Here is a 57,671-nt window from a genome sequence, read left to right on the forward strand (position 1 = left end):
ATTTAACCTGCAAAAAACAGACTGGCTGTTTGGTGAATCTTAGTCATTTCTTACTTAGATTAAAACATTTTTTGTGATTATGGTTTCCCGTAATGGAATATGAGCTAATAATGGTAGGTTTATTCTTTAATGGTATATTAGTGTGCATAAAAAAAACATTACACATATTTCTAATTATTTCGGAATATGTATAATTGTGTACATATACAATTGTTGTGTGTCATTTAAGACACGTTAATAATAAAATTTTAATATATAATTGAAATTACAAGACTTTAAATATTCATACAACAGATTTCATAAAATCTACCGTGTAAAACTGTTTGAACACGGACAATGGCAAAAAATAACGTATGACAAAAAGAACTTTGAATTTCTCATATCTAATAATCTAAAAACATCCGACCAAATAAGGAATTATCCTTATAAACCTTACTTTTTTCGCAGAATCAAATGGTCGTCTATGAAACTGTGGAAATGGGTTAAAAAAACCGACCCTAAATTAAAGAAAATACAAAACAGTGCATTTTTCGCTATTTTACTTTTTATTTCCATGTTTTTTATTAAACACTGTGTAGAAAACGAACAACAAGATAAAATAGAAAAATATGAACAGGAACTGCAACTAAAAGACCAAACCATCCAGAATTATGAAGCTTTTTCAGATTCTCTTTTGATAGAAATAAAGAAAAGGGAATTAATAATAAAGGAAGAAATAACAAAGGAAGTTGGCAAGGTTCATCCCAAAGACAGTATTTTAAAGAACGATAACGATTGACAAAAAATGAGCTAATAACTGACATAATTCTCTTTACGCAGAAAAGAATGTTGTACAAAAATTAAAAACGAACCCTATGACAGAACCTGAAAAAATACCAATTGACAATGTAATCTTGAACGACGGAACAAACGAATATGATACCGACCAAATATACTCTGACAAAAGACTCTATGGTTTAGTGCATAAAACAATAAACTATAAGTTATTACAATCTTGGAATTACCATCTTATTGAAAAAATAAATACAGAAGGAGCAACCTTGATTATAAATACAGATACCCAACATAAAAAGAACGAAATATCAATTCAGAACGCAAGTACCGAGCTGACTAATGAATTTGACAAGACTGTTTAAAGTGCTTATCCCAATCTTTATCTTTAAAACCTATCAAAGATGAAATGCGAAAAACAATATCATTTGATTTTAAAGGACTTAAATCAGGTAAATTTTCATTAATCAATAACCGAATTGAATCAATAGAAATATCACCTATTAATTCAGGGCTTTTTGGTAAATCTAAATTTCTGACAGACATAAAAACGCCACACAACAAAGTATAAAATTAATTGCTAGTTGTTTCCACTTTGGAAACTAATTGCGTGATTCTTTTGTATTGCTTATTTTTAAAGTTAATATTTAGTCCACGCAACTAATCTTATACAATCACGTTAAAAATAATTTAGACCCTCTAATTGAAATTTAAAATCATCACTTAAAACACCCCCATGATTACATTTATTACCTCCATAATCTTATTGGTATTGGGTTATCTTATCTACGGCAGGTTTGTAGATAAAACGTTTAAACCCAATAAAACAAAGGGTACTCCCGCACATACAAAAGAAGATGGGGTAGACTTCGTACCTATGAACAGTAATAGGAATGCATTTATTCAAATATTGAATATTGCAGGTGTAGGTCCCATTTTTGGTCCTATATTGGGCGCTTTATACGGTCCCGTCGCATTTATTTGGATTGTGCTTGGGTCTATCTTCGCAGGTGCCGTACATGATTACCTCACCGGTATGATTTCCTTACGGTATGGCGGAGCGCATTTACCAGCGTTGGCATCTCGGTTTTTAGGAAAATCATTTAGTCACGTGGTAAATTTCTTTGCACTATTACTTTTAATCTTGGTAGGGACTGTTTTTGTGACAGCTCCGGCAAATATGATAAATGATGTCATAGGTTCAGAAACCAATTATTTAACGTTAGTACTTTTTGCCATATTCCTCTATTACATTGTGGCAACCCTATTACCAATAGATAAGATCATTGGTAAAATTTATCCCGTGCTGGGTTTGTTGTTGATATTAAGTGCCATTGGTATTTGCATAGGTATCTTCGTTATTGGAAACCCTATTCCTGAGTTGACATTTCAGAACATGCATCCACAGGGTATACCGTATTATCCTGTAATTTTCTTAACCATTTCTTGTGGCGCATTATCAGGATTTCATGCTACACAGTCGCCCATTATTTCCCGTACGATCAACAATGAAAAAGACGGCAGAAAAGTATTTTACGGAATGATGATACTTGAAGCTGCCATTGCCATGGTTTGGGCAGCGGCATCCATGAGTATTTTGGACGGAGACTCTTTAAGTGAATTGTTACAGAATGGCGGACCCACCGCGGTTGTGAACAAAATAGCTATCGTGTCTTTAGGAACTATTGGCGGAACTATTGCCGTTTTAGGAGTCATTTTACTACCCATTACGTCAGGAGATACTTCTTTTAGGGCTGCACGTATGATTATTGCCGATTACTTGAACATTGACCAAAAAGTATTGAAGAATCGCTTTATGGTGGCTATTCCGCTCTTTATAGTTTCCTTTATTTTGACCAATATGGATTTTCAGCTGTTATGGAGGTATTTTTCATGGGCTAATCAAGTAACTGCCGCCATAGCATTATGGATTGGAGCGGTTTATTTATATCAAAAGAAAACTCATTATATCATAGCCTTGGTGCCTGCATTTTTTATTACATCTGTTGTAGGTTCCTATATTTTTTATGATCCTAATGTTGGTTTGGGTTTAGATATTACCGTTTCCAATTGGATCGGAATAGGGATTTCTACGCTGATTACGTACTTATTTTTTACAAAAAAGAAAGAAGAAATTCTTTTGTAATTAAAAATCAAACTCCTCTATCTTAAATGGCAACAAAACGTATTTTTGTCCTTATAAGAATTCATTACGGCTAATGGAAAACGAAAAAATTTTTAGGACTAAAACAGGATATTGCCATATTTTACCAGATAAGATACTGTTATCAAGAGATGGAATAAAAGGAAGTGTAGCAAATGTTACCGTTGGTAAAAGCATAACTGGAATTTTGATTATTTACGGCGGACTTTCGGCATTTTTATTGTTCTCGGCATATAATAGTTTTCTAAAAGGACAGGTGCCTATAGCTATGGTTTATGCTATAGTTGGGCTGTTTTTAGTATACGGAATTTTTAAAAGTCTACGTAATTCTACTGCACCTATAATCTATAGAGATAAAATTAAAAGTGTAACGTTTAAGAAAGCGATTTTCGCGATTACCCGTTCTAGATTTGAAGTTGTTTTTGAAGAGGAGGGGGCTATTAAAAAACGAATTATTATGTTGCCAGGCGCAATGTCCAATGGACAAAATGAAACCGAAAAGGCAAGAGCAATAATGATTGAAGAGCAGTTATTGAACGAATAGCATTTTATTTAGGGTATTGTTGAACTATTCTAGTGCTATTAAAAGAGGTAATCAAAAAGTTCAAGAAGACAATATCTAAGGCGATAGCGCTCCTCAACCTTTCTTTAATATGAGTTGTTTTTAGATGAAATCAATAATAAGGGAAATACTGAAAAAACTTTCATGGTTGGTACTTTATGTACTATTCAATTCAGTATTCTTTTTTATTGAAATAAATACATTATTTGGTCATAAAGAAAGCAATCATAGCGGTAGTAGTGGCGTGGCATCTATAGATGATGTGTTAAAGGTTTTTAGTCTACTATTAAATGTTCTTGAAAGTATAGCAATAGTAGGGTATCTGTATGTAGCCATTGGTGTGGCTATAATTGCTTTGATACTGTTTGTTCCTGTACAGGTGTATTATATAAATAGGAAATTCAAAAATTATAGAAAGAAGTTTTGGTACAGTTTAATGGCTTCCTTTGCGGTGGTAATACTAGTGAAGTTGGTGATGTATTCTTGGATGTATATTGATATGAATTACCTATAAAATTATTGTAGAACCCTTTAGTTCATTCTTGCCGAAATTAAAACCATGGGAAAGAAATTAGATGCTATTACTGCAGATTTACAAGAATTTATAAAAGAACAAAAGATATTTTTTGTGGGTACGGCAGCTTCAGAAGGTAGTGTAAATGTGTCCCCAAAAGGAACGGACTCATTCCGGATAATCAATAAGAACAAAATTGTTTGGCTGAACTTAACGGGTAGCGGAAATGAAACTGCTGCTCATTTACTCAAGAACAATAGAATGACCATCATGTTCTGCGCTTTTAAGGGGAAACCTATCATTTTAAGATTATACGGCGCTGCTAAAATATTTCATAAAAGAGACCAAGAATTTGCTGAGTATGTACAGCAGTTTCCAGAAAATACCGGAGCTAGACAAATTATTGAAATGCAGGTAGATTTGGTTCAGACTTCTTGTGGTTTCGCAGTTCCGTTCATGGATTATAAAGAAGAACGAACTACTTTAAATGATTGGTCTAAAAAACAAGGTGAGGGTAAAATTAAAGAATACTGGAAAACTAAAAACACCAAAAGTATTGACGGATTTGAAACTAATATACTTGGAGATTAAAATTATTTTTTTGCCAAAGGTTAAATTATTCCAAGCCTATAAAACGCTTCTAATTGAGAATTACAGTTAAAATTAACCTCTAGATCCTTTACAATCCCAGTACTTACACCATATACCCAACCGTGTAAATATAGATCTTGACCTCTTTCCCAGGCATTTTGAACAATAGAAGTTTTTGCAAGGTTATAAACTTGCTCCATAGCATTAAATTCTACAAAACGATTAAAGAGGTGTTCTTCATTTGTGATATCTTGGAGTTCTTTTTGGTGTTGCCTGTAAACATCTCTAATATGGCGAATCCAGTTATCGGCCAGTCCGTAAGATTTGCTCCCCATGGCAGCCTTTACACCTCCACAGCCATAATGGCCACATACGATAATATGTTTAATTTTCAACACATTTACCGCATAGTCTAAAACACTAAGCATGTTCATGTCTGAGTGTACCACCATATTTGCTATGTTTCTATGCACAAATACCTCACCGGGTTTACCGCCTATGATTTCGTTTGCAGGTACACGACTGTCAGAACAACCGATCCATAATAATGGTGGTTGTTGGCCTTTCTCTAACTTTTTAAAATATTCAGGATCGTCATCTAGCTTAGATTCAACCCATTTTTTATTGTTCTCAATTAAGTTTTTATAAAAATCTGACTTCATATACCTTTGTTATTACTATTGCAACATCAATGAACTAATGGGGGTCCGTAATGTTCTCTGAAAGCTGATTTAAGCTATGAACTACATGACAAGATGCTTATATTCTACATTGTAGTATCATTAGCGATAAAGGTAATCTCTTCTACAGAATTAATAGGAACATATGCTCATTTATAACTAATAAATAAACGGTATTTTAAATACAACTTAAACATAAACATTATGAAACAGACCATAGCACGTATAGCATTACTAGTAGATGATTATGATAAAGCCATTGAGTTTTATACGAAAAATCTAGATTTTATACTACTAGAAGATACTGATTTGGGAGATGGAAAACGTTGGGTGATCGTAGCACCACCAGGGTCTAAAGAATGTTCTTTGGTATTGGCAAAAGCAGATGATGAAAAGCAGCAGGCAAGTGTAGGCAACCAAACCGGTGGTCGGGTATTCCTATTTTTATATACTGATGACTTTTGGAGAGATTACTACAAAATGATGGAGCGTAAAATTAAGTTTGTCCGTTCACCAGAAAAAATGCCTTATGGTATGGTAGCTGTTTTTGAAGATCTATACGGGAACATGTGGGATTTGCTAGAACCAGTAGAAGTACAGCAACAATAATATGGGTATTTTATAGCTATGTGGAAATTTTTCAAAAACATACTCAATTCTAAGGGAAAAGAACCGTCATTGAGTTCCCATAGATCTTTGGAGTTTCTTAACACGGAAGATATATTGTGTGGTATTGGGGAATCTGATATACGGGAAAGCGAAATTGTAATTACAGAATACCCTTTTGAACCATCCATTGCTTACCCTACGGTAGTAGTTGCTGCAAGTGATATTGTTTGTTTGTCGGTGGAAATAGGAATGTGTAAAGTGCATGTTAAAAACGATATCATACTTGTTTCCGCAGAACACAAAGAAACATTGAAACAGTTTGCTCTAAGGAACCATATTAGACTAATTCCACAAAGCTGGAATTGGGATTGGCTTCTAGAGCCTTATTTAGATACAGAATTTACAAAAGCAAATGAGAGACAGGTTTTAGAGCAACTCTTAGAAAACGGATTCACAGCAAATGAAGTTGATACCATAAGAGAAGAGGTGAAAGATCAAATGTATGTTTATAATTTTGATACTATGTTGTGGGATTGGTGCAGCTTAAGCCTTGCTGATGTACTAGCAGCCATGCGTGTAAAATATAGTAAGGAGCAGTTTCATGATTTTTACAAACGTGCTTTGGAGATTGAAAAACGAACGGGCAACAGTACTACTTCTAATGGAGTCTAATACAATAAAAAAAGGGCAAAAATCTACTGAGATTTTTGCCCTTTTTTATAACTGAAAATGTAATTTATTTCAATGTAGATTTAAGCATCCAGATTAATTTTTCTTGTCCGGATATTAAATCGCTAACCAACGTAGCAGTACCTTCATCATTGCTATCTGAAGAAAATTCTAATATTTCTCTTTCTTGAATCAATAACTCGTTCAAATTATCTATCAGTAATGAAATACCGGTAGCACCGTCAGTTACTTCTTTGATAATTCTAATGGTTTTGTTATCCAAATAATCTTCAAATGTATGCAAAGGTTGCTGGTCTAATGTTAAAATACGTTCAGCTATGTCATCTACAGTTACCGTTGCTTCAGTATATAATTCTTCAAATTTTTCATGTAATAGAAAGAAATTGCTCCCTTTTACATTCCAATGCATGCCTCTCAAGTTCATGTAATGAATTTGATAATTTGCTAAAAGGATGTTTAATTTGTCGCTTATAGCTATTTTATAATCTTGATCTATTCCCACGTTTTGGTTTAAAGTTTCCATAAGTTAATTGTTTTAATTTCTTACTGTAAAATTACGGATGATCGCTCTGTTTAATGGTAACAAAAGTTACATAACCAATACCTTTTGCTTATACTGTTATTAAAATAAATTGATGATAAGCGTTGTCTTTTGTTGCAATTGTAGTTCACAAAATAGATTCGTAAATTAGGGAGGTAAAATGATACCGAACGCGTATGCAAATTCCTGAAATCCCCAATTTAATACACTACGCCATTCCGTTTTTTGTGGTAACCGTAATTCTTGAAGTTATTTTATCTGTAAAAGTCAAGCTTCATGATTATGAGTTTAAAGATGCCGGTACTTCTATTATTATGGGATTAGGTAATGTGGCTATAGGTTTAGTTACTAAGGGCATTACATTAGGTTTTTTTTACCTATTGTATAATTTATATCACCTTTTTGAAATTCCTTTTGCATGGTGGTCGTGGCTCATATTACTTTTTGCAGAAGATCTTTGTTATTATTGGTTTCATAGAACAAGTCATGTAAGTCGTTTTTTCTGGGCGAGTCACGTTGTGCATCATTCCTCTAAAAATTACAATCTAAGCACCGCCTTACGGCAAACGTGGTCAGGAGGATTTTATACCTTCATTTTTTGGACTCCGTTAGTACTCATTGGTTTTCATCCGGTAATGATTTTGGTACAGATGTCGGTCAGTCTTATCTATCAATATTGGATACATACCGAAATGATCAAGAAAATGCCCAAGTGGTTCGAAGCTATTTTTAATACACCCAGTCATCATAGGGTGCACCATGCTACCAATCCGCAATACCTAGATAGAAACCACGCAGGAATTTTTATCATTTGGGATAGAATATTTGGCACCTTTGAGCCCGAAGTTGAAAAACCTGTGTATGGGTTGGTAACGAATATTAGTACGTATAACCCCATAAAAATTGCCTTTGCAGAATGGTATAGAATGATGGTCGATTTCTTTACTTCTAAAACTTCTTTAGTAAATAGATTCAAGTACTTGACAAAACCACCTGGCTGGAAACATGATGGTACCAGTATACTTTCCACAGATTTACGGAGGGAGTGGGAAAATCGTGAGAATGCTGAATTGTGATTAAGATGTAACAGATTTAAAATAGAAACGTTATATAGAAAGAACCAATCAATTTTACGGAAATAGATGAGCAATAAACTAATAGCATGTATAGGAATTTTAGGAGTTGGTTTATTTGCAATTTCCGCCATTATTGGTCCGTTATTAATTGATGACTATAGTGTAGTAAGTCAGTACATAAGTGAATCTTTTGCATCTAATACTGAATATGGTGCATATTTGCAGTACTTCGGATATGTGCCTAGCGGAATTCTCATTACTATATTCTGTATTAATGCACCAACGTATTTTCCAAGTTCAAAATTGGTTTTAGCGGGATTTTTTGGATTGGCACTTTTCTACGGAATGGGAACCATATTGGTAGGATTATTTCCGTGCGATGCAGGTTGCCCCACAAATGTCATAGATTCTAGTCTATCACAATTGATACACAATGCCATGGCGTCTTTAACGTATATATTTTTCCCTATTTGTTTAATGGGAATAGGGTTGGGGTTAAAAAAGTCTGAGAATTACGGTCGCTTATCGCAAATAGCAATAATTACGGGGATGATTAGCGGAATATTCATATGCTCATTGTTCTCAGATCCAGATTCTGGCTACAGAGGAATTTTACAACGAATAATAGAAACTTCCTTTATTGTTTTTATGGTTTCTAGTGCGTTGAAAATAGGAGAAGAATTAAGTACAAGGAATTAGGTACAAAGTACATAGTACTAAGGCAAAAGTACAAAGTATAAAGTAGTTAGTATTAAGTGCAACGTTTTACGTTTAAAGGATAGCAGCGCTGCGCTCGATACAGCCAACAGCCAACAACCAACAGCCAACAACCAACAACGAAAAACCAACAACCAACAACTAACAACGGACAACGAACAACGAACAACCAACAAGCAACAAGCAAAATTACTCATCCTTATAAACGATCCCATCTTTCATCACAAAAGACACCTGCTTCATCACAGAAATATCTAGAACCGGATTCCCTTTGACCGCAATAATATCGGCTAGGAAACCTTTTTTAAGGTTGCCCAATCGATTTAAGTGAAACATGCTGGCATTATTGGATGTAGCGGAAATTAAAACATCAATAGGTTTCATTCCGTAATCGACCATCAGTTCCATTTCTCGATAATTTTCTCCGTGTGTAAAAACACCTACATCTCCCCCAAAAACAATTTGTACACCAGAATCAAGGGCCATTTTAAAAGACTTTCGCTTTTGTTGAATTTTTTTGGGTTCTGGATCAATTCCTTTTTTCCAACCTTTATATTGTGTTGTAGCATCGCCAGCAGCAAGGGTAGGGCATAAGCCTATACCTTTGTCTTTCATCATATTAAAGACCTCTAGTGTTCCCAGGTCACCATGTTCAATAGTTTCCACACCACCAAGAATAGCTCTTTTCATGCCCTCTGGTGTGCTTGCATGTGCCACCACATATTTTCCTGCAGAAGTTGCGGTGGCCACCATGGCATCAATTTCTTCTTGCAAGAAAGTGGGTTTGGAAGCTGAGCCGGGAGTCCAGGGATAATCGGCATATATCTTTATAAGATCTGCTCCGTTACCTATTTGCCTACGTACAGTTTCCATACATTGATCTACGCCACTTGCAGGCTCTGCTCCTAATGGAACGGTTACACCGTTATAAAACCCTTTTGGACCGTATGCGCCCGTTGCCACAATAGCGGGCCCTGCAACCAACAACCGCGGTCCGTCTATTATTTCGTCTTCAATCGTTTTCTTTAAATATACATCAGTATAACCTGCCCCTTCTGTGCCTAGATCTCGCATAGTGGTAACTCCCGCTAAAAGCGAGTTCTTTACATGAACGGTAGCTCTAACAGCACGTTCAACAGGAGATTCTTTTAGAACTTGATCATTCCAATCCGTTTCATTGTACGGGTGTAATAATACATGCGAATGTCCTTCAATAATACCGGGCATTAGGGTAGTGCCGGCTAAATTGACCTCAGTGGTATTGTTAGGTAGTGTTATTGCATTTTCATTGCCTGCATAAGTTATTTGATTTCCTTCTACTAAAACCACCCAGTTATCATGTATTTTGGTACCATCAAATACGTGGTCTGGTTTTAAGAGTGTTTGTGTAAAACCATAGAATGAAGAGCATAAGCAGATTAGAATAATTGATTTCATAGCAGTTGTTGGTTTAGTTGACAATGGCGGATTTTAAAAGCGAATCCAAGTCTTGTTTTGTATGCTGATTTCCGTTGGATAGCACCATGTAAATGTCTTGTGTATTTTTTATCTTTTCTAGCGGATTACTGTTCAGTAAAACAAGATCTGCAATTTTACCTTCTGTAATAGTACCATAGTCCGCATCTTGTTTTAAAAACTTGGCGCCGTTGTAAGCGGATGATTTTAAGGCATCAAGCGGAGAAATTCCAGTAGCTACCATAGTTTCCATCTCTTTATGCAATGAAATACCGGGATAGGTGTAACTGTTATAAGCACCACTATCGGAACCTGCTAAAAGTGATACTCCATTTTCATTCAATTTAAAGGCAAGTTCACCAAAGAATTGATCCAAAGCCTTGCGGTCCGCAACTTGCTTTTCGCTAGCAAATTTTACGCGATCAATTCTTCCCTTATAGGTCTGTTGAATAGCTTTACTCATATATTTTAAATAGTCGTCTTGGCTATGGTCAACTTCATCTAAATTGCTAAGTACCCCACCTATATGTAACGTAGGTACTACATACACGTTGTTCGCTTTTAACTTGCTAAATGTAGCAGTTGCCGTGGTATTAGAATATGTAGATTGGAGTAGTGGCATGGCATCCCAAAAACCAATTTCATTGTTCACCAGCTTTTGGGTAATTTCTTGTTCATGGCTAGAGCATCCCTTCATAATATAATACAGATGTTCTACAGCATCAATGCCGGCATCAATAGTGGCATCAAGTTCCACGGTAAAAGGCATATGGGCAGATGTTATTAAATTTCGCTTTTCGGTTTCTTGAATAACCTTTAGATAATGCTCACCTGAAATACGGCTATCATAAATTTTTACAAAGTCCGACGGAATAGCCTGCAACGAATCTAACGCTGTAAGAATATCCGCATCATGCTCCACCTCCAAAGAACCGGCCCAAGTACCGCCTGGTCCGTCAATTTTTGGTCCTGATGTAAAAATAGTAGGTCCGATTATTTCATTTTTCTCAATAGCTTTTCTCCATTCTAAAACGGAAGAAGTAAGATCACCACCGGCATCACGTACCGTGGTAATTCCGTTTGCCATGAAGAGCTTTAGAAAGTTTTTATTCGCGGCAATTAAAGAATCGCCACCTCTAAAATGGGTGTGGTTGTCCCAAAATCCAGGTACTATAAATTTACCCGATGCATCTATAACTGTTTCGGCTTCTATGTTCGTTAAATCAGCGTTAGTTATAATTTTAGTAATTCTATTATCGGTTATTAAAATATTAGCGATAGCTACAGAACCGTCTTCCAAGTTAATAACATTTCCGTTTTTAATAAGAACATCAGGAGCTATGGGTTTCTGCTCTTTACAGCTTATGATAATAATAAGCACAGAGAAGACAATAGCGTTCACCAGTTTTATAAATCTCATAGTAGCAAGCCAAATTTGTAACGGTAAGTTAAAAATAAAATGTGATAATATTTTATGTCAATACGATATATTATAGGTATAAAATATTGATAATGAATGAATTTAATATTTGTTTGAGTTTTTAAGGTAAGCTTTAAACTCCAATGATAATAGCGATTTACATCTCCTACACTTGCGTTGAAATTTAATAAAATGTCCTCTTTAATACTTTGTAGGCTTGCTGCCAAGTTGTTTACTTTTTCATAGACTGCCATCCACCACCATTTCTGTATTTAATATTATCAGTGGCGTGCTGTATAATTTCCTTAATTCTTTTAGATCTGGTTTCTGGGCGTTTTGCTTGGTTTAAAAAGTACAAAAAGCTTTTACGTTGGCTATGCGTGAAGTTGTTGAAATTAGAAAATGCATCAGGGTTTTTATCAAATTCTAGTTGTAACTCCTCAGGTATAACACCTCTTTCCACATCATCTAAAGAAGACCAAGAACCGTTAGCTTTGGCAATGTTAATAGATTCTAGTCCTTTGGCATGCATTAATCCGTTAGCTTTTAATTCCTTGATATGATCTTTATTTACCTTGCTCCATACACTTTTAGCTTTTCTAGGACAAAAATATTGGCGTCTTTTTCCATCGCCTAAACTTTTTACGGTGCTATCTATCCATCCATAACATAAAGCAACACGTACTGCTTCTTCCCAACGCATACTTTCATTTTCATGTGCAACCGAGTAAAAGATGAGATGAACACCTGTATGCACAGAATGATTATTGTGTAACCAATTTTTGAACTCGCTATCGTTTTTAAAGTATAACTCTGGTATTTTTGACATAATTCTATAAATAGGTATAAGTATATGATAAATGTACAATGTTTACTAGATAAAATATTGGTTAATACAGCTACTCGCCCTATTTTTAAACTTTCTAAAGTCAATTAAACAACAACAAAATTACGTATGAAAAAAATCTTAATTGCGCTGCTTTTGGGCTTTGCGCTTATTATTGTCTCTTGTAGTGGCAATAAACGAGAAGGAGAACCTAAGGTATTGGTATTCTCTAAAACTATGGGCTTTAAACATGGATCAATACCAGCAGGAGTTGCCGCTCTGCAAAAGCTAGGAGTTGAAAACGGGTTTGCGGTAGACACTACCAAAAATGCAGAGTTATTTACAGATGAAAATCTAAAACAGTATTCTTCGGTAATCTTTTTAAGTACGACCGGTAATGTTTTGGATCAATACCAAGAGGCTGCTTTTGAACGCTACATTCAAGCAGGTGGTGGGTATGTGGGTATACATGCTGCTGCAGATACCGAATATGATTGGGGTTGGTACAATGACTTAGTGGGAGCACAATTTTTGAGTCACCCTAGTGGTACGCCTACTGCTGACTTTATAATTAAGGACAAGAATTTTAAGGCAACTGAGTTTTTTACCGATACTGTGTGGAACAGAACAGATGAGTTGTACAATTACAAAAACATTAATCTAGATGTAAATGTAGTAATGACCTTAGACGAAACTTCATACAAAGGTGGCGAGAACGGTGATTTTCACCCAATAGCTTGGTATCATAATTTTGATGGAGGACGTGCATTTTATACGGGTGGCGGCCATACTGATGAAAGCTATTCTGAAGAATTATTTTTAAAGCATCTTTTAGGTGGTATACAATATGCCATAGGTGAAAACTTGATTTTAGACTATTCTAAAGTAAGGTCTCAAATACCACCAGACGCCGATCGGTTTGCAAAAGTAACCTTAAGTGAGGGGCAGTTTTTTGAACCTACCGAAATGACCGTACTGCCTAACGGAAATGTATTGGTGGCACAGCGTAGAGGAGAGGTAATGTTATATAATGAAGAAAAGAATGAGCTTAATGAAGTATTGAAGCTAGACGTATATAGCAAAACCTTAAACACGCCGGGAGTAAATGCGGAAGAAGGTTTAATGGGATTGCAAAAAGACCCGGATTTTGTAAACAATCATTGGATCTACCTATACTATGCACCAACAGGAGATAAGTGGGTAAATCGTTTGTCAAGATTCAAATTTGAAAATGGTAAGTTCAATGAAAGTTCTGAGCAAGTAATAATGGAAGTGGACAGTCAAAGAGAAATTTGTTGTCATACCGGTGGTTCAATTGCATTTGGTCCAGAGGGGCTATTATATCTTTCAACAGGAGATAATACCACACCGTTTAATGAAAAGGGAGTAAAATATGTGCATAATGGTTTTGGACCTATGAACGATATTCCAGGTCATGAGCAGTATGATGCTCGTCGTTCTTCAGGAAACACGAATGATTTACGTGGTAAAATCTTAAGAATAAAGGTTAAGGAAGATGGTACATACGATATTCCTGATGGAAATTTATTTCCGGTAGGTACGGCTAAGACCAGACCTGAAATCTACACAATGGGGCATAGAAACCCGTACAGAATTTCTGTAGATATGAAAAGAGGATATGTATACTGGGGTGATGTTGGACCAGATGCCAGAGCCGATAGTTTAGGTACTAGAGGTCCAAGAGGATACGACGAAATGAACCAAGCTAAAAAAGCAGGTAATTTTGGTTGGCCTATGTTTATTGGTGATAACTATCCATATAACGAGTATAATTATGAAACAGGTGAAACTGGTCCTGAATATGATCCGGAAAATCCTATAAATAATTCTCGAAACAATACGGGATTAACAAAACTACCACCGGCAATGCCAGCCTATGTGTACTATCCTTATGATGATTCTCAAGCTTTTCCCCAGACAACAACAGGTGGAAGAAATGCTATGGCTGGTCCTACGTATTATTCAGATATGTTTCAGGGAGATGAGAAATTGCCAAGTTATTATGATGGTAAGGTAATTATCTATGATTGGATGCGTGGTTGGATGTTCGCCGTACATTTAGATAAAAACGGAGATTTCAGTAAAATGGAACCCTTTGCTCCAGAAGTTAAGGTCAACAACTTAATAGATATGGAAGTAGGTCCTAAGGGTAAAATCTATCTGTTGGAATACGGAAGTGGATGGTTCTCTAAAAATGCGAATTCTGCTTTAGGTTATATTGAATTTAATGGTGGTAATAGACCACCATTGATCCATAAAGTGACTGTTAATGAAACAGCAGGTAAAACTCCGTTAACGGTAAACGCAACAGTAGAGGCAAGTGATCGCGAAGATGATACTATAACGTATATATGGGATTTTGGAAACGGTGATACTAAAGAAACTACAGCACCAAATGTTAGCTACAGTTATGCAGATGCCGGTGTTTATAAGTTGAAAGTAACCGTTGCAGATGATAAAGGCGAAGAGGCAATTAGTGAAAGCACCAGTATAGTAACAGGTAACTCCAGACCAGAAGTTGCTATTTCTTTGGGCGGCGGTACACCTGCTTTCTATTTACCGGGTCAGAAAATAACATATGATGTAACTGTTACGGATCCAGACGGCACTGAAATTAATCCGAGCAATATCTTTGTTAGCGTTGATTATTTAGAAGGAATGGATAAGGTAGCTATGAATTTGGGCCATCTACAAGTTTCTGCAGCCGTAACAGGTAAAGCTTTAACGCAGGCTATGGATTGTAAAACATGTCATAAAGAGGCAGAAGCTTCTATTGGACCAAATTACAAGGAAGTGGCGGCAAAGTATAAAGAACGTGGCGATGCTTTAACCTACTTACAGGGTAAGATGGTAACCGGTGGTTCAGGAGTTTGGGGAGAGGTAACTATGCCTGCTCACCCAAATATTACATCAGATGAAACTAGACAGATTGGTTTGTATATTCTTTCCTTGAACGGAGATGATAAAAAAGAAAAATCCTTACCGGCTAAAGGTACTATTACAGCAGCGTCTTCTGCACCAGGTAATATGTTGGTGATTACGGCTAGTTATACAGATGCAGGAGCAGAAGGGACCATTCCGCTTACAGGTTCAAAATCTGTTGTTATTCCAAGTAGTACGATTAAGTTTAATGATAAAATAAAATTGGACGGAATGCAGGCAATGGAATATGGAGGAATGGATATACTACTGATTAATAAATCTAATGGATGGTTTATGTTAGAAAACATGTCATTAAAAGGAGTGAAGTCGGTTTCTTTAACAGCAGGATGGCAAGAAGCGCCGGACATGTTTTTTGATTTTGAAGTTCGTGAGAATACGATTGACGGACCAGTGGTGGGCAAAGGAAAACTAACGGCGCAACCAAAAGGTTCTCAAGGGACCCAAATTACGATTCCATTTACCGGGACAATTTCTGGTGACGGACCATACTATGTAACGTTTAATGGGGAAGAGGGCAAAGAGCTTTCTCAGGTAGCATTAACAGGTGCTATTTTTAAATAGCGGTTGATTACCTATAACTTAAAAGCCCGCTATTTAGCGGGCTTTTCTATTTTTAACAAGAGAATAATATTATTTTAATTTCTCACTGATCAGTGCTCCAATTTGCATTAGTAGATCCATTTCGGCTTCGGTAAAATCATAGGGCACGGGTTTAGCAATACCGATTGTTCCATATAAAGTTTCATTATGTATTAACGGGGCAGCTAATGAACCTTCTACTTTAGTATCTTTTGCCGAGGGTCTTGCCACGCCAGAGTCATCAGTCTGTAAATTACACATTTCAACAGGTTTTCTACGTTCTGCCGCAATACCTGCCATACCTTTTCCAATAGGAATAGTGGTTAATTTTGGAATTAAAAAATCTGGAATACCAACTTGCGTTTGAAGTTGTAGTAAAGAAGCACCATCTAAAAAGTGTAAAGTACCCGTAGAGCAATCAAAATGCGCTAGCGTTGCTTTTAAAAGATGATCCCAGTTGGGAGTATCTTTTATTAATTCAGTCTGTATAGTTGCTAAAATTTCTTTTGGGTTGTTCATTAAATTATCTTAATAGGTGCCAAAATAGCTTTGTATTGGCACTAAGTTATTTAATGTTAAAGGTACGTTTAATCTTTTTTTTTTAACAATCTACATTATACTATATTGTCTTTATTGGGCATTTCTCTATAGGCATAATATGCCAGAACAGCATAGATAGCTTTCTCTATTGCAATTCTTATTGGATATAATTCTTCGCCTAAAGACGCATCAATGGAACGCAGCTGCATATAGTAATTACTGATAAGCGGATAATTCTTATGAGTTGAAATAAATGCCTTGGCGTTATTAAACGCTTCGGTTTTTTGTTCCTTAATAGGTTTACAAGTAACTAGGGTAGGAGTATTGTTTTTATGAAGCATGGCAGAAAACCCAAATAATCTACAAATAAGTCCGCGGTGTGCATATTCTGAGCAAAAGCCTTTAGACCCAGGAGCTATTACCTTATTTAAAACAGGGCAGCTTTTGTTCTCAGTATTATTTTGTAATTTCTCTAACCACTCATCTGTTTCGCCATTAATGAAAAGGTGGTAGGCTAGTGGTAAAAATTCTAACGCAGTAGCGTTGATGTCCGGTTTTAAACAACATAGACCGCAATTGGCTACACAGCTAAGTCCTGTAGATTGTTGAAAGGAGCCCAACTCCTTATTCAATTGGTTGAAAATACGATCTACCGCTTGAACTTTTTGATATATGGTCACTTATATGTTTAAGGTTACACGAAGGTAGTCTATGTTTTCATAGGTCAAACAGATAAAAAATATTTTAATAGCGTCTGGTGAAAACAAATGGTGTTGTTAAGGGTAATATACTGAAATTTAAAATTATAAAGTAAAGTATAGCTTAATGCTTGGAGGTTTTAAGATGTAAAGGTTGTTGGAGGCTTCTAGGTTTGATTTCAAAGCCAATAACACCTAAAACTTGTTCTTCTTCGGTGAGTACTTGTACCTCCCATTCACCAAGAGTAACATTGGTTTTATACGTATAACCTCTATAGCCCCCATCTCTACCACCAGTAATATCGTATCCAATATCATCAACGGTTTCCCACTCTTTGGTCTGGCTATTATACCTACGCCATCTATGAAAAATGGATTTCTTTAGATCTGTAGGGGCGAAAATTGAAGAAAAAATATACACACGTTGGTTGGGGGAATAATTAAAATCAAGTTTGTGTTTACGCCAAAAAATAAAAGATTCCTCAGACTCATAGGTGACCTCGTAATTACCGTTTCTTTGAATGACTTCATGAGCCACTATTCCTTTGTCCAATGCCAAAGGTACGGGCGGAATTAATTTTAGGAAATAGAATAGATTAATAATACCGTAAATGGCAATGATGATAAAAACCATTTTAGCTAATTTGATTTCCTTTCTGGTACTGGGGCTTTTAGTATAAATAATGCTAAGGAGCACTAAGGTGCTGACTAAACTAGCAGCTCCTGATATAAGGAATATGGTGGTGTTTAATTCCTTTAGGAAAACAGGAATCATAAACGTAAAAAAAGTAAAACTAATAAAGTAATAAACTCCAAATTGAAGGTACTTATTAGAAATTCGTTTTTTTAAAAATTCATTAGCAATCAGCAGTAATACAAGAATAATAAAGAACGATGCTGTTTTGGACAAAGAAACACTTCTAGAAAAATAGATAACATAAGCACTAGATAATCCGCCAAAAAAGAATTGAATAGCCAGAGGTAGGTATTCTTCATATCTTTCTAGAAAAGTATTCTTCCATGTGCCATCATCCGCTAAATTATAGAGATATAATGAAATGGATAGCGAGGTCATATGCAGACATAGAACAGTTAAGTCGTACGTACGGTCAATACGGCCTAGGGTTAAGGTATCAAAAATGAAACCTCCAATAAAGAATACTATTGGCGCATATTTAGAGTGCCTTCTAATAAAACTTCTGAAGGCACTTTTCTGATATCTAGCAAGCGTTCTTTTCATCAATAACTATTCATAACAGTACAAAAGTAGCAGATTGAATAGCATAGCGTTAATCCTAAATGATAAATGTTGAACACTATAAATCAATTGTTTATGAGTTATATTTTGTTTTTAGATTCAATGTAGTAATTTGGGTCTACTTGTAAGGAACCTAAGCTTCCGGTTATTTTCTTAGTTTGCCATTTGCTAGTAGGTTCTATCCAAATTGGGGTATCATTGACATATACTTTAACAGGCATAGTAAAATCATCTACCGTATTGGAAAAACGATACATTAGTTTATTTCCTTTCAGCTTATAATCAAAAACGGGAATCTTTGTAGTTCGTAGATATTGATTAAAGAAAGGTTTTAAATCTCGCTTCATTTCTAATGCTATAAAGCGTTCAATTTGTTCAGTTGTTACAGTTTTGTGGTAGAATTCTGAATTAAGCCTACGTAAAATTGTTCTCCATTTACGATCATCATTTACCACTTGGCGTAATGTATGAAGTATATTGGCACCTTTGTAATACATGTCTCTACTACCTTCATGGTTTACATTGTAAGTACCAATTATAGGCTTATCATTTTTAATATTTTTCCTAACTCCCTGTACATATTCATTTGCAGCTTCTGTGCCGTAATGATAATCTAAAAATAAATTTTCAGAGTAGCTGGTGAATCCTTCGTGAACCCACATATCTGCGGCATCTTTGTAAGTGATGTTATTGGCAAACCATTCATGACCGGCTTCATGAATGATAATAAAATCGAACTTTAAGCCCCAACCGGTACCGGATACATCTCTACCTAAATACCCTTTTTGATATTGATTACCATACGTAACGGAACTTTGATGTTCCATTCCTAAATAAGGAACTTCTACCAATTTAAAAGAATCTTCATAAAATGGGTAGGGACCAAACCAATGTTCAAACGCTTCCATCATTTTTGGAGCATCTATAAAGTGTTCTTTTGCTTTGTCTAGATTATCTTTTAATACATAATAATCCATATCCAGTCCTCCTTTTTCTCCTTGGTATATCTCGTTGAAATGCACGTAATCTCCTATATTTACGTTAACACCGTAATTGTTAATGGGGTTAGAAACAAACCAATTGTAGGTATTGCTTTCTTTTTCCACACTTCTAAGACGCCCATTAGAGATATTCATTAATCCTTTAGGTGCTTTTACACTTATTAACATACTATCTACCTCATCATACATATGATCTTTATTAGGCCACCAAACACTAGCGCCCAGACCTTGGCAAGAAGTAGCAACAAAGTCTTTACCATTTTCATCTTTTTTCCATGAAAACCCTCCGTCCCAAGGAGCTTTTACTCCTTCTTTTGGGTGTCCGGAATAGGTTACAACAACCTCATTGAAATCACCTACGTTTTGAGGTTTTGTCAACTGTATAAAATGTGCATTTATATTATTTACAACTTTTAATTCTTGACCATCTTGCGTTACTTTTTCTATAGTTAAAGGGGGCTGCAGATCCACCTGTAAAACTTGATGTGGTTCCAATACCTTATAACGTATGGTATTGCTACCACTAATAAACTTATCATTGGGATCTACCTCAATATCTAGATGATAATAGTTTAAATCCCACCATTCGCGTTCAGGTGTAATACTACCTCTAAGGGTATCTTGTTCAGTAAAGGTTTGGGCATGGGAAACTGAACATACTATTAGAACCAATGCTACTGCTAATTTTTTCATTTGTATTTTATTTAAAGTTTACCTGAAAATTCCGTTTGGAAAAACAACCGGACTCTCAAATCCGTTTTCGCCAACTGTAGAAATTCCAAAGAAGAAGTTGTCTATAACTATGCCTTTTAAAAGGAATTCAGAAACATTGCCAACATACCTACTATAATCCCAAGTAGGGGAAGTTGTATCTCTCCAGTATATTTTATATCCTTTTGCACCTTTCACCTTGTTCCACTGAAATCTGGCTGCTGGTTCAACAATACCACCAATTTTAACGGTAGTTGGAGCAGGTGGAGCCCATGCAATAGAAGCTAAGTTAATGGCATTCACAGCCGTTAATTTTGCAGCATATTCAAAATTTACATGTTCTAGCACATCGCCATAGGCAATACCATTTTCAACACGAATATCTTGATGTTGTTGTGTGTAGTTTTCATGTGCTTCCATAATACGAATACCAGGAAAACCTGCATCGTTAAAAGGTCGGTGATGCCCACCACGACCAAAACGATCCAAACGATAGATCATCATTGGGTTCATTTCTGGCATATACTGTTTTACATTTTTATGAACGTAGCGTGCCAATTGCCTGGATACACCATCAACTTCACCGCCATAAAAACGTCTTGCTTTGCGTTGTTCCTCTGTTTCTGTTGGTGGTACAGGTTCAGAGAATATTCTAAAATCAACATTACTAATGGTTCCGTCAACTCCAGTAATATTACCGATCATGTCATTATTGAAAATACCAATGACCTCCCAGCCTTTATCTTTAGCATATTGTGCAATACCGCCACCACCAAAAAGACCCTGTTCTTCACCGGAGAGCCCCATATAAATGATACTGTTCTCGAATTTATATTTAGAAAGTACCCGCGCAGCTTCCAGCGTACCTGCCATACCGCTGGCATTATCATTTGCACCGGGAGAATCAGCAGTAAAATTATTAGGATCACTGACACGAGAATCAATATCTCCACTCATAATAATATAGCGATTAGGGTATGTTGTTCCTTTTTGAACAGCTAGCACATTAACCACTTCAACATCTTTTACAATACGGTCGTTTGCACCTTTTTTAACTACGTCTTTTTGAAAGAAAACATCTAGACAACCTTTGCAATCAATAGATGTTTTTTCGAATTCATTTTTGATCCATCGTCTTGCCGCACCAATACCCCTTGTAGTAGAAACCGTATCACTAAGGGTATGCCTAGTTCCAAAATTGGCAAGCTTGGTAATATCGTTTTCAATGCGTTCGGCAGAAACGGCATCTATAATATCATAAATGCGTTGATCGGTTTGTGCTGTTAAAGTTATCGCTGAGGTTAGTAAAGTGAACAGTAAAACATATTTCATATTATTTTTTTTGATGAGTAGTGTACGTATGGGAATTTGGTCTAAAATTAAGTAAAATATAGGGCTGACCATAATTTCGCCTATTAAAGTGTATGCGTGTAGGTCAATATTTTTAATAGAGCCTAACTACTTTATTACTTTTTTAAATAAAAACCTAATTTTAAATGCTAGGTATCCTTTTCTTTTTAATCAGTAAATAATACAAAGCCAATAGTGGTCCTATAGCTAGAGGAATAAACAAAAAGGGTGTAGGTATAATTGTTTGAAGTATGCCTAGCAATTGAATACTGATAATGGTTAAAGCAAAACCAATACAATTTACTAGTGTAAGAGCTGTTCCTTTCAATTCAGAAGAAACCGATGAAGCAATTAAATTTGAGAACTGAGGAGAATCTGCGGTAACCGCAATTCCCCATATACACCAAGTGGCTAAGAAAAGATATTTAGGAAGTAAAAATAGTAGCGGTGATATTAAGCATAGGAATCCGGATGCCAGTAGGGCTATAAGTGCTACTCTCTTACTACTTAAACGTTCAGAGAGTATACCGCCATAGGCACATGATACTCCTCCAAGCGCAATTACGATTCCCGACCAAAGCGAGACCGAGATATGGTTCCCTGTTTGTATGGCAAACCATTGTATAGCAACTGGTGTGAACGCCCAAAAGGCATAAAGTTCCCACATATGGCCAAAATACCCGAATGCCGCCTTTTTAAATTCAAAATTTTTAAAAAGTACCGGTCCGGCATTTAAATTTAATGTAGTACTTGCTACTCTGAACGGACCATTTGGTACGAGTAAGAAGAGTGATAGTCCGCCCAACGCGGTAATACCGGATGTTAGCTTTATAACACTATCTGGGTGATTGGCTAATGGGCTTCCTTTAATTAAAAAAGGAAAAGCGGTGCCAAGAACTAATGCTCCTACTAGATAGCCTAATGCTTTTCCTAACCCTTTTTCATAATAATCTGCTGCTATTTTCATACCCACAGGATAAATACCCGCTAAAAAGAAGCCGGTGCTAAATCTGGTAATTAATAAACTATTTATGCTCAACTGCGGATATATTAATGCTAAGTTAGATATGGAAGCTAGAAAGGCACAAATCATAAATACCTTGGCTGGTGAAAAGCGATCGGCAATCATAAGTACACCAAAAATTAATGTCCCGATGATAAATCCGAATTGAACGGATGAAATTACATAACTTATAATATCAGGACCAAGGTCTAATTTTTTGGTTAATGATTCTATAATGGCATTTCCTGCAAACCAGGTAGAGGTGCAGGCAAATTGAGATAGAATGATAATTGGGAGAATATGTAGCTTTTGTTTCAATAGATAATAAAAATAACCAGATTCTAATAATTGTACATTAGAATCTGGTTGGTTGATCTATTTTTTGTCGGCAAATCTTTTTAAAATTTCACGAACATTTTTTGTGTTATCAACAAAATATCGCGCCTGCGTTTTTTGACGCCCAACTTTTACGGTAATTGCATCTTCAGGAAGTTCTTGAAACATAAATTCATCTGTCCAGTCATCACCAATAGCGAAAACAAAATCGTACTCCTGTTCCGTATACACGCGCATAGAAGCTCTTCCCTTATTTACGTTGCTACTTTTTATTTCCATTACTTTATTGCCATTTAAAACACTTAGGTCATCATTAGCAATGAGGCTGGTCAATACAGTATTTAATTCAACAGAACGTTTTTGGCCAAAATCAGGATCTGTTTTTCTGTAATGCCAAGCCAAAGAGTAATTTTTTTCTTCTATAAAGCTACCAGGAGTACGGTCTACAAAAGATTCCAATACGGGTAGAATTTTCTCCATCCAGTCTTTCTTTACGGTTTCTAACATTCTAAATTCTTCGCCACCTTGAGAGATCCACACGCCATGTTCAACGATCATGTTATATTTTTTTGGTAAAAACCACTTGGTAAAGGTTTCTTTATCACGTCCGCTAATTAAATACATATCTGTATTTGGCTGTGCAGAAATGGCATCTAAAAGTTGATACAATTCTTCATCTGGAGCAGCCTTTTGTGGGTCATTGTGAAAGCCGGCCAATGTGCCATCATAATCTAAAAATACTAATTTACGCTTGGCATTTTTATAACTACCTACAACCGTATTCATGAGGTTGGCCGATAGTTTTTTAGACCGGTATGTTTGATCTTTTTCTTTTTGCCCCACCAAGGAGTTCATGAAATCATTTGCCCATTTTTCTACGTTATAGCGTTCCAGTCGCTTTTGCAATAAGGTGTTTCTAGAAATTTGCTCTTCTTTAGGCATGTTGATAGCCTCGTAAAGGGAATCTGCTATTTGTTCAAAATTATTAGGGTTAATCAACAGCGACTCGTTCATTTCATTGGCAGATCCAGCCATTTCACTAAGGATCAGTACTCCCGTTTTATCTGTTCTTGTAGCAATATATTCTTTGGCCACCAAATTCATACCATCTCTAATAGGTGTTAACCAAGCAATATCAGAAGAAGTATAGAGGTCAATAAGATTATCAAAAGGCATTGATCTGTAGAAATACCAAATAGGTGTCCAACTAACGGTAGATAATTCTCCATTAATACGACCAACCAACTCATCTACCTCACGTTTTAGCAATTGATATTGCGGTACGTTAGATCGTGAAGGCACGGCAAGAATAATAAGTCTTACTTTCTCTTTGTATTGAGGGTATTTGTTTAGGAAATACTCAAAGGCTTTCAAGCGTTTTGCAATTCCTTTAGTGTAATCTAGGCGGTCAATGGATAAAAAGAATTTGGCATCTGGCGCTGATTTCTTATGGGTATCCAGTCTTTTTTGTAGTTCAGATTTTTCATCTTCGGTACGTTGGGAATGTTCTTTGGCTGCGGTGCTGAATTTTTTATAATCGATTCCCATAGGAAAAGAGTCTACCTTTATCACCCTATCTTCTAAATAGATGTCATTGAAACTAACTTCTAAGCCCAATAATCTACGTACAGAGCTTAAAAAGTGACGCTCATAATCATAGGTGTGAAAACCGATCAAATCTGAGCCTAACAACCCTTGCAACACTTCTCTACGCCATGGTAAAGTTCTAAATATTTCATAGGAAGGAAAAGGAATATGTAAAAAGAAACCAATAGAAATATCTGGTCTTTCTGCACGTACCATTTGTGGTACTAACATTAATTGGTAATCATGGATCCAAATAGTATCATCATTATCGGCTTTGGCAAGAATGGCATCGGCAAATTTTTGATTTACTGCTTTATATATTTCCCAACTCTCTAATTCAAATTCAGAATATTCTAAAAAGTAATGGAAGAGTGGCCATACGGTTCTATTGCTAAAGCCGTAGTAAAAACCATCTACCTCTTTTTCTGTTAAGTTAACTTTAGAGGAGCCGTGTTCTTTGAGTGCGGTATCAATTTTTGGTATTAATTCTTCTGGTATTTCTTCATCTGTTAATCCGCTCCAACCTATCCAAAGGCTATCTCCGCCAGAGTGAACAGATTTCATTCCAGTAGCCAATCCACCAACACTTGGTACTGCAGTAATGTCACCATTATTAATTTGTAATTGTACAGGTAGTCTATTTGAGATAATGATAGTTTTTGCCATAAAAGAGGTTTTTTTGCTACTTTTTGATAATTATTTCTCTAAATTTCGGGAAAAAGGAGGCCAATACCAATTGAAACCTCATATGAATCAAGATTTTTATTGAATGGATAATTTAGACTACGGAATAATAGGAAATTGCAGAAGCGCAGCATTAATTTCAAAGACGGGAAGCATTGACTGGTGTTGTTTACCAGAATTTGATAGTCCTTCGGTTTTTGCCAAATTATTAGATGATGAAATTGGGGGCAGTTTTGAAATTAACGTTGATGCTAGCTATGAAATCACCCAGAAATACGAGCAGAATACCAGTATTTTAATTACTTCTTTTAAAGCGGGTATTGATCATTTTGAAATTCATGATTTTATGCCGAGATACCGCAAAGAGGAGAAAAAATATCATTCTCCGCCAGAATTGGTGCGCTATTTCAAGTATATATCCGGCAAACCGAAGTTTTCAGTATTGTATGATCCAAAGTTGGAGTATGCGATGGGAAAAACAGAAACCTTTATTAAAAAGGACTTTATTGCCAGCCTTACCCATGATATTAAGTTTGATACTGTTTTCTTGTATACATCCTTTAATAAGGAATCTATTGTAAATAGCGATGAAGTTGAGCTCACCGAAGATGGGTTTATGCTTATGGGCTACAATGAGAAGTTGTTGTTGCCAACGACAGAAAGAGCTTATTTGGAATTGCAGAATACAAGAGTGTATTGGTTGAATTGGTCTAATTTAACACCGACATATAAAAAATTTAACGAAGAAATTTCTAGAAGTGCATTAACTCTTAAGTTGTTGACATACGATAAAACAGGAGCCGTATTGGCTGCAGCTACCACCTCATTGCCAGAAACCATTGGTGAAGTTCGTAATTGGGATTATCGTTTCTGTTGGATCCGTGATGCATCTATGGTGATAAAAGTAGTATCAGAACTTGGGCACAAGAATGTTGCAAGACGCTATCTACAGTTTATTATTGATTTGATCCCGGATAAGGCAGAGAAACTTCAGATCATGTACGGTATTAATAAAGAGAAGAAGCTCACCGAAGAAACGCTAGAACATTTATCTGGTTATAAAGGGTCTAAACCGGTTAGAATAGGTAATGCGGCCTATCACCAAAAGCAGAATGATATCTATGGTATTCTTATGGATGTGATTTATGAGCAGATGGTAAAGTTTAGCATTGATATAGAAAATGGTGAAGATTTATGGACGATTACCAAAGGTATTGTATGGATCGTGAGTAATAATTGGAAGGATGCCGATAAGGGTATCTGGGAATTTCGTACGGAAGATCGGCATTTTACCTTCTCAAAAGTGTTATGTTGGACAGCCTTGGATCGAGCTATTAAAGTAGCTGAAATGCTTGGTAAAAAACATAAAATTGAGAAGTGGGAGCCAATTAGAGCTGAAATCTGGAAAGATATTTATGATAATGCTTGGAATGAAGAAGTAGGAGCATATACACAATCATATGGTTCAAAAGAGCTAGATGCCTCTGTCTTATTAATGGAATCTTATGGATGTGTTAAAGCTAAAGATGAGCGTTACATAAAAACCGTTAATGCAATAGGAAAAGAATTAAGTAATGACGGGTTACTGTACCGTTATAAAAATGAAGATGATTTCGGTTTACCATCATCATCGTTTACGGTATGTACATTTTGGTACATCAATAGCTTGTTCAAGATAGGAGAACGTAAGAAAGCACTGGAGTATTTTGAACGGTTATTAAGTTATAGCAATCATTTAGGTCTATTTAGTGAAGATATTGATTTTAAGACCAAAAGACTACTGGGTAACTTTCCTCAAGCGTATTCACATTTAGCATTGATAGAGTGTGCTATCAACTTCTCTAAAAAAGATAGTGAAGATGAAATGTTAGAATCATTAAGAGAATGATGGTTTAGTTATATAAGATTTAACTTTAGCGATCAAGGCTTTAAAATGTAGCGCTGTAGTAAACGGGTTCATAATAGTAATTCGCAAATAGTGTTTTCCTTTTAGCTTTGTTTGTACTATATAAAATTCGCCATCTTCTAATAGAAATTGGCGAATTTTTATATTTAACGCATTTATTTCCTCTTCATTTAAATTTGGAGATACGTATCTAAAGCATACGATATTGGACATGGGTTGTAATGCCAGTTCAAAATTTTGGGCTTCATTAATTAAATTGGCAAATAGCGTACCCATATCGTAGAGTTGGGTAACATTGGCATCAAAAACGTCTTCTCCATATAGTTTTAAAAGGGTAAACCAGTGTATGGCCATCATGTTTTTTGTGCATTCAAAAGTGCGTTTACCAGAGTTGTACCAATCTTCATGCTCAGAATCTGACAATAAGTAATCTGCTTTCTGACTGAAAGTAGTTTTCGCGTGTACTTCATTTTTAAAAAGTAGGGCAGTGGTTAATGCCGGCATCATCATCATTTTATGTCCGTCTATCACAACTGAGTCCGCTTGTTCAATACCTTTTAAAGTGTACCTGTATTTTTTGGAGAAAATTCCCGCTCCGCCATGGGCACCATCAACATGAAACCAAATACGGTGTTTTTTGGCAAACTCACCTATGACCTTAAGATCATCAAAAATTCCGGTCGCAGTTGAAGGAGCACTACCAATGATGGCAAATATTTCAATTCCTTGTTCTTCTGCTTCTTTGAACTTGGTTTCTAGCACAGAGGTGTTCATACTAAAACCTTTGGTAACGGGTATTTTAATGATACCATTTTCTCCCAAGCCCATAATTCTAGCAGCACGATCAACGCAATAATGCGCTTCTTCACTCACCATAATACCCAATTGATTTTGGTTACCTTCATTCCAAATATCTTTTTTTGTAATTGCTTTTCTAGCACTTAATAGAGCGGTTAGGTTTGCTAAGGTTCCACCAGAAGTTAAGAATCCACCAGATTGGTCATCAAAACCGATTTTCTTGCATATAAGAGCTATAATAATACGTTCAATGGCGTTAGAGGACATGCCCATTTCATACACTGCAGTCCCGTTATTTAATAGTGCACTTAATGTACTTGATAATGCGGTTATTGGCGCTGGCGGACTCACTTGATGACCCATGTAATGCGGGTGATGAATATGTGTAGTTCTTTTGGTAATTTCTTTGAACAAATCTTTACTGTCCCCATGAATTAAAAAATCATTCCAGAATTCTAGTTCCTTTTCAGGTTCGTTCCAGTTAATAGCATTAGGGGTAGATGCCTTTAGCTTATCTTCTAGATGTGAAGTCAATTGATCAATTAATAGGTAACCGTTCAACTTAAAATCGGAAATTTTGTAAACCTGTTCTAGTATTTTCTTATGCATGGTTTAAAAGTAGTTGCAATATGGATGTTTACCAAACAAAAAAACCGCCCCAATTGGGACGGTTTAATATTCAAGTTACCAAACAACAAAAGGTAATCTGAATTAGTCAAACGTATAACCGTTATCTGCAGCAATCTTATCGGCAATTTGTGTGCGTAAAGCAACTACATTAGGGTAATTTGTATATTTCGTAAAACGTTTTAGTCCCATTAACATCATTCTTTGCTCATCACCTTCGGCAAAGGAAACAATAGCTTCTTTACCCTTGTTAATAATGGTTTCAGTAGCATTGAATAAATACAATCTAGACATGGCTATTTGAGTAGCTTGTGCCTCTTCGCCAAAACGTTTTGCATTTTTCTCTGTGCGTAATAAAGCAGATTCTGCCATGTATACTTCAATAAGAATGTCAGATGCCGCCAACATTAATTGTTGGTGATTTTCTAATTCTGGTCCAAATTTCTGAACGGCAGAACCAGCAACCATTAAAAATACCTTTTTTAATCGTTTTAAAATGTCTTTCTCTTCAGCGAATAGTTCAGAAAAATCTGGAGCATCAAAAGAAGGTATACCCATTAACTCTTCACCAACAGCGGTTGCAGGACCTAAAAGATCAACATGGCCTTTCATAGCTTTTTTCACAAGCATACCAACGGCCAACATTCTATTGATTTCATTGGTACCTTCATATATACGTGCAATTCTTGAATCTCTCCAAGCAGATTCCATAGGAGTATCTGCACTAAAGCCCATACCACCAAAAATTTGGATTCCTTCATCAGTAGTATTCTGGCAATCTTCAGAAACAGCTACTTTAAGAATAGAACATTCAATAGCATATTCTTCTACACCTTTTAACTCTGCTTCTTGATGTGTGTTACCTTCCTCTTCACGAATGGCAATACGGTCTTCAATATTTTTTGCGGCGCGGTAACTTGCAGATTCATCAACGTAAACGCTAGTTGCCATTTCAGCAATTTTAGACTTGATAGCACCAAAGTTCATAATCGGAGTTTTGAACTGAATACGCTCATTTGCATATTTAGTAGCTTCACCAATAACCCTTCTTTGTGCATCTAAACAAGCGGCGGCCAGTTTAATACGTCCAACATTTAAAGCATTCATTGCAATTTTAAATCCGTTACCTCTGGTAGAGAGCATATTCTCGGCAGAGACTTTAGTTTCATTAAAGAATACTTGGCGAGTAGAAGAAGAGTGAATACCTAATTTTTTTTCCTCATCACCTAAGGTAATTCCGTTACTAGGATCATTTTCTACAATAAAACCAGTAATATTTTTATCATCTTCAATACGAGCAAATACGATAAAAAGATTGCAGAATCCTGCGTTTGAGATCCACATTTTCTGACCGGTGATACTGTAAGTTTTTCCGTCTTCAGAAAGGACAGCTTTCGTTTTTCCTGAGTTTGCATCAGAACCCGCACCTGGCTCAGTAAGGCAATAAGCACCAAACCACTCTCCGGAAGCTAATTTAGGAACATATTTCTGTTTTTGTTCTTCAGTACCATATAACGTAATTGGCATAGTGCCAATACCGGTATGCGCACCAAAGGCAGTACTAAATGAACCTGTAGCTCCTGAAATATAATCACAAACCAACATGGTAGAAACAAAACCCATACCCATACCACCGTACGACTCTGGAACAGCGACGCTCAATAAACCTAATTCACCAGCTTTACGCATGGTTTCTTCGGTATACGCATAGTCTTTGCTCTCAAAACGTTCCCAATGTGCCCAAAGTTCCCTATCAACGAATTCTTTGGTGCTTTCACGCATCATGCGTTGTTCTTCATTTAAATCTTCTAATGTGAATATATCTTCACATTTGGTTTCTTTTACAAGAAATTGTCCTCCTCTTAGAATGTCTTTATTTGTTTTATCTGTGCTCATGTTGTTAGTAGTATTTAGAAGTTAGAATTGAGATAAAAGAAGCTTATTATAGGTTGTTTTGAAAACCCATAATCATTTTCTGAAACTCTTCAATTTTGTCTTCAAGTAATTTAAATTTATCATCGGTTATATAATTTCTGTTATTCGCTGTTAATAATTGTGTACCTTATTCAAAAGAAAAGCTCAAGGAGATGCTTTAAAAATGACCAAATAATTTATCTGTTCTTGCTTACCCCTCTGCAATATTATTTTATATTAAAATTGAAGATCTATTGATTTGTGAGCCAAAATTAAATCTCTCATGCTAAGGAATCCAATTCATAAACCTGATAAGTCATTGGCTATTTCCATACCTAAATTTCAAATTGCTATGGTTAGCTTTAGAGTTATTACCTACTGATTATTATCTTTTCTATTGTCTAGCTTCTAAATTATTAATGTAAAAATTCAAATATTCCTGCAGCTCCTTGGCCGGTACCTACACACATGGTAACCATACCATATTGGCCTTGCATATTTTGCTTTCTCATTTCATCGAAAAGTTGAACTGATAATTTAGCACCGGTACAGCCTAGTGGATGGCCTAACGCTATGGCTCCACCATTTACGTTTACGATATCTTGATTAAGGTTTAACTCTCTCATAACTGCTAAAGATTGAGAAGCAAAAGCTTCATTTAGTTCAATTAATTTGATATCATCTTGCTTTAATCCTGCTTGTTTCAATGCTTTTGGAATAGCAGCAATTGGTCCAATACCCATAATTCTGGGCGGTACGCCCGCAGCTGCATAGTTTACTAAACGAGCAATAGGTTCTAGGTTTAATTCTTTCACCATATCTTCACTCATTACCATTACAAAAGCTGCACCATCACTCATTTGAGACGAATTACCGGCGGTGACACTACCACCGGCGGCAAATACAGGCCTAAGTTTATTTAATACGGCTGTAGAAGTTCCTGCTCTTGGTCCTTCATCTTTGGTAACCGTATATTTTTTCGATGCTTTCTTACCATCTGTACCTACATACGTTTGTTCAACTTCTATAGGGACTATTTGATCTTGAAAACGGTTTTCTGCCTGAGCTTTAAGAGCTTTCATATGAGAGTTATAGGCAAACTCATCTTGATCTTCACGAGAAACATTGTACTCATTGGCTACAGCTTCTGCAGTATTTCCCATACCCCAGTAATAATCCTCATGACCCGCTTTAACGACGTCATAATTTAATTCAGTCTTATAACCTGTCATTGGAACAGAGCTCATACTTTCGGCACCACCTGCAATGATACAATCGGCCATGCCGGATTGAATTTTAGCAGTTGCAATTCCTATGGTTTCAATACCCGAAGAGCAGAATCTGTTTACGGTAACCCCGGGAACATCAACAATGTCCAGTCCCATTAACGAAATCAATCGTGCCATGTTCAAACCTTGCGAGCCTTCTGGCATTGCATTGCCTACAATGACATCATCAATTCGTTTTTTATCTAAATTTGGCAGTTCCTTCATCATGTGTTGAATGGTTTCCGCTGCTAATTCATCGGTACGTTTAAAACGAAAGACCCCTTTAGGAGCTTTCCCTACCGCTGTTCTATATGCTTTAACTATATATGCTGTTTTCATTTCTAATTTTGCTTTTGGCTATTAGCTTTTGGCTTCTAGCATTTATTTGTTGTTAAGTTAAGACTGCCAATAGCTAAGGGCCTATGGCAAATAGCGTCGTAAATTAGTTACGTAACGGTTTTCCAGTTTTTAACATGTGTTGAATACGTTCTAAGGTTTTTCTTTCGGTACAGAGAGAAAGGAAAGCCTCTCTTTCTAAGTCTAACAAGTATTGTTCGTTAACCAAAGTTGGTTCGGATAAATCGCCACCTGCCATAACATAGGCAAGCTTATTTGCAATTTTCTTATCATGTTCACTTATATAGTGACTAGCTTCCATAGCATCTGTTCCTACCAGGAACATACCCAATGCCTGCTTACCTAAAACTTTAATGTCTGAACGTTTAGGTGGCTGCGTATAACCTTGTTCCGCCATTAATTTAGCGTACGCTTTAGCTGTTGCAATCTGTCGGTCTTTATTTACTACAACAATATCTTTACCGTGTTGCAAAATACCAAGGTCATATGCTTCATAAGCAGAAGTGGAAACCTTTGCCATACCAATGGTCAGGAAGTATTCTTGCAGCACATTCAATTCAACATCGTTCTTTTTGAAAGTGTCTTGTGCGCGAACGGCAAATTCTTTAGAACCGCCACCACCGGGAATAACACCTACTCCGAACTCCACAAGTCCTATATATGTTTCAGCGGCAGCAACGACCATATCTGCATGTAAGGATAGTTCACAACCACCACCTAATGTCATGCCATGTGGAGCAGAAACAGTTGGTATAGCGGAATAACGCATGCGCATCATTGTATCTTGGAACATTTTTATGGCCATGTTGAGCTCATCATATTCTTGCTCTACGGCCATCATGAATATCATTCCAATATTTGCGCCAACAGAGAAATTAGGTCCTTGGTTACCAACAACTAAACCTTGAAAATCTTTTTCGGCCATATCAATGGCTTTATTCAACCCTGCTAATACATCACCACCAATGGTATTCATTTTAGACTGGAACTCTACATTTAAGATGCCATCACCTAAATCCTCAACAACAACACCACTATTTTTAAATACCTCGTTAGATTTTCTAATGTTATCTAGGATGATAAATGAATCTTGACCAGGAATTTTTTCCATGGATTTTTTCGGAATATCATAGGCATAAGAGCTTCCTTCTTTTATAGTGTAGAAGGCGTCTTCACCAGCAGATTTCATTTCTTGAACCCAAGGAGCAGCTTCAAAACCTTCAGCTTTAATAAGCTCAAGACCTTTATCTAGACCAATGGCATCCCAAATTTGAAAAGGACCGTGTTCCCAGCCAAAACCGGCTTTCATGGCATCATCTATTTTATAAAGTTCATCTGTAATTTCAGGGATTCTATGAGATACGTAAGCGAACAACTGTCCGAAGCTTTTACGATAAAATTCACCCGCTTTGTCTTTTCCTTCAACAAGAACTGCAAAACGATCAACCACTTTATCGATGGTTTTTGTCAATTCTAAAGTTGCAAATTTGGCACTTTTTTTAGAACGATAATCCATCGAACCTAAATCTAGCGTTAAAATTTCAGTTTTACCGTCGGCATCTTTGGATTTCTTATAAAAACCTTGTCCCGTTTTGCTTCCTAACCATTTGTTTTCCATCATTGTATTGATGAAATCTGGCAATTTGAATAAGTTGTGACGCTCGTCATCCTTACAATTGTCATAAATACCATTGGCTACATGAACCAATGTATCTAAGCCAACAACATCAACAGTTCTGAATGTGGCAGATTTTGGTCTACCAATTACAGGACCTGTAAGTTTATCTACTTCTTCAACAGTCATATTCATATCCTTAACCATGTGGAAAAGGCTTTGAATACTGAATATTCCTATTCTATTACCAATAAAGGCTGGAGTATCTTTAGCAACTACAGAAGTTTTACCTAAATATTTTTCACCGTATCCATTTAAAAAGCTTAAAACATCAGCATCTGTTTTTGGACCAGGAATGATTTCAAAAAGTTTTAAATAGCGTGCAGGGTTAAAAAAGTGGGTGCCACAGAAATGCTTTTGAAAGTCATCACTTCTGCCTTCAGACATAAATTTAATAGGAATACCAGAAGTATTAGAAGTAATAAGTGTGCCCGGAGTACGATACTTTTCTAAGTTTTCAAATACTTGTTTTTTGATATCCAAACGTTCAACAACAACCTCAATGATCCAATCTACTTTAGATACTTTGGCAATATCATCTTCCAAATTACCAGTGGTGATACGACTAGCGAATTTTTGATGGTAAATAGGAGAAGGTTTAGATTTCAATGCCGCTGCTAAAGAATCATTTACCATTCTATTGCGCACCACCTTGTCTTGTAAAGTTAAACCTTTCGTTTTCTCTTTGTCATTCAGTTCTCTAGGAACAATATCTAACAATAATACCTCTACGCCAATATTGGCAAAATGACAGGCAATACCGCTGCCCATTATTCCTGAGCCAATTACCGCTACTTTTTTAATGTGCTTGTTCATGTACTTTATGCTGTATTAATTTGATAAGTTGTATTAAAATAATTTTTTGTCGGCAATGAGTTTGTTGATCGTATCGGTTACTTCAAAAAAGCTGGCTAGTTTTTCTTCGGTAACCTCTTCTTTGACTGCTTCGTTGAATCTAAGAACGGTGTTTTTAGAATCATTTCTTTTCTCAAGTCCAAACTCTGTTAAATAGATAAGAACACCTCTACCATCTTTAGGGTTTGGTTTTCTTAAGATTAAACCTTTTTGTTCCATACTTTTCAAAATTCTGGAAAGGCTAGTTGCTTCCATTCCCATTTTTGGTCCCAGCGATGTTGAAGGGGTGCCTTTTTTAGGGTCAATGCTTAATAGGGTAAAGCCAACAGCCATAGTAGAATCAAAATTCTTGGCTTTTTCATTATACATTCTAGCGACCGCCTGCCATGTGGCTCTCAACGCATAATCTATCGTTGCTTCTTTCATTCTCATTTTGTTGGTTATCAAATATAATAAAATTTATTATGCATGCATAATAAATTGACGTAAAATTTAGTTAATCGGCTGTAAGTAAATAACCTCGGGTCAAGTTCTTTAGGTATTGAATTGAAAATATAATTCATATATCCATGCAAACGGCGGAGTATTTTATACTCTGTTATCACATAAGGTACTTTGAGCTTGAAGCTATCATGGTCTCCCTATAAGCTAATTATGTATGGTGTAGTGTACGTATGAAATAGATAAACATTAAATATACTTTCCCGTCTAATTTAGATATTACTAAAACTAGTAACACCCAACTAATTTTCATATTTAAGTTTTAGTTGGGTGTTATTAAAAGTATGTAAACTAGTATAAAATAATACTAGTGCTCATAAATATCATTATAGAGCGCTATATATTTCTCTTTAATTACTTTTCTTTTTAATTTCATGGTAGGCGTAAGATGTCCACCATCTATACTCCATGCATCTGGTGTAAGTCTAAATTGTTTTACTTTTTCCCATTTTGCAAATTTTTCATTGGCCTCATCGATTTCTTTTTGGTAACGTTGTAAGACTTTTTCGTTATCTATAAGATTTTGGCTTTCAGTACTATTTATATGGTGTAATGATGCCCATTCTTTTAGGAATTCAAAATCTGGTTGTATAAGTGCTGCTGGCATTTTTTCGCCTTCACCGACTACCATAATTTGTTCAATGAACCTTGATTGTTTAAAACGATTTTCCAAAAGTTGTGGAGCTACATATTTTCCGCCAGAAGTTTTAAACATTTCTTTTTTACGATCGGTAATTTTAAGGAAGCCATCACTGTCCAGCTCACCAATATCTCCGGTTAAGAAATAACCATCAACAATAACTTCTTTTGTTTTTTCTTCGTCTTTATAATACCCTAACATTACTTGTGGGCCTTTAATACAAATTTCACCATCAGCTGCAATCTTAACTTCGGTACGATCAATAGGTTTGCCAACGGTTCCTATTCTAAATCCGCCATCGCGCATATCATTTACTGAAATAACAGGAGAGGTTTCAGATAAACCATACCCTTCCATCAATCCAAACTCGGCAGCATTAAATATTCGTGATAATCTGGGTTGCAAGGCGGCGCTACCAGAAGCGATTAAACGAAGGTTACCGCCTAAACCTTCTTTCCATTTGCTAAAGATTAATTTTCTAGCTAATGATAATTTCATTTCGTACCACCAACCATTTTCACCATATGGTTCATATGTAAGACCTAGCTCAACCGCCCAGAAGAACAATTTCTTTTTTATACCGGTAAGCTCGGTTCCTTTAGCGTAGATTTTATCGTATACTTTCTCTAGAAGTCTAGGGACAGCCGTCATAACATGCGGACTAGTTTCTTTCAGGTTATCGCTAATTTTATCTAGTGATTCTGCGTAGTAAATGGTTACACCCCTTAATTGATACAGGTATATGAGCATACGTTCATAAACATGGCATAAGGGTAAAAAACTTAATGCCTTGGTCTCACCATCTACAATAGGAAAACGTTTAGAACTTTCAACAGCATTACTAACCAGGTTGTCGTGAGATAGCATAACCCCTTTTGGTTTTCCTGTAGTACCTGAGGTATAGATTAACGTTGCTAAATCGTTTGGTGATACTGCGCTTTTTAATTTTTCAATTTCTTCTTGGTTAGAGGTATCTTTACCTAATTTTAATACCTTTTCCCAATGATCGCAATTAGAAAGTTGGTCAAAAGAATACACATTTTCTAGACTGGCAACCTGACCTTTGATCGAAGTAACTTTTTCATATACTTCATCACATGATACAAAACAGAATTTTGCTTCAGAATGATTAAGTACATAGGCATAATCATCTTCAGATATCGTTGGGTAAACGGGTACATTTTGTGCTCCTAATTGAAGAATGCCAATATCCATTATATTCCACTCGGTTCTATTTGTAAGTGATATAACTGCAATTTTATCATTAGGTTTAACGCCTAACCTTAATAGCCCTCGGCTAATAGCATTGGCTTTATCTATGTATTCTTGGGTAGAAGTACTGATCCATTCTCCATTTTTCTTTGATACCAATGCCTTTTTCAAAGCATGCTTTTCAAGCTGATAGTATGGAAAGTCAAAAAGACGGGTAACTGTTTGCATATATATTTCTAATAAGAAATGCAAAATAGTGAAAGAACTCGATACTTTAAAATTGTATTGTTAAATAAACCCTCTTCTAATTACAATATTATTAATTCTTAAGGTTAAACGGGTAGTGTAACGATTTTAACCATTTGCCCACAATAAATTGTAATTGAGCGTGTTATGTATACAGCTTAACTTATTGTAGGAATTTTCCTAAGTATAATGAATTAGGTTTGTCAACAACTTAATATCACAAGGCGTAGAAAACATGAAAAAAAATTACTTTAAAAAAAAATATCTAAAGTCTCTTGCCATACTGTTCTTCTCTTCTTTTGGGGTTGGTATGATGGCACAATCAGAACCGTTTAATTGTGATTACAATGCTTATTTATTTCAATATAATGATATTTATGCTTTAGATTTAGCTTCTGGTAGCTCTTATATGGTTGCTGAAAATATAACACCCGGAAATGTCAATGGAGTAGGCTATAACCCTACCGATGGTTTTTTATGGGGATATCTATCTACCCCGTCAAGAACGATTGTCCGTATTGGTAAAGATTATACTGTAGATCAATATACCATTCCAGAATTACCAACAGGTAATAAATATGTGGGTGACATTTCTCCAGATGGTGTTTATTATTTTAAAGCTGGTGGATCTTCATATTTCAAGGTAGATATAAATCCAGATTCACCAACTTATCTTGAATATCTAGGAGCATTTGAATTAAGTCAAAGTTTGGCTATTGCAGATTGGGCTTTCAACGCGGCAGATGGTATGTTGTACACTGTTGAAAGAAGAACAAATGTTTTATATAAAATTGATCCTGAAACAGGAATTGTAACAATATTAGGTATAGTACCCATATTAGATGGGTTAAATTATGCTTATGGTGCTGTTTATTTTGATGTTGATGGCAATTTTTATATTTCAGCAAATCAGACAGGTACAGTCTACATAATCAATAATGTTCAAGATATATCATTTGGGGTAATACAATCAAATATTTTTGCTTTCGGTCCTGCAGCATCTAGTAATGATGGTGCTCGTTGTCCAACAGCCCCTGTTCCCCAAGAAGATTGTTTAAATGGAATAGATGATGATGGCGACGGTTTAGTAGATTGTGATGATCCTTCATGCTCTGGTGTTGCTGCATGTCCTGTAATCGTAGCTACTTCTAGTGCTAATAAAGGAGGGTTGGAAAGCAATGATAGATTGGCTAACTTAATAAGTAAAAGAAACTTCAATAGAGCTAAGACCAATTATGTATTTGATAAGTTAAATGCCAAGAAGCTTGTTAAGAACGCGTATTACGGATTAAGTTCTAAAACAGAAGTTAATGAGATTCCTTTAAACACGCTAGTACCCTTAGGTGTTGTTGGTGAAACGAGTACCATTGAATCTTCGCCAAGCGATTTACTGGACTTAACAAATGCATCTGATATCTATTCTGTAGATTACTTAAATGGTTCAGAAAACTTAGGGTCGTTAATGGTTATTAAGACAGATAATAAGGTCTATGAGCACAGTAAGTTTATTTGTGATCGTTTTCTTGGCGCGCAGTTATTATCGGTTTCTAATATTCAATTACGTGAAAAGAACTTTATTAAGTCGATTATTAAACAACCGGATGGTAACTTAGAATTTGCGTTGACTTTTTCTGCTAGAATTAATGAAGATGATAATTTTACCATAGAATCTCATTGGAACATTGATGCCTATGCTAGTGATACTGCATATTATAATTTTCAGATTTGGTCAAACTCAGTAGATGATTTGCTACTGCTGGCAGATGAAATTTTAAACCTCTTAGAGGTTAATGCTAATATTACTCAGTATAATGGATCTACCCCGCCACCGGTATTTGTAAAGTCTGCTAGATATAAGAACGGTGAAGTATTGTTGAATATCGTTAACAACAACAATTCTGAAAGTATTCACTTAGAAGGGGGCTTAAAACTTACGGAAACTAGCGATACAGAGGTATTGGGAGTAACTGCGGATATTGAGGGTTATTTAGATTCTGTAGCTCTAAAGACAGGTACGCTTTTTGATCTAGGCTTTAGGATTACCTCAGGTTTAGGAGCTACACCAGATGATTTGTTTGTTGCGGACGCTCCGTGGGGCTTAGATGATTCTGCAGCGGAAACCACTGTTGCAAGTTATGAAGTTTTACCTGCAGACGGTCCTTACATAGGAGAAGGCTATCCTATAGAAAGAAATATAAAGTTAGAAGGTACTACAAGTAATTACATAGGGGTGTACCGTGCTTTGAGTCCAAGGTTTACAGCTGTAGATTTAAGTGATTACGGCAAAATAAGTTTTGAGGCTAAAGGAACGGGTACTCTTGAAATACAATTGATAAAAGGTGATGGTTCAATGTATAAAACAACTATTAGCTTGGGTAGTGAGATGGATGTTTATACATTGTCTGATATCGATTTCAAAAACGATTTAGATGCAAGTACTGATTTCTCGGATATAAAAGTGTTATCGTTCAATCTTGTTGCAAAGAATGGGTATACGGAAGAGAAATCGATAGAACTACAGCATATAGATTTTCATAATCGTGAGCCGGGCCAAAAATTTATTGACTCTGATTTAAACAGGTCAGTAGTTTATCCAAATCCTATGATAGAAAATTCTAGCTTATACTTTTATGAAGAGAAAGCAGATACCTACCAATTAGATATTTATTCCTTAAGCGGTAGGCTACTTGGAAACCACCATATGGAAGGTGAGAGTATAGCCGGGCAAAATGAAATAATTATAGAAAGAAAAAATTTAGCTCCAGGGTTGTACCTCTATAAATTACAAAACTCTAAAGAAAAAATATGGAGCGGAAGGCTCTTGGTAAGATAATACGTTTTGGTTGTTAAAAAAGCTGTGTACCCCAGAAAAGGGAGTGCACAGCTTTTGTCTTTAAATAGTTTTATGTGGTTATTTCTGATTAATAACCCACTCTTTTGCATTGATAAAAGCCGCTATCCAAGGTGACACTTCATCCGTTCTATCCGTTGGGTAATGTGCCCAGTTCCAAGGAAAGATAGAGCGCTCAATATGTGGCATAGTTACTAAGTGACGACCAGTTTTATCGCAAAGCATAGCGGTGTTATAATCACTACCATTTGGGTTTGCCGGATAACCTTCATAACCATATTTGGCAACGATATCATAGTTTTCTTCAGATTGTGGTAAGGCAAATTTACCTTCACCATGAGAGATCCATACCCCCAATTTACTACCTTCTAAAGAGGAAAGCATTATAGAATTGTTTTTCTGAATTTCTACGGAAGTAAAGTTACTCTCATGCTTACGAGAATCATTATACGTCATTTTTCCGTGAGTCTCGTGCTCCGGATTAATTAGATCCAGTTCCATAAACAACTGGCAACCATTACATATACCTATAGATAAGGTATTTGGTCTAGCGAAAAAGTTTTTGATGACGGTATTAGCTTTCTCGTTATATTTAATAGCTCCGGCCCATCCTTTTGCACTTCCTAATACATCTGAGTTAGAGAAACCACCAACAGCACCTAGGAATTGAATATCTTCAAGGTTTTCACGACCAGAAATTAAATCGGTCATGTGAACATCTTTTACATCAAACCCTGCTAAATACATGGCATTTGCCATTTCACGCTCAGAGTTACTTCCTTTTTCACGTAGAATAGCTGCTTTTGGTCTGCATGTGGCACCGTTTATAGATCTACTTGGAAGTTGAATAGGTGTTGTTGAAGGAAAATTATAGTGTAAAGGTTGTACCTTATAATTATCAAATCTGTCTTTGGCCAAACCATTTGCGGTTTGCTGATTGTCTAAAAGATAGGAGGTCTTAAACCAAGTATCACGTAGGGTTTCAATGTTAAGTCCCATTTCCATACCATTATTTTTAATGGTAAGGGTAGCCTGGTTCGTTGCTGTACCTATTTTTGTAACGTCAATATTTTTAGACTTTAAAATAGCTTCTATGCTATCATCTTTTGCTTGAAAAACTATACCGGCGTTTTCAGAGAATAACATTTTTATGGTATCGGCTTCACCTAAACTAGTTAGGTCAAGATTAGCTCCCAAATCAGTATCTGCAAAGCATAATTCTAAAAGGGTGGTAATTAAACCGCCTGAAGCAACATCATGTCCTGCTACTATTTTATCATCTTTTATTAAAGATTGAACCGCATTAAAAACAGTTTTAAAATATGCAGCATCAGTAATGGTTGAAGTTTCGTTACCTATACTATTTCTAGTCTGTGCAAAAGAAGAACCACCTAATTTAAAGTTGTCTTTAGATAGATTGATGTAATAAATAGCACCACCATCTTTCTGTAAAACGGGTTCAACAACCTTAGTAATGTCGCTACAATTACCAGCAGCGGAAATAACTACGGTACCTGGAGAAATGACATCACCATCTTTATATTTTTGTTTCATGGAAAGAGAATCCTTTCCTGTAGGAACATTAATTCCCAAATCGATAGCAAAATCAGAAACTGCTTGTACCGCATTGTATAAACGCGCATCTTCACCATCATTTTTGCAAGGCCACATCCAATTGGCAGAAAGGGAAACAGAAGCCAATCCGTCTTTCAGCGGAGCCCAAACCAAATTGGTCAAGGATTCTGCTATACTATTTTTACTACCTGCAGCTGGATCTATTAGGGCAGAAATAGGGGAGTGTCCAATACTGGTGGCAATTCCTTCTTTACCTTTAAAATCTAACGCCATTACACCACAATTGTTCAATGGTAATTGCAACGGACCAACACATTGTTGTTTTGCAACACGCCCACCAACACAACGGTCCACCTTGTTTGTAAGCCAATCTTTACTCGCTACGGCTTCCAATTGAAGCACAGCATCTAAATAATCATGAAAAAATTCTAATGAGTATTCAGCATTTTTATAATCGCGTACTACCGTACTGTCCGTCATCACCGTTTTAGGAGAACTGCCGAACATATCCGATAATTCTAAATCCATTGGCTTATCACCGTTAGTTTTAGACTCAAAAGTAAATCGGTCATCACCCGTAACATTACCAACTTCGTACATCGGCGAACGCTCACGGTCAGCAATGCGCTTAAGGTGATCAATATCTTTTTCACCGATTACAAGACCCATACGTTCTTGAGATTCATTACCAATAATTTCTTTTGCAGAAAGGGTAGGGTCACCTACGGGCAACTTATCAAGATCTATTTTCCCACCGGTTTCTTCAACCAATTCAGACAAACAATTTAGGTGTCCGCCAGCACCATGGTCATGAATGGAAACAATAGTATTTTCGTCGCTCTCAACCATTCCACGAATAGCATTGGCTGCTCTCTTTTGCATTTCTGGATTGGAGCGTTGTACAGCGTTCAGTTCAATAGCAGAGCTAAATTCTCCCGTATCTGCACTAGACACAGCCGCACCACCCATACCAATACGGTAATTGTCGCCACCTAAAATTACAATCTTGTTACCTGTTTCAGGTTTGTCTTTTATAGCCTGTTCAATTTTACCATAGCCTATACCACCAGCTTGCATGATTACTTTATCATATCCTAATTTACGGTGATTGAGGGCAGTTATGGTTTTATCTTCTGTTGATTGGAAAGGAGTAGAAGCTTCGTCATATTCAAACGTTAGAACAGATCCAGAAATTAATGGCTGTCCAAACTTGTTTCCAAAATCAGAAGCACCGTTAGATGCTTTTATAAGGATATCCATAGGAGTTTGGTAAAGCCAATCTCTCTCTTGCATTCCTTGTTCCCAAGGTCTTTCTTTCTCTAAACGGGAATAAGCGGTCATGTAAACGGCAGTTCCGGCAAGTGGCAAAGAACCTTTACCACCAGCTAACCTATCTCTTATTTCTCCGCCAGCACCGGTTGCCGCACCATTAAAAGGCTCTACGGTAGTGGGGAAGTTGTGTGTTTCTGCTTTTATTGAAATTACGGAATCAAACTCTTTTTCTTGATAGAAGTCTGGTTTGTCTGCTGTTTTAGGAGCAAATTGCACTACTCTAGGACCTTTTACAAAGGCTACATTGTCTTTATAGGCAGATACGATATCATTAGGGGACTCCTGAGAAGTTTTTTTGATTAATTTAAATAATGAAGAAGGCATTTCTTCACCATCAATAATAAAAGTACCATTGAATATTTTATGTCTGCAGTGTTCAGAATTTACTTGGCTAAATCCGAATACCTCAGAATCAGTAAGCTTTCTATCTAACTTTTTGCTAAGGTTTTCAAGGTAATCAACCTCTTCATCATTAAGAGCTAAACCTTCTTGTTTGTTGAAAGCAGCGATATCTTCAATATTCAAAATAGGCTTTGGTGCTACCTGAATATCAAATACTTCTTGATTTAGAATGCTATATTTCTGAGATATCATAGGATCGTAATCTGTAAATTTTTCTTCTACAGCATTAAATTCTTCAATCCGTATAATTCCAGAAACCCCCATATTTTGAGTAATTTCTGTGGCATTGGTACTCCAAGGAGTAATCATTGCAGCTCTAGGCCCAACAAAAAAGGCGTCAAGAGACGCCGCATTTATTTTAGGTTGGTTGCCAAACAACCATATAAGTTTATTTGTGTCTTCTTGTGTAAGTTCCTTAGCGGTCTGTACCGCAAAAATCTTTTTGCTAGGTTCCCCAAAAAAATGAATCATTGTAGTATCTCTGGTATTGATTTTTGAAATACAAAATTAAGGCTTTACTGGCTAATATTTACGGTAATCTAAAACACTTTTAAACAGCAATTGTTAATGAAATTAGTGAGATTTTGTTTTACCTTTATCCTTCAAAATTATTTCTGGAACAAAAATTTACTGGTCTATCGAAATTCAAATACAATTTACAGTACAATACTCTGCGGATTTGTTTTGAGGTTGTTTGCTTAACAGTATGAAATTTAGGATTTTACTGCGATAACACTATGAATGTGTTTGTTGGACCTGATTTAATTTTAGACATGACAACAAAATTTAGTTGTTTTGAAAAAGTAGAATAGCATGGCAAAGCAAAATAAAGATATACAGGCACTTGATTATTGTATGGATATGATAGGCGGTAATTGGAAACCAATAATTCTGTATCACATTCATAAAGGCACTAACCGTTTTAACAAGCTTTTTGCAGAAATAGAGGGTATTAATCGCCAAATGTTAAGTAAGCAACTTAAATCATTAGAACGCACAGGTGTTTTGGATCGTACGTTGTATGGTGAAATTCCCCCAAGAGTTGAATATACCTTGACTCCATTAGGAAAATCATTGCTACCCGTTGTTCAGGCTATGGCACGTTGGGGACAAAAACAAATTACAGTGAATGTAGAAGCTACCAAGGTTAAAGAAGCTCCTGAAAGTACACAAAATCAGCAGTTGCCACTTTTCTAATATTCCTTAGAAGACCTATTGGGATTTTAATTGTGGATTTTACTGCTATGTAATTTCCTATAACTTTAAAAATAGGGTACTCAGGTTTTGAATTTGATAAAAATTGATTGTTTACACCCATGTAACCATCAATTTATGTAACTTCTAGCAACTAATTCAAAACCACCATGAAACAAAAAATTACACTATTGGCAATTACATGCTATGTATTGGCATTTACTGGCTTGTATGCGCAAAGGAAAAGATCAAACAAGCAAATTGAAAAACTAAAAACTGAGGTGGCTGCTATTGTCGAAAACAACAAAAAGCAGTCTCAAGTAATGGTCGATAAAATTTTTAGTTTTTCTGAATTAGGCTTTCAAGAAGTAGAATCCTCCAAATATTTGACAGGTATTCTGTCTGAAAATGGATTTGAGATTGAAAAGTCCATCTCAGGAATTCCCACTGCTTGGTTTGCAACTTGGAGCAATGGTGAAGGACCTACAATTGCTTTAGGTAGTGATGTTGATTGTATACCAAAGGCATCACAATATCCGGGTGTGGCTTATCACAAACCAATAGTAGAAGGAGCTCCGGGACATGGGGAAGGTCATAATTCTGGTATCCCTATGAATATTTCATCTGCCTTAGCGGTTAAAAAAATTATGGAACGTGAGAACATTGGCGGTACGCTTTTGGTTTGGCCAGGTATTGCAGAAGAACTCGTAGCTGCCAAAGCATGGTACGTAAGAGATGGCCGTTTTGATGATATAGATATGTGTATTTTTACTCATGTAGGTAATAATCTTGGCGTGTCTTATGGACCCACAAGGGGAACAGGATTAATATCTGTTGAATATTCCTTTGATGGTGAAGCGGCACATTCCGCAGGATCACCTTGGAGAGGTAAAAGTGCTTTGGATGCTGCTGAATTAATGAATATTGCTTGGAATTATAAAAGGGAACATTTACACCCTCTAAAACGGTCACATTCCATCTTTACAGATGCTGGTGATCAGCCAAATGTTGTGCCGTCTAAAGCAGCAATTTGGTTCTATTTTAGAGATATAAAATATGAGGGTATTATGGAGATGTACGCGATGGCCAATGATATGGCCAAGGGTGCAGCATTAATGACAGGTACAACAATGACATCTAAAGTTTTAGGAACGGCATGGCCAAGATATTATAATAAGGTGATTGCCGAGACTATGTATTTAAATATTAAAGAAGTGGGACTGCCAGAATGGTCAGACGCTGATCAGCAGCTGGCTAAAGCGGTACAAACGGAAGTCAACTCTGAAAAAACCGAAGGTTTACCTGTAAAATTAGATGAATTGGGACTTCCGGTTCTTGAGCCAATTAGTGGTGGTTCTGATGATATAGGGGATATTTCTTGGAAAGTACCTACCGTAACTTTGCGGTACCCTTCAAATATACCAGGGCTGCAAGGACATCATTGGAGCAATGCAATTGCCATGGCAACACCTATAGCGCATAAAGGTGTTGTAGCAGGAGCTAAGGTAGAGGCAATGACCATAATCGATTTTTTATTGAAGCCAGATTTAATGCAAGGTGCATGGGATTATTTTAATAACGAGCAGCAAAAAGAAACCAAGTATCAACCTATGATCTCTGAAAGTGATATGCCTCCAATTTACTTGAATAAGGATAAGCAAGATCAATTTAGGTCAGAATTGGAAAAGTATTATTATGATGAAACCAAATATGACACGTATTTGGAACAGTTGGGTGTTGAATATCCAACATTAAAGAATTAGGTATATTGAATACTATCCATGAAAAAAGGCTTTTAATTCTTAGAATTAAAAGCCTTTTTAAATTTATAAACTACTATATACTTTTTTCTAGTAATGCCATATAAAATCCGTCATAGCCACTTTTAGAAGCATATATCTTTTTGTCTTTTAGTAATGTAAAATCCTTTCCTTCTTCAGATTTTAAGAAAGACTGTACCTGTTGGCTGTTTTCTTGAGGAAGAATAGAACAAGTAGCATAAACCATTTTACCGCCTGGCTTTACAATTTTACTGTAGTTTCTAATGATTTCGTGTTGCGTTTTTACAATTTTGTCTAGAAACTCTGGTTGCATTTTCCATTTAGAATCTGGGTTTCTTCTAAGGACTCCTAATCCGGTACAAGGAGCATCGATAAGCACTCTATCGGCACTGCCATACAGCTTTTTGTATACCTTGGTAGAATCTATTTCCCGAACCTCAATATTGTGTGCTCCATTGCGTCTAGCACGTCTTTTAAGTTCTTTCAATTTGCTTCCGTAGATGTCCATAGAAATCAATTGACCTTTGTTTTCCATTAAAGCAGCTAGGTGCAGTGACTTTCCACCTGCGCCGGCGCAGGTATCCACTACACGTTGCCCGGGTTCAACATCTAAAAACTCGGCAACCAATTGAGATGATGCATCTTGCACTTCAAACATTCCGTTTTTAAAAGCTTGAGTAACAAACACATTTGCTCTCTCAACTAATTTTAATGCAGAAGGATGTCCTTTAATAGGTTCGGCAACAATATTTTCCTCTAGAAGTGCTTTACGCAATTCTTCTTTGTTGGTTCTTAATGTATTTGTACGCAAAATAACATCGGCAGGCACATTAAGTTTAGCAAGCTCTTCGGTCCATAATTTTTCACCTAAAGCTTTTTCGCATAATTCATCGATCCAATCCGGTACCGCCTCTCTGTATTTTCTAATTTGAGAAAGCTCATCAAATTTACCTTTAATTCTACGTTCGGGGGTTGGCTCTATCTGCTTCCAGTCTGGTAGTTTAATGCCTTTTAATACCGCCCATACCGCCCACATACGAAACAGGTCAGGCCTGCTGAAAGGAGCTTTAACTTCTGCAATTTCAGTATATAAACGCTTGTAACGTACCATTTCATAGGTAGTCTCGGCAATAAAGCCACGATCACGGGCGCCCCAGCGTTTGTCGAAACGTAATACTTTTTGAACCACCTTATCGGCGTATTCGTTTTCGTTAAATATAAGGTTTAGGGCGTCGATTACGGCAAACACCAAATTTCTGTGTAATTTCATTAAAATAGATATTATTAATTTGTCAGAAGATATGAAGCCGCCAGTAAATCCATTTTAGTTTAAATTGGCTTGTGTCCTCCTAAAATTTATGGCTGCAAAGGTATTGTTTTAGCAGCGATTCCATTTATTTTTGATCAACTTTATATTAGAATACCATGCGTTATACCTTTCTTTTGATTGTTTTATTGATTTCATGTACAGAAAAAGCCCCACCTGTAACCTTTAATTCGGTAACTATTGAAACAATATATTCAGATTCCTTAAGTATTAGAGCAATAGAATTGATGGGTAATAGTTTAGCTTTTGCGGCTAATAAAGGTACTTTTGGTACCATTGACTTATCTTCTGGAAAAGTGCGTTCAAATGTAGAGAAATACCATGATAGCTTACCTGAATTTAGGGCAATTGCTCATACGTCTAATGATTTTTTTATGCTTTCTATTGCGTCACCGGCACTTTTATATAAAACAGAAGGCAATGGGCAAATGAAACTGGTGTACAAGGAGGAAGGCGAAGGTGTCTTTTATGATGCAATGACATTTTTGAACGATAAAGACGGTATTGCTATAGGTGATTCAATAGCTGGATGCTTGAGTGTTATTTTAACTTCGGATGGCGGAAAAACTTGGACAAAAGTACCGTGCTCCCAATTGCCGGAGGCTATAGAGGGTGAAGGTGCTTTTGCTGCAAGTAATACGAACATTAGTACCAAGGGGAGCAAAGTGTGGATAGCAACTACATCTGGAAGAATACTATATTCTTCGGATAAAGGAAAATCATGGAAAGCTTATCAAACTCCCATTAGAAATGCTGAACCAACAGAAGGCATTTATTCCATTGATTTCTATGATGAGGATTTAGGATTTGCTATTGGTGGAGATTACACTAGCCCCAATAATGCTAAAGGGAACAAGGCAATGACACTAGATGGCGGTAAAACTTGGAATCTAATGGCTGATGGTATTGAACCGGGGTACAAAAGTTGTGTTCAATTTATTCCTGGATCAAACGGATCCGGGCTAGTAGCTGTTGGGTTTACAGGAATATCATATTCGTTTAATATGGGGAAAATCTGGGAAGAGCTATCTGACGAACCTTTTTATACCATACGCTTTAAAAATGATTCAGTTGCTTATGCGGCAGGTAAGAATCGTATTTCTAAATTAACGTTTAAGTAGTTATTTACCACCTTTATTATGGCGATACTGTTTTATTAATTGACGCTTAAACTCTTCTTCCGATTTTAGTAATAAGAGCGTTTTTTTTGCAGTTATGACCTTGCTGACTTCTTTTAGAAAATTAGTTTCCAAAACTTGTTCTTCTTCTTCAATTTTAATGTGTAATGTTAAAAGATTTTCGGCTTCTTTTTTGGTAAGGGTTTGGGCATCCTTTATTTTACTTCTAATTTGAATATGGTTTTTTTTACGTAAATCATTTCTTTTCTCCTGATACTCATTGTATACCGGCCAAAAATCTTGCGCCTCCTTACTGCTTAGAGATAGTTTTTCAGTAATGAAAGCCACTTTTAAGGTATTTATCTTTTCCCAATCTTTGTTTCTTTGACCAAAAGAAAGAGAAGTAATAGATAAGAATATGATTATTATAAATTTATTCATTGTCTTCAATGTTTATTTCATCAAAATCACTTACATTTTCATTTAAGTAATCAAGAAGATTATTGCTCTGGATAGGTGAGTTTAAAAAATCTGAATATTCCGTATTTGTTACGGGTAAAACCTCTGTAATTTCATAAGGTGAAAGCTCAAAATCGTTATTTTCAAAATAAGCTTCAATATCGGTATTGGCTAAATCACTGAAACTTAATTTGTTTGATGCGTATTGGTCGTATTCTAAAGAAATGAAAACAATAGCGGCAATTGAGGCAGCTACAGCTATTATTTTCTTAATTGAAAAAAGCGGAATTACTTTAGGTTCATTCTCAAGCCTTCCATTCAGGTGATCATTGAACTTCTCAAAATAATTATCCGGCACCTTAAAACCACTTCCTTTTGGGATAGTGCTTTCTGTTTTAGATAATTTGTCCATTAATTTGCCTTCAAAGCTATCGAAATAGCCTTTTGGAGTATTAAACGGATTTTTTTGGTTTTTGTTCATGATACTACTTTGACAATCAATTGTATAAAAGGTTTAGTCTTCCTTAAGATAGCGTTCTAATTTTTTAACTGCTAAATGGTATGAAGCTTTTAAGCCACCTACAGAGGTATTTAATATTTCAGAAATTTCTTCATATTTCAATTCCTGAAAATATTTCATATTAAATATTAACTTTTGCTTTTCAGGTAGGGTTGCAATGGCTTTTTGCAGCTGAAGTTGAATTTCATCTCCTTCAAAATATACATCTGCTTCTAGATTGGACACCAACTTATCTTGATAATCGGTATCGGAAATACCTTGCAATTTTGCCCGTTGTTTTATAAAATTTAAAGCTTCGTTAGTTGCAATACGGTATATCCAGGAAAAGAGTTTACTATCTCCTTTAAATCCGTTTATATTATTATAGACTTTAATGAAAGTATTTTGTAAAACATCATCGGCATCATCATGGCTTAAAACGATACCACGAATCTGCCAATACAGACGCTCTTTGTAAGTATTTACCAATACCTCAAAAGCTTGTGCCTGCTTATCTTTCGTTTTTAACTCTAATACTAATGTTTCCTCTTCAATCACCTAGAAATGAGGTTTGTTTGTTCTTAGACCATGAAGATGTATAAAGGTTTAATGTGATTTTAATATAAATCGGATTTTCAGAATTTGGTATTTGTTTTAAGAAGTTAAAGTTTGCATTTGCACCAGCTTTTTATAAGTACCATTACGTTTTAGAAGTTCTGTATGCGTTCCCTGCTCAACAATCTCTCCTTTTTGTAGGACTACTATAGTATCTGCATTTTGAATGGTAGAAAGTCTGTGTGCAATGACAATAGATGTTCTGTTCTTCATCATTTTTTCAAGGGCATCTTGTACTAATCTTTCGCTTTCAGTATCTAAGGCAGAGGTAGCTTCGTCCAAAATCATGATTGGAGGATTCTTTAAAACAGCTCTAGAAATAGATAAACGCTGTTTTTGACCGCCACTTAATTTATTGCCGCTATCACCAATATTTGTATTGTAACCATTGGGAAGATCCATTATAAAATCATGTGCATTTGCAATTTTGGCTGCTTCAATAATTTCATCATCAGTGGCATTTTCTTTCCCTAATCCAATATTGTTTTTAACCGTATCATTAAATAGGATGGAATCTTGTGTAACCAACCCTAATAAACCACGTAACGATTTTTTGCTAAGGTCTTTAATGTTATTGCCATCAATACTGATATCACCTTTGTTGACATCATAAAAGCGCGTTACAAGATTGGCAATAGTACTTTTTCCGCTACCAGATTGCCCAACTAGGGCAACGGTTTTGCCTTTTTCAACGGTTAAGTTAAAATTCTTTAATACGTAATCATCTTCATATTTAAATGAGATATTATTGATGTTGACGGCTGTATTAAATGCTTCTTGATGAATTGGGTTTTCAATTTCAGAAATAGGGTTTTCAGTTTCTAATATTTCTAGTACACGTTCTGCTGCCGCATTTCCTTTTTTGACTCCGTATGAAGCTTTGCTTATAGCCTTTGCGGGCGTTAATATTTGATAGGACAATGCCATGTATGTAATAAAGAGTTCAGCTTCTAGTGTTTTATCTACCAGAACCATTTGTCCTCCATACCAAAGGATGACTCCTATGGCAGCAATTCCGAAGAATTCACTTGTAGGTGAGGCTAAGTTTTGTCTATTTAATAAGCTATTGGAAAAATTAAAAAAGCGTTTAGTAGAAGCTTGGAATTTTTTGGCGAATACCGTTTCAGAATTAAAGGCTTTTATAACCCGTAATCCCCCCAAAGTTTCTTCTAAAATAGATAGGAAATAACCTTGTTCGTTTTGAACTTTGTCTGATTTTCGTTTTAATGATTTTCCGATTAATGAAATTAAAAATCCAGAAAGTGGAAGAAAAAGAAATACGAACAATGTTAATTTAGGACTTATAGCAAGCATGGCTATAATTGTAAATATTATTGTTAATGGTTCTCTTACAATGAGCTCCAGCACCGATAAAAAGGAGTGTTGAATTTCTAATACATCAGATGTTATACGAGCTATAGTATCTCCTTTTCTCTTTTCGGAATAATAAGAGATAGGTAATTCTACTGTTTTGTCATATAGTTCATTACGTAAATCCTTAAGCACGCCATTACGTAAAAATGTAATGAAATACATGGCTAAGTAATTAAAAAGGTTCTTTAAAAGAAACATGGTAATAATTAAGCCAACCATGATCATGAGTACTTCACCAGAATCTCTATATTGACTTTGTTCCGTTATGTAAAAATTTAGAGAGTTGGTTACGTAATCCTTTAAATCCGTAATACCGTTCCATTGTGGTTTGGTATATATTTTTTCTGTTTGTTTAAAAAGCACGTTCAACATTGGAAATAATGATATCATTGCCAAGGTTGAAAACAGCGCATAAAAAATGTTAGATATAATGTTTAAAACCGCATATATCTTGTAGGGCTTCGCAAAGCGAAGAATCTTTTTAAAATAATTCATTAAGCTAAATTAAGCTCAGCAAGAATGCTCTTGATTTTATTCTCAAGCTTTGCTGCTACTTTTTTATAATCTTCAGTTTTTTCCAATTTCGTATTGGTACTAATGTAGAATTTTACCTTTGGTTCTGTTCCACTTGGTCTAGCGGCAATTCTTGTGCCATCTTCAGTTTCGTAGATTAAAACGTTAGATTTTGGAATATCAATAGTTATTTCTTCGCCTGTCAGTACATTTTTGGCAGTTGAAGTGTTATAATCCTCAATCCACTTCACTTTTGAGCCAGCAACAGATTCCACGGGGTTTTCCTTGAAATCCTTCAACATTTGCTTAATTTCTTCAGCACCGCTAATCCCTTTTTTGGTAATAGAAACTAAATGTTCCTTATAGAAACCATAATCAACATAACATTGAATTAAATCTTTGTAGAAAGAGCTGCCGTTAGCTTTTGCTTGGCTAGCAATTTCACAAGCCAATAGGGTAGAGGTAACCGCATCTTTATCGCGAACAAAATCACCAACCATGTAGCCAAAACTCTCTTCACCACCACCAATAAAGTCAGATTCAGGGAAATCTTTGATCATTTTACCGATCCATTTAAAGCCGGTAAGAGAGGTTTTAAATTCTACTCCGTACGCTTTGGCCATAGCTTCCATCATAGGAGTAGAAACAATAGTAGTCGCAATAAATTCATTGCCTTTAAATCCTTTTTCTTTTCTTTTTTCTAGAAGGAATTTTGTCATTAAAACCATAGCTTGGTTTCCGTTAACAATTTCCATTTCCCCATCAAGGTTACGAACGGCAATGCCTAAACGGTCACTGTCTGGATCTGTACCCACAACCATATCTGCACCAATTTCTTCTGCTTTTTTAACGGCCATAGAAAGTGCTTCAGGTTCCTCTGGGTTAGGAGACTTTACCGTTGGGAAATTCCCATCAGGTTTAGCTTGCTCTTCTATAATAGTTACATTTTTATAGCCTCCTTTTTCAAGCACTTCCGGTATAGCGGTAATTGAAGTTCCGTGCAATGCTGTAAATACAATTTTAAAGTCGTCTTTTCCGGCAGCATTAAAATTTCCGGCAGCTACAGATTGTGAAATAAATGCTTCATCCACTTCCTTGTCAATTACTTCAATTAAGCTATCGTTGGGTGTGAATTTTATGTCTTCAAAATCAAGGGAGTTTATTTCGGAAATAATTTCTCCGTCCTGTGGTGGTACAATTTGTCCGCCATCGGTCCAATACACTTTATAACCATTATACTCTGGCGGGTTGTGCGATGCCGTTAATACGATACCGGCATGACAATTTAAATGCCTTACCGCAAACGAAAGTTCTGGGGTAGTACGCAAATCTGAAAACAAATACACTTTAATATTGTTGGCAGAAAATACTTCTGCAACAGTTCTTGCGAGCGTGTCGCTATTATGGCGGCAATCAAAAGCGATAACAACTTTAATTTCTTTGCCTTTATATACTTTGTTTAAATAGTTGCTAAGACCCTGTGTGCTTTTACCCAGGGTATATTTATTAATACGGTTGGTGCCAACGCCCATTACGCCTCTCATACCACCGGTGCCAAATTCCATATTTTTATAGAAACGGTCGTTCAGTTCTTCTTTATCGTTGGCAATAAGGTGTTCAATTTCTTTTTTTACAGCTGGGTCGAAAAAATCGGTAAGCCAGGTTTTGGCAGTATTAAGGATGTTATCCATTTGGTTTATAGTTTTATGTGGAATCAAGATAGTAAGAATTTTACTATTCTAACAGTTGGTTGTTTATTTCTTCTGAAACGATATATCTTTTTTCTTCTTTCTTAGAGCGTATTAATATTTCTCCTATAAATCCTGCTAGAAACAATTGAGTTCCTAAGACCATGGCTATAAGTGAGATGTAAAATTGTGGACGATCGGTTATTAATCTGCCAAATTTGTTAATGAACATTTTATCTATACCTAAATAGATAGCAAATCCAAATCCGATCAAAAACATTAAAACGCCTAATGCCCCAAACAAGTGCATAGGTCGTTTGCCAAATCTAGAAACGAACCAAATGGTCAATAAATCTAGAAATCCATTAATAAAGCGTTCTATACCAAATTTTGTTTTACCATATTTACGTGCTTGGTGTTGTACTACCTTTTCACCAATTTTTGAAAAGCCTGCATTTTTGGCAAGGACAGGAATGTATCTGTGCATTTCGCCAGAGACTTCAATGTTCTTGACAACGTCTTTTGCGTATGCTTTTAGACCGCAGTTAAAATCATGCAGTCGTACTCCAGAGGTACGCCTAGCTGCCCAATTGAATAATTTAGAAGGTGTGTTTTTAAAGAGGATAGAATCGTAACGTTTCTTTTTCCACCCAGAAACCAATTCATAACCTTCATTGGTTATCATATTATATAACTCTGGAATTTCCTCTGGGTTGTCTTGTAGATCGGCATCCATGGTAATGATTACATCTCCTACCACAGCTTTAAATCCGGCATGTAATGCTTGCGATTTTCCGTAGTTACGTAAAAAATGAATTCCTTTTACAGCAGGATTTTGATTGGATAATTTTGAAATGATATTCCAAGAGTTGTCTGTACTGCCATCATCAACGAACAGTATTTCATAAGAAAAATGATTGGATTGCATTACGGATACAATCCAATCATGAAGTTCTTTAAGTGACTCTTCTTCGTTAAGTAAAGGAATTACTATTGATAATTGCATGCGAAACTTCTGGTATGTTCTCCAAAAATACTACAATTACTTAGCATTAATAAGCAGCTTCTTCTTTTTTCAAGATTAAGCCGGTTATTAGACCAAAAATTAACCCGATAAGAACATTGATAATAATTAATATTGGATATGAAATCCAAGCAAAACTCTTATTCATCTCTATCCCTTGATTAATTTGTTCTTCGGTAAGGCTAGGATTGTCTGCCATTGCTTTAATCTTACCTATTTCATAAACTTTGTCCATATAGCCAGGTTCTATAACATTAGATAGTATAAAGAAATATAATAATCCAACTATTGCAGCTATAAGTGCAACACCGGCTCCAACTTTTAAAGCATTGGAAATACTTAAAAATCCGCCACCTGCTTTCTTGAATTGAATAATTGCAAAAATAATTCCAGCTGCTAAAATTAAGGTTTGGGTAATTTGAATAGCGGCCCCTTGCTCATAATGCATCTCCATTACAAAAAGCATTACTCCGAATACAACACCGATTAGTCCGGTGAGTAAGCCGTAATTCATTGCAAATTTTCCTGTTTTCGGTTGATTTTCTTCCATGATACAAAGTGATTATAGGTTGTTTTGTTTGTTAGTATGGTGTTAAGCAATATTGTTACAAAAGTGGTAAAATTAAATTTTAATATTTTTTTACATTTGTAATTGTCTGTTGATAGAATTTCACTATTTTTGCAGCCTTAAAATGAGTGCCCGTCGGAATGGGTGCGTTAAAGTTTTTAAAATGAAAAAAGACATACACCCAGAAAATTATAGAATCGTGGCCTTTAAGGACATGTCTAACGAAGAAGTATTTTTAACAAAATCAACAGCAAATACTAAAGAGACTTTAGAAGTTGACGGAGTTGAGTATCCATTGGTAAAATTGGAAATTTCAAGAACTTCTCACCCTTTTTACACAGGTAAATCTAAATTATTGGATACAGCAGGCCGTATTGACAAGTTCAAGAACAAGTACAAGAAGTTTGTTAAAGAAGAGAAAAAAGAAGAAGAATAGTATTTTTATTCTTTCTATTACATATAACGCCTTCGAAATTTTCGAAGGCGTTTTTTTTGCGTTTAACTTTGAAATACTGGAACTTATCTAATATATATAGATGCTCTTTGGATATTTGTTAATTTTGACAAAAAAATCATCTTGTATGAACTTTATCCTTTTTGACGGTCCTCGTAGAGATCATCTTTTACCTTTTACATTTACGCGACCCGTTTCTGAAGTTCGTGTTGGTATAATGACCTTGAAAGAAAGGTGGGAGGCCTATTTAAAAGTTTCGGTAACATCTTTTACGGAAGAATATTTAAGTGTCAAGTATCCAGTTAAGTTAGAAGATTTTAATTTATTTATAGATGCATCTGTTTTACCATCTGAGAGTTTGGTAAAAATTGTCAGTTCATTGAAGGAGGGTGAAGTAATAAAGTCAGGAGATTTAATAATAGCATATTCTGGTGCATCGGTCAAAAATTCTGATGAGTTAAGTGGTTTTAAACAAATTGAATTCCATGATAATTTTGTTCAAATCAATAACACCTGGGATATTTTTGAAAAAAACGCAGCTATACTACAAGCCGATTTCGATTTTATTACACAAGGGCGTAAAAGTCAGCCAATTTCAAAAACGAATCAGGTAGTTCATCCAGAGCGTATATTTCTAGAGGAAGGGGCAAAAGTTGAGTTTAGTATTTTAAATGCTACCGACGGACCTATTTACTTGGGGAAAAATTCTGAAATTTGGGAGGGTAGCCTTATACGTGGTGCTTTGGCACTATGTAATAATGCCATTATTAAAATGGGCGGTAAGCTATATGGGGCAACCACTATTGGTCCGTACAGCAAGGTTTGTGGAGAGGTTAGTAACTCGGTTATTTTTGGATATTCTAGTAAAGGGCATGAAGGATATTTGGGGAACGCCGTACTGGGTGAGTGGTGTAATATTGGGGCAGATTCCAATAACTCCAACCTTAAGAATAATTATGCAAAAGTTCGTTTATGGGATTATGCAACAGAGCGTTTTGAACAAACCGGATTACAGTTTTGTGGACTTATGATGGGTGATCATAGTAAAACAGCCATAAATACTATGTTTAATACAGGGACTGTTATAGGTGTAAATTCTAATATATATGTTCCAGGTTTTCCTAGAAATTTTGTACCAAGTTTTAGTTGGGGCGGCGCAACTGGCTTTACGGCTTATCAGCCAGTAAAGGCATTTGATGCGGCTAAAGTGATGATGGCTAGAAGGGGAGTGGAATTTAACGACGTTGATGCTGATATTCTTACCCATGTATTTGAGATAACAAAAAAGTGGAGAATGTATTAGGAAGTAGTTGTAAACTTATTTGATTGTTGTAATGCGACTGAGTTTGGTTTAAGTATTTTTGCGTTTTTAAATAGATGATTTAGATGAAGAAGAAAGTGGCTTTTTACACTTTAGGGTGTAAGTTGAACTTTTCAGAAACCTCTACCATAGCCCGTAGTTTTGCAGACGAGGGATTCGATAGGGTAGATTTTTCAGAAGAAGCGGATATGTATGTTATAAATACGTGTTCTGTAACCGATAATGCCGATAAAAAATTCAAGACTATTGT

46 protein-coding genes (1 of these 46 running past the window's edge) are annotated in these 57,671 nt (G+C 35.9%); 19 read left to right on the forward strand and 27 right to left on the reverse strand.

Translation table 11 applies throughout. The annotated features are described in order from the left end of the window. Positions 1–463: 463 nt before the first annotated feature. From BW936_RS19470 to BW936_RS08680, 6 genes are all read left to right on the forward strand, one after another. The gene (locus BW936_RS19470) at positions 464–778 is read left to right on the forward strand and encodes a hypothetical protein (RefSeq protein ID WP_143744088.1); all 315 of its coding nucleotides are present in this window, start codon (positions 464–466) and stop codon (positions 776–778) included. 76 nt (positions 779–854) lie between these two features. Beyond that, complete coding sequence (locus tag BW936_RS08655; protein WP_076548007.1) at positions 855–1,136, forward strand: hypothetical protein; 282 nt, start codon at positions 855–857, stop codon at positions 1,134–1,136. A 371-nt stretch (positions 1,137–1,507) separates the two neighbouring features. Beyond that, entirely contained in the window at positions 1,508–2,917 is a 1,410-nt protein-coding gene (locus tag BW936_RS08665) for a carbon starvation CstA family protein (RefSeq protein WP_076548009.1), read from the forward strand. Between the two features lie 73 nt (positions 2,918–2,990). Continuing rightward, positions 2,991–3,479 (forward strand): phosphoribosylaminoimidazolesuccinocarboxamide synthase, encoded by a 489-nt coding sequence (locus BW936_RS08670; RefSeq protein WP_076548010.1) that lies wholly within the window; start codon positions 2,991–2,993, stop codon positions 3,477–3,479. Positions 3,480–3,603: 124 nt separating this feature from the next. Continuing rightward, the gene (locus BW936_RS08675; protein WP_076548011.1) at positions 3,604–4,011 is read left to right on the forward strand and encodes a hypothetical protein; all 408 of its coding nucleotides are present in this window, start codon (positions 3,604–3,606) and stop codon (positions 4,009–4,011) included. 45 nt (positions 4,012–4,056) lie between these two features. Continuing rightward, positions 4,057–4,602, forward strand: a complete 546-nt coding sequence (locus tag BW936_RS08680) for a pyridoxamine 5'-phosphate oxidase family protein (protein WP_076548012.1) — start codon at positions 4,057–4,059, stop codon at positions 4,600–4,602. Positions 4,603–4,622: 20 nt separating this feature from the next. Here BW936_RS08680 and can read toward each other — a convergent pair whose 3' ends face one another. After that, positions 4,623–5,264, reverse strand: a complete 642-nt coding sequence (gene can, locus BW936_RS08685) for a carbonate dehydratase (RefSeq protein ID WP_076548013.1) — start codon at positions 5,262–5,264, stop codon at positions 4,623–4,625. Positions 5,265–5,486: 222 nt separating this feature from the next. On the opposite strand from can, the gene BW936_RS08690 reads away from it, so the two are divergent. Both BW936_RS08690 and BW936_RS08695 read left to right on the forward strand, forming a co-directional pair. After that, complete coding sequence (locus tag BW936_RS08690; protein ID WP_076548014.1) at positions 5,487–5,891, forward strand: VOC family protein; 405 nt, start codon at positions 5,487–5,489, stop codon at positions 5,889–5,891. 69 nt (positions 5,892–5,960) lie between these two features. After that, positions 5,961–6,563, forward strand: a complete 603-nt coding sequence (locus BW936_RS08695; RefSeq protein ID WP_143744089.1) for a hypothetical protein — start codon at positions 5,961–5,963, stop codon at positions 6,561–6,563. A 64-nt stretch (positions 6,564–6,627) separates the two neighbouring features. On the opposite strand, the gene BW936_RS08700 is transcribed toward BW936_RS08695, so the two are convergent. Continuing rightward, the gene (locus BW936_RS08700; RefSeq protein ID WP_076548015.1) at positions 6,628–7,104 is read right to left on the reverse strand and encodes a Dps family protein; all 477 of its coding nucleotides are present in this window, start codon (positions 7,102–7,104) and stop codon (positions 6,628–6,630) included. A 194-nt stretch (positions 7,105–7,298) separates the two neighbouring features. On the opposite strand from BW936_RS08700, the gene BW936_RS08705 reads away from it, so the two are divergent. Both BW936_RS08705 and BW936_RS08710 read left to right on the forward strand, forming a co-directional pair. Next, positions 7,299–8,198, forward strand: coding sequence for a sterol desaturase family protein (locus BW936_RS08705; protein WP_076548016.1), 900 nt, complete (start codon positions 7,299–7,301; stop codon positions 8,196–8,198). Positions 8,199–8,264: 66 nt separating this feature from the next. Next, complete coding sequence (locus tag BW936_RS08710; protein ID WP_076548017.1) at positions 8,265–8,897, forward strand: DUF998 domain-containing protein; 633 nt, start codon at positions 8,265–8,267, stop codon at positions 8,895–8,897. 207 nt (positions 8,898–9,104) lie between these two features. On the opposite strand, the gene BW936_RS08715 is transcribed toward BW936_RS08710, so the two are convergent. The 3 genes from BW936_RS08715 to BW936_RS08730 all read right to left on the reverse strand — a co-directional run bounded on the left by BW936_RS08715 (position 9,105) and on the right by BW936_RS08730 (position 12,619). Beyond that, positions 9,105–10,352 carry a metal-dependent hydrolase family protein gene (locus BW936_RS08715; protein ID WP_076548018.1) on the reverse strand — a complete coding sequence of 416 codons (1,248 nt, stop codon included), beginning with the start codon at positions 10,350–10,352 and terminating at the stop codon, positions 9,105–9,107. A gap of 13 nt (positions 10,353–10,365) precedes the next feature. Further along, entirely contained in the window at positions 10,366–11,790 is a 1,425-nt protein-coding gene (locus BW936_RS08720; RefSeq protein ID WP_076548019.1) for an amidohydrolase family protein, read from the reverse strand. Between the two features lie 232 nt (positions 11,791–12,022). Beyond that, the gene (locus tag BW936_RS08730; RefSeq protein WP_076548021.1) at positions 12,023–12,619 is read right to left on the reverse strand and encodes a YdeI/OmpD-associated family protein; all 597 of its coding nucleotides are present in this window, start codon (positions 12,617–12,619) and stop codon (positions 12,023–12,025) included. Positions 12,620–12,745: 126 nt separating this feature from the next. Between BW936_RS08730 and BW936_RS08735 the strand changes: the two genes are divergently transcribed. After that, positions 12,746–16,141 carry a ThuA domain-containing protein gene (locus tag BW936_RS08735; RefSeq protein WP_076548022.1) on the forward strand — a complete coding sequence of 1,132 codons (3,396 nt, stop codon included), beginning with the start codon at positions 12,746–12,748 and terminating at the stop codon, positions 16,139–16,141. A gap of 69 nt (positions 16,142–16,210) precedes the next feature. Here BW936_RS08735 and BW936_RS08740 read toward each other — a convergent pair whose 3' ends face one another. The 7 genes from BW936_RS08740 to BW936_RS08770 form a co-directional block, all read right to left on the reverse strand. After that, positions 16,211–16,678: a GAF domain-containing protein gene (locus BW936_RS08740; protein WP_084182036.1), complete on the reverse strand. Its 468-nt coding sequence runs from the start codon at positions 16,676–16,678 to the stop codon at positions 16,211–16,213. A gap of 95 nt (positions 16,679–16,773) precedes the next feature. Beyond that, positions 16,774–17,379: a YkgJ family cysteine cluster protein gene (locus BW936_RS08745; protein WP_076548023.1), complete on the reverse strand. Its 606-nt coding sequence runs from the start codon at positions 17,377–17,379 to the stop codon at positions 16,774–16,776. Positions 17,380–17,521: 142 nt separating this feature from the next. Next, complete coding sequence (locus BW936_RS08750) at positions 17,522–18,637, reverse strand: DUF2914 domain-containing protein (protein ID WP_076548024.1); 1,116 nt, start codon at positions 18,635–18,637, stop codon at positions 17,522–17,524. A 98-nt stretch (positions 18,638–18,735) separates the two neighbouring features. Further along, entirely contained in the window at positions 18,736–20,349 is a 1,614-nt protein-coding gene (locus BW936_RS08755) for a M1 family metallopeptidase (RefSeq protein ID WP_076548025.1), read from the reverse strand. An 18-nt stretch (positions 20,350–20,367) separates the two neighbouring features. After that, positions 20,368–21,699 carry a M28 family peptidase gene (locus tag BW936_RS08760; RefSeq protein WP_076548385.1) on the reverse strand — a complete coding sequence of 444 codons (1,332 nt, stop codon included), beginning with the start codon at positions 21,697–21,699 and terminating at the stop codon, positions 20,368–20,370. 160 nt (positions 21,700–21,859) lie between these two features. Beyond that, a complete protein-coding gene (locus BW936_RS08765; RefSeq protein WP_076548026.1) occupies positions 21,860–23,038 on the reverse strand; it encodes an MFS transporter in 1,179 nt (392 codons plus the stop codon). A 57-nt stretch (positions 23,039–23,095) separates the two neighbouring features. Further along, positions 23,096–25,309: a bifunctional alpha,alpha-trehalose-phosphate synthase (UDP-forming)/trehalose-phosphatase gene (locus BW936_RS08770; RefSeq protein ID WP_076548027.1), complete on the reverse strand. Its 2,214-nt coding sequence runs from the start codon at positions 25,307–25,309 to the stop codon at positions 23,096–23,098. 103 nt (positions 25,310–25,412) lie between these two features. Here BW936_RS08770 and BW936_RS08775 point away from each other — a divergent pair, with 103 nt between their 5' ends. Next, on the forward strand, positions 25,413–27,215 hold the full coding sequence (locus tag BW936_RS08775; protein WP_076548028.1) for a glycoside hydrolase family 15 protein: 1,803 nt from the start codon (positions 25,413–25,415) through the stop codon (positions 27,213–27,215). Here the strand turns inward: BW936_RS08775 and BW936_RS08780 are convergent. The 6 genes from BW936_RS08780 to BW936_RS08805 form a co-directional block, all read right to left on the reverse strand. Continuing rightward, positions 27,204–28,640 carry a pyridoxal phosphate-dependent decarboxylase family protein gene (locus BW936_RS08780; RefSeq protein ID WP_076548029.1) on the reverse strand — a complete coding sequence of 479 codons (1,437 nt, stop codon included), beginning with the start codon at positions 28,638–28,640 and terminating at the stop codon, positions 27,204–27,206. The two genes, BW936_RS08775 and BW936_RS08780, sit on opposite strands and share 12 nt — an antisense overlap. A gap of 102 nt (positions 28,641–28,742) precedes the next feature. Then, positions 28,743–30,554, reverse strand: a complete 1,812-nt coding sequence (locus BW936_RS08785; protein ID WP_076548030.1) for an acyl-CoA dehydrogenase family protein — start codon at positions 30,552–30,554, stop codon at positions 28,743–28,745. 434 nt (positions 30,555–30,988) lie between these two features. After that, positions 30,989–32,179: an acetyl-CoA C-acyltransferase gene (locus BW936_RS08790; RefSeq protein WP_076548031.1), complete on the reverse strand. Its 1,191-nt coding sequence runs from the start codon at positions 32,177–32,179 to the stop codon at positions 30,989–30,991. A 103-nt stretch (positions 32,180–32,282) separates the two neighbouring features. Next, positions 32,283–34,688 (reverse strand): 3-hydroxyacyl-CoA dehydrogenase/enoyl-CoA hydratase family protein, encoded by a 2,406-nt coding sequence (locus tag BW936_RS08795; protein WP_076548032.1) that lies wholly within the window; start codon positions 34,686–34,688, stop codon positions 32,283–32,285. Between the two features lie 33 nt (positions 34,689–34,721). Beyond that, a complete protein-coding gene (locus BW936_RS08800) occupies positions 34,722–35,153 on the reverse strand; it encodes a MarR family winged helix-turn-helix transcriptional regulator (protein WP_076548033.1) in 432 nt (143 codons plus the stop codon). 382 nt (positions 35,154–35,535) lie between these two features. Continuing rightward, entirely contained in the window at positions 35,536–37,308 is a 1,773-nt protein-coding gene (locus BW936_RS08805) for an AMP-dependent synthetase/ligase (RefSeq protein WP_076548034.1), read from the reverse strand. A gap of 253 nt (positions 37,309–37,561) precedes the next feature. On the opposite strand from BW936_RS08805, the gene BW936_RS08810 reads away from it, so the two are divergent. Beyond that, positions 37,562–40,159, forward strand: a complete 2,598-nt coding sequence (locus BW936_RS08810; RefSeq protein WP_076548035.1) for a DUF6923 family protein — start codon at positions 37,562–37,564, stop codon at positions 40,157–40,159. Positions 40,160–40,237: 78 nt separating this feature from the next. Here BW936_RS08810 and purL read toward each other — a convergent pair whose 3' ends face one another. Next, entirely contained in the window at positions 40,238–43,957 is a 3,720-nt protein-coding gene (gene purL / locus BW936_RS08815) for a phosphoribosylformylglycinamidine synthase (RefSeq protein WP_076548036.1), read from the reverse strand. 342 nt (positions 43,958–44,299) lie between these two features. Between purL and BW936_RS08820 the strand changes: the two genes are divergently transcribed. Continuing rightward, positions 44,300–44,683, forward strand: coding sequence for a winged helix-turn-helix transcriptional regulator (locus BW936_RS08820; RefSeq protein WP_076548037.1), 384 nt, complete (start codon positions 44,300–44,302; stop codon positions 44,681–44,683). Between the two features lie 167 nt (positions 44,684–44,850). After that, positions 44,851–46,443 carry a zinc-binding metallopeptidase family protein gene (locus tag BW936_RS08825; RefSeq protein ID WP_076548038.1) on the forward strand — a complete coding sequence of 531 codons (1,593 nt, stop codon included), beginning with the start codon at positions 44,851–44,853 and terminating at the stop codon, positions 46,441–46,443. A gap of 73 nt (positions 46,444–46,516) precedes the next feature. Here BW936_RS08825 and BW936_RS08830 read toward each other — a convergent pair whose 3' ends face one another. Beyond that, entirely contained in the window at positions 46,517–47,731 is a 1,215-nt protein-coding gene (locus BW936_RS08830; RefSeq protein WP_076548039.1) for an RsmB/NOP family class I SAM-dependent RNA methyltransferase, read from the reverse strand. A gap of 155 nt (positions 47,732–47,886) precedes the next feature. Between BW936_RS08830 and BW936_RS08835 the strand changes: the two genes are divergently transcribed. Further along, positions 47,887–48,909, forward strand: a complete 1,023-nt coding sequence (locus BW936_RS08835) for a WD40/YVTN/BNR-like repeat-containing protein (RefSeq protein WP_076548040.1) — start codon at positions 47,887–47,889, stop codon at positions 48,907–48,909. Here BW936_RS08835 and BW936_RS08840 read toward each other — a convergent pair whose 3' ends face one another. The 7 genes from BW936_RS08840 to BW936_RS08870 form a co-directional block, all read right to left on the reverse strand. Continuing rightward, on the reverse strand, positions 48,910–49,347 hold the full coding sequence (locus BW936_RS08840) for a hypothetical protein (protein WP_076548041.1): 438 nt from the start codon (positions 49,345–49,347) through the stop codon (positions 48,910–48,912). Then, the gene (locus BW936_RS08845) at positions 49,340–49,846 is read right to left on the reverse strand and encodes a hypothetical protein (protein ID WP_076548042.1); all 507 of its coding nucleotides are present in this window, start codon (positions 49,844–49,846) and stop codon (positions 49,340–49,342) included. Before BW936_RS08845 ends, BW936_RS08840 begins: the two co-directional genes overlap by 8 nt. A gap of 33 nt (positions 49,847–49,879) precedes the next feature. Next, positions 49,880–50,422: an RNA polymerase sigma factor gene (locus BW936_RS08850; RefSeq protein WP_076548043.1), complete on the reverse strand. Its 543-nt coding sequence runs from the start codon at positions 50,420–50,422 to the stop codon at positions 49,880–49,882. 96 nt (positions 50,423–50,518) lie between these two features. Further along, entirely contained in the window at positions 50,519–52,348 is a 1,830-nt protein-coding gene (locus tag BW936_RS08855; RefSeq protein WP_076548044.1) for an ABC transporter ATP-binding protein, read from the reverse strand. Then, positions 52,348–54,057, reverse strand: a complete 1,710-nt coding sequence (locus BW936_RS08860; RefSeq protein ID WP_076548045.1) for a phospho-sugar mutase — start codon at positions 54,055–54,057, stop codon at positions 52,348–52,350. Before BW936_RS08860 ends, BW936_RS08855 begins: the two co-directional genes overlap by 1 nt. A gap of 43 nt (positions 54,058–54,100) precedes the next feature. Beyond that, positions 54,101–55,060 (reverse strand): glycosyltransferase family 2 protein, encoded by a 960-nt coding sequence (locus BW936_RS08865; RefSeq protein WP_076548046.1) that lies wholly within the window; start codon positions 55,058–55,060, stop codon positions 54,101–54,103. A gap of 46 nt (positions 55,061–55,106) precedes the next feature. Then, on the reverse strand, positions 55,107–55,628 hold the full coding sequence (locus BW936_RS08870) for a DUF4199 domain-containing protein (RefSeq protein WP_076548047.1): 522 nt from the start codon (positions 55,626–55,628) through the stop codon (positions 55,107–55,109). Between the two features lie 181 nt (positions 55,629–55,809). Here BW936_RS08870 and BW936_RS08875 point away from each other — a divergent pair, with 181 nt between their 5' ends. From BW936_RS08875 to mtaB, 3 genes are all read left to right on the forward strand, one after another. After that, the gene (locus BW936_RS08875) at positions 55,810–56,082 is read left to right on the forward strand and encodes a type B 50S ribosomal protein L31 (RefSeq protein ID WP_036155087.1); all 273 of its coding nucleotides are present in this window, start codon (positions 55,810–55,812) and stop codon (positions 56,080–56,082) included. Between the two features lie 145 nt (positions 56,083–56,227). Next, on the forward strand, positions 56,228–57,403 hold the full coding sequence (locus BW936_RS08880; protein ID WP_076548048.1) for a GlmU family protein: 1,176 nt from the start codon (positions 56,228–56,230) through the stop codon (positions 57,401–57,403). 83 nt (positions 57,404–57,486) lie between these two features. Then, positions 57,487–57,671, forward strand: partial view of a tRNA (N(6)-L-threonylcarbamoyladenosine(37)-C(2))-methylthiotransferase MtaB gene (gene mtaB / locus BW936_RS08885; RefSeq protein WP_076548049.1) — the start only. It continues 1,144 nt past the right edge of the window; 185 of the gene's 1,329 nt are visible here — the first part of the coding sequence; it begins with the start codon at positions 57,487–57,489; the stop codon falls past the right edge of the window.

The organism is Maribacter ulvicola (genome assembly GCF_900155985.1).
Taxonomy (GTDB): Bacteria; Bacteroidota; Bacteroidia; order Flavobacteriales; family Flavobacteriaceae; genus Maribacter; species Maribacter ulvicola.

Bases quoted from the DNA above. Each gene is read 5' to 3' on its own strand.
- BW936_RS19470 (WP_143744088.1), top strand. From the start codon at position 464: ATGAAACTGTGGAAATGGGTTAAAAAAACCGACCCTAAATTAAAGAAA.
- BW936_RS08655 (WP_076548007.1), top strand. From the start codon at position 855: ATGACAGAACCTGAAAAAATACCAATTGACAATGTAATCTTGAACGAC.
- BW936_RS08665 (WP_076548009.1), top strand. From the start codon at position 1,508: ATGATTACATTTATTACCTCCATAATCTTATTGGTATTGGGTTATCTT.
- BW936_RS08670 (WP_076548010.1), top strand. From the start codon at position 2,991: ATGGAAAACGAAAAAATTTTTAGGACTAAAACAGGATATTGCCATATT.
- BW936_RS08675 (WP_076548011.1), top strand. From the start codon at position 3,604: ATGAAATCAATAATAAGGGAAATACTGAAAAAACTTTCATGGTTGGTA.
- BW936_RS08680 (WP_076548012.1), top strand. From the start codon at position 4,057: ATGGGAAAGAAATTAGATGCTATTACTGCAGATTTACAAGAATTTATA.
- can (WP_076548013.1), bottom strand. From the start codon at position 5,264: ATGAAGTCAGATTTTTATAAAAACTTAATTGAGAACAATAAAAAATGG.
- BW936_RS08690 (WP_076548014.1), top strand. From the start codon at position 5,487: ATGAAACAGACCATAGCACGTATAGCATTACTAGTAGATGATTATGAT.
- BW936_RS08700 (WP_076548015.1), bottom strand. From the start codon at position 7,104: ATGGAAACTTTAAACCAAAACGTGGGAATAGATCAAGATTATAAAATA.
- BW936_RS08705 (WP_076548016.1), top strand. From the start codon at position 7,299: ATGCAAATTCCTGAAATCCCCAATTTAATACACTACGCCATTCCGTTT.
- BW936_RS08710 (WP_076548017.1), top strand. From the start codon at position 8,265: ATGAGCAATAAACTAATAGCATGTATAGGAATTTTAGGAGTTGGTTTA.
- BW936_RS08715 (WP_076548018.1), bottom strand. From the start codon at position 10,352: ATGAAATCAATTATTCTAATCTGCTTATGCTCTTCATTCTATGGTTTT.
- BW936_RS08720 (WP_076548019.1), bottom strand. From the start codon at position 11,790: ATGAGATTTATAAAACTGGTGAACGCTATTGTCTTCTCTGTGCTTATT.
- BW936_RS08730 (WP_076548021.1), bottom strand. From the start codon at position 12,619: ATGTCAAAAATACCAGAGTTATACTTTAAAAACGATAGCGAGTTCAAA.
- BW936_RS08735 (WP_076548022.1), top strand. From the start codon at position 12,746: ATGAAAAAAATCTTAATTGCGCTGCTTTTGGGCTTTGCGCTTATTATT.
- BW936_RS08740 (WP_084182036.1), bottom strand. From the start codon at position 16,678: ATGAACAACCCAAAAGAAATTTTAGCAACTATACAGACTGAATTAATA.
- BW936_RS08750 (WP_076548024.1), bottom strand. From the start codon at position 18,637: ATGAAAAGAACGCTTGCTAGATATCAGAAAAGTGCCTTCAGAAGTTTT.
- BW936_RS08755 (WP_076548025.1), bottom strand. From the start codon at position 20,349: ATGAAAAAATTAGCAGTAGCATTGGTTCTAATAGTATGTTCAGTTTCC.
- BW936_RS08760 (WP_076548385.1), bottom strand. From the start codon at position 21,699: ATGAAATATGTTTTACTGTTCACTTTACTAACCTCAGCGATAACTTTA.
- BW936_RS08770 (WP_076548027.1), bottom strand. From the start codon at position 25,309: ATGGCAAAAACTATCATTATCTCAAATAGACTACCTGTACAATTACAA.
- BW936_RS08775 (WP_076548028.1), top strand. From the start codon at position 25,413: ATGGATAATTTAGACTACGGAATAATAGGAAATTGCAGAAGCGCAGCA.
- BW936_RS08780 (WP_076548029.1), bottom strand. From the start codon at position 28,640: ATGCATAAGAAAATACTAGAACAGGTTTACAAAATTTCCGATTTTAAG.
- BW936_RS08785 (WP_076548030.1), bottom strand. From the start codon at position 30,554: ATGAGCACAGATAAAACAAATAAAGACATTCTAAGAGGAGGACAATTT.
- BW936_RS08790 (WP_076548031.1), bottom strand. From the start codon at position 32,179: ATGAAAACAGCATATATAGTTAAAGCATATAGAACAGCGGTAGGGAAA.
- BW936_RS08795 (WP_076548032.1), bottom strand. From the start codon at position 34,688: ATGAACAAGCACATTAAAAAAGTAGCGGTAATTGGCTCAGGAATAATG.
- BW936_RS08800 (WP_076548033.1), bottom strand. From the start codon at position 35,153: ATGAAAGAAGCAACGATAGATTATGCGTTGAGAGCCACATGGCAGGCG.
- BW936_RS08805 (WP_076548034.1), bottom strand. From the start codon at position 37,308: ATGCAAACAGTTACCCGTCTTTTTGACTTTCCATACTATCAGCTTGAA.
- BW936_RS08810 (WP_076548035.1), top strand. From the start codon at position 37,562: ATGAAAAAAAATTACTTTAAAAAAAAATATCTAAAGTCTCTTGCCATA.
- purL (WP_076548036.1), bottom strand. From the start codon at position 43,957: ATGATTCATTTTTTTGGGGAACCTAGCAAAAAGATTTTTGCGGTACAG.
- BW936_RS08820 (WP_076548037.1), top strand. From the start codon at position 44,300: ATGGCAAAGCAAAATAAAGATATACAGGCACTTGATTATTGTATGGAT.
- BW936_RS08825 (WP_076548038.1), top strand. From the start codon at position 44,851: ATGAAACAAAAAATTACACTATTGGCAATTACATGCTATGTATTGGCA.
- BW936_RS08830 (WP_076548039.1), bottom strand. From the start codon at position 47,731: ATGAAATTACACAGAAATTTGGTGTTTGCCGTAATCGACGCCCTAAAC.
- BW936_RS08835 (WP_076548040.1), top strand. From the start codon at position 47,887: ATGCGTTATACCTTTCTTTTGATTGTTTTATTGATTTCATGTACAGAA.
- BW936_RS08840 (WP_076548041.1), bottom strand. From the start codon at position 49,347: ATGAATAAATTTATAATAATCATATTCTTATCTATTACTTCTCTTTCT.
- BW936_RS08845 (WP_076548042.1), bottom strand. From the start codon at position 49,846: ATGAACAAAAACCAAAAAAATCCGTTTAATACTCCAAAAGGCTATTTC.
- BW936_RS08855 (WP_076548044.1), bottom strand. From the start codon at position 52,348: ATGAATTATTTTAAAAAGATTCTTCGCTTTGCGAAGCCCTACAAGATA.
- BW936_RS08860 (WP_076548045.1), bottom strand. From the start codon at position 54,057: ATGGATAACATCCTTAATACTGCCAAAACCTGGCTTACCGATTTTTTC.
- BW936_RS08865 (WP_076548046.1), bottom strand. From the start codon at position 55,060: ATGCAATTATCAATAGTAATTCCTTTACTTAACGAAGAAGAGTCACTT.
- BW936_RS08870 (WP_076548047.1), bottom strand. From the start codon at position 55,628: ATGGAAGAAAATCAACCGAAAACAGGAAAATTTGCAATGAATTACGGC.
- BW936_RS08875 (WP_036155087.1), top strand. From the start codon at position 55,810: ATGAAAAAAGACATACACCCAGAAAATTATAGAATCGTGGCCTTTAAG.
- BW936_RS08880 (WP_076548048.1), top strand. From the start codon at position 56,228: ATGAACTTTATCCTTTTTGACGGTCCTCGTAGAGATCATCTTTTACCT.